The organism is Streptomyces sp. DSM 42067 (assembly GCF_055792885.1).
On record NZ_CM147706.1, the window covers coordinates 3,410,847 to 3,468,517 of the forward strand.

Here is a 57,671-nt window from a genome sequence, read left to right on the forward strand (position 1 = left end):
GCCGTGTAGAGGTCGCCGAGCACCTCGGGCCCGTGCTCCTGCTGCGCGGCGATGACCACCCGGACAGGCCCCCAGGCCTTCGTCGCGAGCATCTCGCGGTATTCCTCGGGCAATTCGTCGATTTTCGGCTCGTTGAGGACGGCCAGGCTCATCACATGCCAGCGGACCTCGATGTCGCGGACCTTCTCCACTTCCAGGACCCACCGGGAGGTCATCCAGGCCCAGGGGCACAGCGGGTCGAACCAGAAGTCGACAGGGGTCTTCTCGGTCATGGCTCTCCTCATCAGCACGCGTTCGGCATCTGGGCACGGAAACGCTCCCGCCCCTCCCCGCATTCCCGGATGAGAGGATCGGCCCTGTTCCGCCGACCTTCGAAGGAGTGCCCGTGCCCGGTGAGAATCTGTCCCGCGACGAGGCCCGCGAGCGGGCCGCGCTGCTGTCCGTCGACGGGTACGAGGTCGAGCTCGACCTGCGCTCCGCGGTCGGGGGGAGCGAGCAGGAGCCGCGTACGTTCCGCTCGGTCACCACGATCCGGTTCCGCTGCGCCGAGCCGGGCGCGACGAGCTTCGCCGACCTGATCGCGCCGAGCGTCACGGCCGTGTCCCTCAACGGCAGGGACCTCGACCCCGGGGACGTGTTCGACGGCTCCCGGATCACACTGGAGGATCTCGCCGCCGAGAACGAGCTGGTGGTGGACGCGCAGTGCGCCTACTCCCGCACCGGCGAGGGCATGCACCGCTTCGTCGACCCGGAGGACGGCGAGGTCTATCTCTACACGCAGTACGAGCCCGCCGACTCCCGTCGCGTCTTCGCGAACTTCGAACAGCCGGACCTCAAGGCACCTTTCCGCTTCGAGGTGCAGGCCCCGGCCGGATGGACCGTGTGGTCCAACGGCGTCGGTGAGCACAAGGACGGCATCTGGCACTTCGCCGAGACCAAGCCGATCTCCACCTACATCACGGCCGTCGTCGCCGGCCCGTACCACCATGTGACGGACACCTACACGCGTACGTTCGAGGACGGTACGACGCTGGAGATCCCGCTCGGCGCCCTGTGCCGCAAGGGGCTCGCCCGGTACTTCGACGCGGACGACGTCTTCCTCGTCACCAAGCAGGGCCTGGACTTCTTCCACGACCACTTCGACTACCCGTACCCCTTCGGGAAGTACGACCAGGCGTTCGTGCCCGAGTACAACCTCGGCGCGATGGAGAACCCGGGCTGTGTGACCTTCCGCGAGGAGTACATCTTCCGCGGCAAGGTGACACAGGCGGCGTACGAGCGGCGGGCCAACGTCATCCTGCACGAGATGGCGCACATGTGGTTCGGCGATCTCGTCACCATGCAGTGGTGGGACGACCTGTGGCTGAAGGAGTCGTTCGCCGACTTCATGGGGTCCTTCTCGATGGTCGAGGCGACCCGCTTCACGAGCGGCTGGATCACCTTCGCCAACAACCGCAAGGCCTGGGCGTACCGCGCCGACCAGCTGCCCTCCACCCACCCGATCACGGCCGACATCCGTGACCTGGAGGACGCCAAGCTCAACTTCGACGGCATCACCTACGCCAAGGGCGCTTCCGTGCTCAAGCAGCTGGTGGCGTACGCCGGGCGTGACGCCTTCCTGGAGGGCTCCCGGCGCTACTTCAAGCGGCACGCGTACGGCAACACGCAGCTCGGCGATCTGCTGTCGGTCCTGGAGGAGACCTCCGGGCGGGACATGACGGGCTGGTCGCGGGCGTGGCTGCAGACCGCCGGGGTCAACTCCCTGACCCCGCAGGTGCTGCTGGACCCCGAGGGGCGCCTCAGCGAGCTGGCCGTCGTCCAGGAGGCACCCGAGTCGCACCCCGACCTGCGGCCGCACCGGGTGGCGGTGGGCCTCTACCGGCTGACCGCGGAAGGGAATCTGGAGCGGTACGCGCGCGTGGAGACCGATGTCGAAGGGGCGCGGACGGTCGTCGGCGAGCTCGCGGGGGTGGACGCCCCGGACCTCGTGCTGGTCAACGACGACGATCTCACGTACTGCAAGATCCGCTTCGACGAGAACTCGCTCGCCACGCTGCGGGAGCACCTCGGCGACATCACCGACCCCCTTGCGCGGGCGCTGTGCTGGTCCGCGCTGTGGAGCCTGACGCGGGACGCGCTCCTGCCCGCGCGTGAGTTCATCGGGCTCGTGCTGCGGTTCGGGGGCCGGGAGTCCGACATCGGCGTGCTGCAGATGCTGCACGCCTGGACGAAGTCGGCGCACATGCACTACGCGGCGGCCGCGTGGCGCGAGGAGGGTGGCCGGCTGCTCGCCGAAGGAGCACTCCGGGAGCTGCGGCTCGCCGAGCCCGGCAGCCAGCACCAGCTGACCTGGGCGCGGTTCTTCGCCTCCGTCACGTCGAGCGAGGCCGATCTGCAGTTCCTCCGGGATCTGCTGGAGGGGACCGAGAAGCTGGAGGGGCTGGAGGTCGACCAGGAGCTGCGCTGGTCGCTCCTGGAGCCGCTCGCCGTGTACGGGGTCGCCGACGAGGCCGTGCTCGCGGCGGAGCTCGCCCGCGACGACACGGCGTCGGGCAAGCGGCACCAGGTGCGGTGCCTGGCCGCGCGGCCCTCGGCGGCCGTCAAGGCGCAGGCCTGGGCGGCCGTTGTCGAGTCCGACGCGCTGTCGAACGCGCTTGTAGAGGCGACGATCGCAGGGTTCGCGCAGCCGTCGCAACGGGGGCTTCTCGCGCCTTATGCCGCGAAGTACTTCGATGCGATCGAGCGGGTGTGGGAGGAGCGGTCCATTCAGATCGGGATGGATGTGGTGCGGGGCTTGTTCCCGGCGTTGCAGGACTCGCCGGAGACGCTTGGTGCCACGGATGCGTGGCTGGAGGGCCACCTTTCCGCGCCTCCCGCGCTGAGGCGTCTCGTGCTGGAGGCACGGGACGATCTGGCTCGCGCCTTGCGGGGGCAGGCGTGTGACGCCGGTGCCGCAGGTGCCGCCGGCGGGACGCTGTAGCTCGTGCTCGGGGTACGACCCCGGGGCGCCGTTGCTCGGGGGTTGTGCCCACCCTCCCCCAGCTACCGCTGGGAGGTGCCCCCAGCCCAGCGGAACGACTGCCCACAACGGGAGCGGCGCGCCTTGCCGCAACGCGACGGCGCGCCCCCTCTGTGGGTGTTTGCTGCGGCGGTTACCGAACGCAGGCACGGCTGGCCGTAACCCCGAATGGACCAGCGGGTTTCGGGTGTCGAACGTTCGTACTTTAGGGCGAGCTTGTCCGGGTTTTTCGACGGCTGCGTAACAGCGGTTAAAGGGCCGAGAGGCGGTGGGAAGGTCCGGGGGCATGAACCACAACGCCCCGCTCACCCCCCGCCCCTCGCTCCGCCCCGTGCTCTACGACGTCCGGCTGCGCGTGCTGAGCACCGCGCAGCTGCGGGCGCACGGTGTCTCCAGTGCGGAGACGAACGCGCGCTGCCGGCCCGGCGGGCCCTGGCAGCAGCTCCTGCCCGGCGTCCATCTGCTCCACTCCGGGCCACCCACCAGCGAGGAACGGCTGCACGCCGTGCTGCTCTACGCCGGGAACGCGTCCCCCCGCCGCGCAGCGCTCACCGTCCCCGCGCAGCCCGCCCCGGGAGAGCCGCATGGCCCGGGAGAGCAGCGGATCTCCTACGGCGACGCGATGATCACCGGCCTGGCGGCGCTCACGCTGCACCGTCTCCCGTCCGCTCCTCCGCTGCTCTCCCTCAACCGCATCGACGTGCTGGTGCCGCGCACGCGTCGGCTGCGCTCGACGGGTTTCGCCCGGCTGGTCCGCGCGCCCGAGCTGCCCGTACCGGAGCAGGTCACCGGCCTGCCGGTGGCGCCGGTGCCGCGGGCGCTCGCCGACGCGGTCGCGGAGCTGTCGGACGCCGAGGCGGTACGCCGCCTGCTCACCGAGGCGGTACGAGGCGGTCACTGCGACCCGGCAGCCGTCGTACGGGAGTTGGCCGAGGCGCAGCTGCTGAACCGGCCGCACGTCGTGGACGCCGTCGAATCGCTGCTCGCCGAGGGACGGGCCATCGCGGAGGACCGGCTGTACCGGATGGTGCGTGAGCACCGGCTGCCCGACCCGCTGTGGAACGTGGACCTGCGGCTGCCGGGAGGGCCGCACCTGGGTGGCGTGGACGCGTACTGGCCCGACCAGGCGGTGGCCGTCGAGCTGGACACTCGGGCGCCCCGCCAGGACGAGGACGCGCTGTGGTCGGAGTACGCCCTCAAGCGCGAGCACTTGGAGAGGCTCGGCATCACCGTCGTCCACCTCACGCCGAAGAAGCTGCGTGACTCGCTCGAGCAACAGGCGACGGTGGTACGGACGGCGCTCATGGCCTCCGCCGACCGCGAACCGGCGGCGTATGTGGTGGTGCTGCCCCGCTGACGTACCGGATGGAAACCAACCGGAGGGGAGTGAAGGGGCGGATCCCGCAGGACCGGGTCCGTCCCTTCACCGTTGCGCGTCACGCCTTCTTGAGGACCAGCTCCGTGTTGCGGTCGCCTGCCGTGCCGGACAGGGTGTCGCGCCGTCCCGGGGCGTTGAACGACAGTTCCCGGTAGAGGGCGGCGAGGCCTGTCTGGGACAGGTCCGTGAAGTCTGTTCCGTGCGGGGCCGCGGACTCGATCAGTGTGGTGAACAGCGAGATGGTGCCGTCGTTGTTGTCCACCAACTCGATCACTCGGGCCAGCTGCGGGAAGTCGATGTGGGACGCGGTCGAGATCTCCCAGAAGGTGCCGTGCGGGGTGATCTTGTTCTTGTGGCTGTGGCCGTTGACCCAGGCCAGGACACCCCGGTGGCGGCCCAGGAGCGCGAGGACCTCGTCGCCGCCGTGCCGGGCCTCGCCCGCGCGCGCGGGGTCGCGGTTCAGATTGCGCATCGTCTTGCTGGTGTGGTGGCTGAAGACGATGACGTAATCGTCCTTGTGCGCCTTCAGGGTGCGCTCCAGCCACTTGAGCTGGGCCGTGCCGAGCGAACCCTCGTAGTGGCCGCCCGGGTCGGTCGTGTCCAGGCTGATGCCGAGCACGTCGTCGGCGATGCGGAAGGCGTAGTACTGGGTGCCGGAGGCGAGGTTGGCGGCGGTGTAGCCGTGGCCGAACGGGCCGGGGCCGGTGTGGGCGGGGTCGAGGTGCGCCTTGAGGTACTCGGCCGGAGTGAAGGGCGCCCGGGACTCGTCCGGCGTGACCGAACGCATGCGCCGCGCCTCGCTCTTCAGTACCTCCTTGAAGACCGCGCCCTTGGGGTCGCCGCCCTGCTTGACGTTCTTCCACAAGGCCGCGCCCTGCGCCTCGGGCAGCGACATCAGCTTGCGCCCGCCCACGGCGAAGTCGGCGAAGAAGGAGTCGCCGGGCGCGTAGCAGCCGCCCGGCAGCGAGTCGTGGTTGCCGACCGTCGAGTACCAGGGGAGGTTGAGGCCCGGGCTGCGCACCTCGCGGATGGCCGCCTCCAGGAACCCGTCGATGCGCGGGAACCCGAGCTGCTTGTCCGCGTCCCGCAGGGCGTCGTCCGGCTGCCAGTACAGCTTCAGGCCCGAGTCCTGGACACCCTCGTAGCGGCGGGGGTCGCCGGTGTTGGGTGTGATGCGGCCGCCGCTCATGGTCTTCAGGAACCATTCGAGCTCGGAGCGTGCGTTGTTGTCGGTGTTGTCGCCGGTCGTCATGACGAAGTGCAGCGGCGCTCCGGTGGCGGGGGCGCCGCGCAGCGCGTTGACGCGTTCCACGAGGGAGATCGCACCGGCCACGGAGAGGGCCTCCTGCGGCCGCCAGGCGCTGGCGGTCGACGAGCGCAGGTACTCGTAGCGCAGCGGGTGCTGGACGTCGACGATGTGCAGGTCCGTGAACTGCACGAACGCGGCGAGGGCCGTGCGCCGTTCGGTGCGGCCGGACCTGGGGGCGGCCAGATCGGACCGTACGACGCGCTGCCAGGCCGGGCCGTCGCCGAGCCGCCGGTAGCCGGACGCTCCCGAGCGGGGCGCGGCGACCGTGGCGAGGGTGGTGCCCTCCTCGTACGGGGCGAGCGGTGCGGCGGGGGCCTTGCGGGAGGACACGGAGACCGCCGTCGGGAGCGCCGTCGGGGCCGCTGCCGCCTCCGCGCTGGCGGGACGGAGCGCGTAGCCGATGCCTGCGGAGAGGGACACGGCTCCGGTGGCGGCGAGCAGCGTACGGCGGTTGACGGACGTGGCGGCGGCAGCGGCTGTGGCCACTGAGCGTATGCGCGACATGGCGCGGTCTCCCCGAGTGCGAACGCGTCGGCAGTGGGCACGAGGAGTCAGGAGTGCGAACTCCTCGTTTCCCCTGGATCGTTGGCAGTGGGGATGACCTGCGCGTTAACTCGGCGGCAACGGGCAGCACCGATCGCCGGACGTGGATCTTGGACTACCCAGCGTGACACGGAGCCCTCTCCGGCCAGAGAGGAGGCAGTCACTCCGCGTTCACTTTCCGGGGTACTGGAGCGGTTCTAGAGCGCTGAGCCGGTTCCAGGGCGCTGAGCCGGTTCCAGGGCGCTGAGCCGGTTCCAGGGCGCTGAGCCGGTTCCAGGGCGCTGAGCCGGTTCCAGGGCGCTGAGCCGGTTCCAGGGCACTGAGCGGCGCTGAGCCGGTTCGAGGGCGCTGGAGCTACGTGCGGCGCTCCGGCACCGCATGGCCGTCGGCCGGCCGCTCCCGCCACATCCGCAGTCCGATGTCGACGAGCTCGACCCGCTGCAACCGCTCGACCTCCTCCAGCGCGTGCCAGGCGGCCATGTCCGTGGAGCCGTTCTCCTCATGCCGCAGGGCGCCGCCGGTGATCTGCGCCTCGTAGACGATGCGCAGCCCGTGGAAGTCGGCGACCGTGCCGAGCCTGCGCGGATAGCGGCGCAGCACCGAGTGGACGCCGAGCAGCGCCGCCGGCTGAACCGTGTAGCCGGTCTCCTCGTCGACCTCGCGGATCACGGTGTCGTAAGGGTCCTCGCCGTGGTCCATGCCCCCGCCCGGCAGCGTCCAGTGCCTGCTGCCGTCGCCCGCCACCCAGCGGGCGAGCAGCATCTGACCGTCCCTCACGCACACGGCGTAGGCCGCCACCCTCAGTTCCTTCTGCATGCGCAGACGTTAGGCCGCGTCGGCTCACCACACCTACCCGTCGGGCCCCCGGGCCACTGCGTCGCCTACGCGCGTCACACGACCCAAATCCCCCTATCACCCGCCTTACCGCCCATGGCGTATGGCGGAAGTACGCCACGACCCCAATCCGCCACAGGCAAAAACTCCACAAACAGTGGTCTCATACGTAAAGCTGAGCGGCCATCAGGCACCGAATTCCGGACTGACGTACGAGAGTTCCGGACCTTCACCCACAAGGATGCTGATGACCTCCGACTCCCAGCGCGCACCCGTGTCCGGTGCGAGACGCGTGGCCCGCGTCGTCGTGGCCGCGGGCCTGGTGGCCGCGCTCTCCGCGGCCGGGCCGCTACCCATGGCCTTCTCCGCGGACGCGGACCCGACGTCGGCACCTGCCGACGCGCCCGTCAAGTCGGCCGACGACAAGCTTGGTTCGGCCGACGCCGAGCTCCTCGCCGAGGCCAAGGCCGAGGGCGACAAGAACGTCACCTTCATGGTGGCGACGACCCCCGGCAATACCGAGCAGGTCGCCGAGCAGCTCGACACGGTCGACGGCGGCCTGGTCGGCAAGACCATCGACAAGCTCGGCTACGTCCGCGCCACGGTGCCCACCGCCAAGGCGGACAAGGCCATCGCGGCCGCGCAGAAACTTTCCTCCGTCCAGGCGATCGACCTCAAGCAGGAGATCCCGCTGGACGACCCGACCCCGGCCGCCGACAAGGCCAAGGGCGCCGGCACCGCCGCCGAGGGCACCTACGCCGCCCCCGGCAAGAGCACCCCGGCCAAGAACCCGTACAACCCGTCCTTCGAGACGGGCTCGGTCGACTTCGTCCAGGACCACCCGACGTACGACGGCCGCGGCATCACCATCGGCATCCTCGACTCCGGTGTCGACCTGGGCCACCCGGCGCTGCAGAAGACCACCACCGGCGAGCGCAAGATCGTCGACTGGGTGACGGCCACGGACCCGGTCTCCGACGGTGACGGCACCTGGCGCCGTATGACCACCTCGGTGTCCGGTCCGAGCTTCACGATCACCACGGCGAGCCAGGGCACCGAGAAGTTCACCGCCCCCGCCGGCGGCTACAAGTTCAACTACTTCGCCGAGGCCGCCACCACCGGCGGCGACATGGCCGGTGACCTCAACCGCGACGGCGACACCACCGACGTCTGGGGCGTGCTGTACGACGCCGCCGCGGGCACCATGACCGTCGACCTCGACGACGACCTGGACTTCACCGACGAGACGGCGATGAAGCCGTACAAGGACGGCTTCCAGATCGGCTACTTCGGCACGGACGACCCGTCCACCGAGGTCGTCGAGCGCATCCCGTTCGTCGCCGAGATCCGCAAGGACGTCGTCTACAACGCGGCCGGCGACAAGGCCGACTACGTCAACATCGGTGTCATCGAGGGCTCCCACGGCACCCACGTGGCGGGCATCACTGCGGCCAACAGCCTGTTCGGCGGGAAGATGAACGGCCAGGCGCCCGGCGCCAAGCTGGTGTCGTCCCGTGCCTGCACCTGGTCCGGCGGCTGCACCAACATCGCGCTGACCGAGGGCATGGCCGACCTGGTCATCAACCGCGGCGTGGACATCGTCAACATGTCCATCGGCGGTCTGCCGGCGCTCAACGACGGCAACAACGCGCGCGCCCGCCTCTACACGCGCCTCATCGACGACTACGGCGTGCAGCTGGTCATCTCGGCCGGCAACTCCGGCCCGGGTACCAACACGATCGGCGACCCGTCGCTCGCCGACAAGGTGCTCTCCGTCGGTGCCACCGTCTCCAAGGAGACCTGGGCCGCCAACTACGGCTCGGTCGTGGAGAAGAAGTACGCCATGTTCCCCTTCTCCTCGCGCGGCCCGCGTGAGGACGGCGGCTTCGCACCGACCATCTCCGCGCCGGGTGCCGCGATCAACACCATCCAGACCTGGGTGGCGGGCCAGCCGGTCGCCGAGTCGGGCTACAGCCTTCCGGCCGGCTACGGCATGCTGCAGGGCACCTCGATGGCGTCCCCGCAGGCCGCCGGCGCCTCCGCGCTGCTGCTGTCCGCCGCCAAGGCGAAGGGCATCGACCTCACCCCGGCGAAGCTGCGCACGGCGCTGACCAGCACCGCGCACCACATCACCGCTGTGCAGGCGTACGAGGAGGGCGCGGGCCTGGTCAACGTGCCCGGCGCGTGGGAGGCCGTCAAGGACGGAGCCACCGCCCACGAGTACACGGTCAAGGCGCCCGTCGACACCAACATCGATGAGTTCCTCGCGGAGCCCGGCGTCGGCACCGGCGTCTACGACCGCGAGGGCGGTCTGAAGCTGGGTCAGAAGAAGGTCTACGAGGTCACGGTCACCCGCACCTCGGGACCCGACCGGGCGGTCCGCCACGAGCTGGACCTGGCCAACAACTCGGGTGACACCTTCTCGATCGTCGGCCCGGACGAGATCAGCCTCGGTCTGAACAAGCCGGTCACCGTGAAGATCGCCGCGAAGCCTCGCTACTCGGGCGTCCGCAGCGCGATCCTGGAGCTGGACGACCCGAGCACCGAGGGTGTCGACAAGCAGATCCTCAACACGGTCGTCGTGTCCAACGACCTGACGAGCGGCTCGTACACCTTCGCCGCCTCCGGCTCGGTGCAGCGCAACAGCACCAAGTCGTACTTCGTGACGGTGCCCGAAGGCGCCACGTCGCTCGAGGTCGCGATCGGCGGGCTGGTGGGCAAGAGCCAGACCCGGTTCATCGCGATCCACCCGTACGGCGTCCCTGTCGATGTGACCTCCACGCCGAACTGCTACAACAACTACCTCAACGGCAACGGCTGCCGCCCCGACCTGCGCTCGTACGCGAACCCGCAGCCGGGCGTCTGGGAGATCGAGGTCGAGTCGCGCCGCACGTCGCCGCTGCTCGACAACCCGTACAAGCTCGACGTCACCGTGCTCGGCGCGGCCTTCGACCCGGCCGTGCAGACGATCCCGGAGGCCAAGGCCGGCACCCCGGCCGCCGTCTCCTGGAAGGTGACGAACGGCTTCGCGGCGATCGACGGGGCCCTCAAGGGCGGTCCGCTCGGTTCCTCGAAGACCACGCGGCCGACCATCGCGGAGCGCGAGACGCAGACCACCACGGTCGTCGTGCCCGAGGGCGCGGAGCGGCTCGACGTCGCGATCGGCAATGTGTCGGACGCGGCGGCGGACCTCGACCTGGTGGTCTACGACGAGGCCGGCGAGGAGGTCGGTTCGTCCGCCGACGGGGACTCGGAGGAGTCCGTGAGCCTCTCGAAGCCCGCCGCGGGCACGTACACCATCGAGGTCTACGGCTACGGCATCCCGTCCGGCTCGACGGCGTACGACTACCTCGACGTCTTCTTCTCCTCGTCGCTCGGTGAGGTCAAGGTCGACGAGTCGAAGGCGGTGCAGCTCGGCCACGGCGCGTCGACGGACGTCACGGCCGAGGTCGTCGCGAACGCGGCGGCTCCCGAGGGACGCGAGTTCTTCGGCGAGGTGCAGCTGCTGAACGGGCGCGGCACGGTCGCGGGCGTCGGCAGCGTGAAGATCGAGAAGGTCACGCCGTAACGGGGTGACCCCCTCGCAGGGAGGGGCGGGCGCTCTTGCGGGCGCCCGCCCCTTCTGTTTCCCCCTTCCCCCGTGCTCCCGCTCCCCCGCTGCCGGGTCCCCCGCCGGGCCCCCGCGCTCCCGCCGGCTCAGTCGCCGCCGCACTCCATGCCGCGGGCCTTGGGCAGCGCCTTCGTGATCCAGTCCCGCTCGTCGGCGACGTCCTTGCCCACGGACCAGATGTCCGGCGTCGCCTGGCCGAGCGGGATGCCGATCAGCACGTGGTCGCCCTGTTTCAGACGGGGATCCACGTCCACGTCCATCGGGAACGAGATCTGCTCCTTCCCGCTGCTCGGCTTGTAGTAGCGCTCCACGTCCAGGTGGATGAGGTCGAGCCGAGAGCCCGTGACGGGCTCGACGCGCTCCACGGTGCCCTCGACGATCAGACGGGCGCAGGCCACGTACCCCTCGGCGGACTGGCTGTGGCTCCCGGCACCTGCCTTGGCGTCGCCGTTCTCCTCCTGTACCGCGCTCTTGTCGGCAGCAGCGCTGTCGCTCGCCCCGCTCCCGGCCTGCGTCACCAGCCAGCCGGCTCCGACGACCATGGCGGCGGCGGCCGTCGCCGCCACGACGCCGAGCGCCAGGGTGAAGCCGCGCCGGACGCGACCGGGCCGGACCCCCACCGCGCGCTGCACGGGACGCGGCTCCGGACGCCGAGCCAGCGTGTCCCCCGCCGTCCGCAGCTGCTCCCTCAGCAGTGCGAGATCCGTCACAGCGGCGTCGTACTCCGCCATGAAGTCGGTATTCCCCCGGATCTCGTCCGGTACGGGCGCGTCGGTGATCGCCAGCATCAGAGCGTCCTCGTACGACCCGTACGCATTCTCCCCGGCCACGTCACACCACCTCGTCCTCGTGCAGCCGTGCCCGCAGCGCCCGTACGGCCGTGTGCAGCCTGCTCTTGACCGTCCCCTCGGGGATGCCGAGCTGCTCCGCTATGCCCCGTACCGGCAGATCCGCGTAGAAGCGCAGCACCACGACCTGACGCTGGTCGTCCGGCAGCGTGTCCAGGCCCTCGGCCACGGCGAGCGAGAGCACCCGGGTCTCCTCGACCACCGGGTGCTCCTGCCGCAGCGAGGCCAGCCGCTCGCCGAGCCGCTCCTGGCGGCGGCGTGCCCGGTGCCAGTCCATGGCCAGGTTCGACGCGACGACCGCGGCCCACGCGGACACGTCGCGCGGCGCGTCCTGCCCCTTCGCGGCCCGTTCCAACAGCCTGAGCCTGACCTGCTGCACCCCGTCCGGCAGATCCACGTACGGCACTCCCCCCAGTGCCAGCACGGCCCGCACCCGGTCCTCCTGGGCCGCGTCCAGCGGATCCGCGTCACGGACCATTCGGACTTTTCGCCGCAGCAATGCCACCCTCCCCTCCCCGCATTTCCCCTACGACGCCGGAGCGCCCCGAAACGTTCGCGTGACCGTCCCTGTCCGCGAACCGTCCCGCCCCTCGGACAATGGATTGGAAAAGCGGCCGGGGGCATACGCATCATGGAGCCGCACCCGCAGCTCAGCCACACACATGCACGAAGGAGTCCTCGTGAGGGTCGGAATCGTCGGAGCCACCGGTCAGGTCGGCACAGTCATGCTCAGGATCCTCGACGAGCGGGCCGGAAAGAACGGACACAGCCCCGTCGACGAGCTGCGCCTGTTCGCCTCGGCCCGGTCGGCCGGTTCGACGATCGACTGGAAGGGCACCCCGGTGACGGTGGAGGACGCCTCCACCGCCGACTACACGGGCCTGGACATCGTGCTCTTCTCCGCGGGCGGCGCGACCTCGAAGGCGCTGGCCGAGAAGGTCGCCTCGCAGGGCGCGGTCGTGATCGACAACTCGTCGGCCTGGCGCAAGGACCCCGAGGTCCCGCTGGTGGTCTCCGAGGTGAACCCCGAGGCGATCGCGAACCGCCCCAAGGGCATCATCGCCAACCCGAACTGCACGACGATGGCCGCGATGCCGGTCCTGCGTCCGCTGCACCAGGAGGCGGGCCTCGAGGCGCTCGTCGTCGCCACCTATCAGGCCGTCTCCGGCTCGGGCCTCGCGGGCGTCGCCGAGCTGCACGGCCAGGCGCAGAAGGTCATCGCCGACGCGGACAAGCTCACGCACGACGGCGAGGCCGTGGACTTCCCGGAGCCGGGCGTCTACAAGCGCCCCATCGCCTTCAACGTGCTCCCCCTCGCGGGCTCGATCGTCGACGACGGCCTGAACGAGACCGACGAGGAGCAGAAGCTCCGCAACGAGTCCCGCAAGATCCTGGAGATCCCGGAGCTCAAGGTCTCCGGCACCTGCGTGCGCGTCCCGGTCTTCTCGGGCCACTCCCTGCAGGTCAACGCCCGTTTCGCCCGCCCGATCAGCGTCGAGCGCGCCACGGAGCTGCTGGCCGACGCCCCCGGCGTCGAGCTCTCGGAGATCCCGACCCCGCTGCAGGCCGCGGGCAAGGACCCGTCGTACGTGGGCCGCATCCGCGTCGACGAGACCGTCGAGAACGGCCTAGCGCTGTTCGTCTCCAACGACAACCTCCGCAAGGGCGCGGCGCTGAACGCGGTGCAGATCGCGGAGCTGGTGGCGGCGGAGCTGGGCCGCTAGTCGTACGCGGTGAGGGGGGCGGCCACCGACCGGTGGCCGTTCCCCTCACTCATCGTCCCCACAGATCCGGGCGGTGGTCTCGGCGCGCATCCGCGCCCGCGCCAGCTCGGCCTCGGGAGAGTTCAGCCACGGATGGCGCTCCATGGCCTCTGCACGCACCTCGCGCCATGAACGTCCTGTCATTCGGCGTCCGGTCCGTGCGCGACGGCCGACTCCCGAGAGCTCGGCGTCGTCCGCGCTGCCGTCCCACCCGGCGAAGGCCTCCGCCTGCTGCCTTGCGGCCTCGTCTTCGCCCATCACGGCAGCTTCGGCGGGTAGAGCTTGAACTGCGAGGTGTCGACCGCGAACGAGAACGGTTCCGGCAGCTCGATGGCAGCACCGAACTGGTACGGGTCGACCCTGCGGTAGGTCATCTTCTCCGGCTGGGAGTGCAGCTCGATGAGGCCTTCGTTGGGGTCGATGAGCAGGTAGAGCGGGATCCCGCTCATCGCGTACCACATGCGCTTCTTGATGTAGTCGCTGTCCCTGTCCGAGGAGACGACCTCGATGACCAGATCGACCCGGTACGCGGGGAACGGGTTGGGGTTGTCCTGGATCGCCTCGGAAGTGGTGACGGTGAGATCCGCCTTGGGCTCGAAGCTGGAGATCTCGGAGATCAGGGCCTGCTCGGGGAGGGCCTCCCAGCCCGCCGCGTCGAACTGCGTGGCCAGCTTGGTCACGATGCGGTTGTGGAACGGTGCCGCCGATGCCTGCATCACGATCTTTCCGTCGATGAGCTCGATCTTCAGCTGATCGAGCTCGGGGAGCGTCTCCAGAAAGCGCAGCAGTTCGTGCCCGTCCTTGCTCCGCATGACGTCCTCGACAGTTTCGTGGTGCATCAGGGTCATCGCGGCGCCTCCTTTCCCGCTCAGCGTAGGAACGGCGGCGGCCGACAAATCCAAGGTAGCTGTCTTTCGCCACGATCGGGTGAACCCGCCCCGGCGTGCAAGGATGAACGGAAAACGGTGGAAGTGAAGACGCACCGAGGACCCGAGGAGATGACCGCGTGCCTGGCACGAATCTGACCCGTGAAGAGGCGCAGCAGCGGGCGAAGCTGCTCACCGTGGACTCGTACGAGATCGATCTCGACCTCTCCGGCGCGCAGGAGGGCGGCACCTACCGGTCCGTGACCACGGTGCGGTTCGACGCGGCCGATGCCGGGGCCGAGACCTTCATCGACCTGGTGGCGCCGACGGTCCACGAGGTCGTGCTCAACGGTGACGCGCTGGACGCGGCGGAGGTCTTCGCCGACTCGCGCATCAAGCTCGCGGGCCTGCTGCAGGGGCCGAACGAGCTGCGGGTCGTCGCGGACTGCGCGTACACGAACACCGGTGAGGGCCTGCACCGTTTCGTCGACCCGGTCGACAACCAGGCCTACCTCTACACCCAGTTCGAGGTGCCGGACGCCCGCCGCGTCTTCGCGAGCTTCGAGCAGCCGGACCTGAAGGCCACCTTCCAGTTCACCGTGAAGGCGCCGAGCGGCTGGACGGTGATCTCCAACTCGCCGACGCCCGAGCCGAAGGACGACGTCTGGGCCTTCGAGCCGACGCCGCGGATCTCGACGTACATCACGGCGCTGATCGTCGGCCCGTACCACTCGGTCCACAGCGTGTACGAGAAGGACGGGCAGAGCGTGCCGCTGGGCATCTACTGCCGGCCCTCGCTCGCGCAGTTCCTCGACTCGGACGCGATCTTCGAGGTGACGCGCCAGGGCTTCGAGTGGTTCCAGGAGAAGTTCGACTACGCGTACCCGTTCAAGAAGTACGACCAGCTCTTCGTGCCGGAGTTCAACGCGGGCGCGATGGAGAACGCGGGCGCGGTGACCATCCGCGACCAGTACGTGTTCCGCTCGAAGGTGACGGACGCGGCGTACGAGCGGCGCGCCGAGACCATCCTGCACGAGCTGGCCCACATGTGGTTCGGCGACCTCGTGACGATGGAGTGGTGGAACGACCTGTGGCTGAACGAGTCGTTCGCCACCTACACCTCGGTGGCCTGCCAGGCGTACGCGCCCGAGTCCCGCTGGCCGCACTCCTGGACGACCTTCGCCAACTCGGAGAAGACCTGGGCGTACCGCCAGGACCAGCTGCCGTCCACGCACCCGATCATGGCCGAGATCCGCGACCTGGACGACGTCCTGGTCAACTTCGACGGCATCACGTACGCGAAGGGCGCCTCGGTCCTGAAGCAGCTCGTCGCCTACGTCGGCATGGACGAGTTCTTCAGCGGCGTGCAGGCGTACTTCAAGCAGCACGCGTACGGGAACACGCGGCTGAGCGACCTGCTGGGCGCGCTGGAGGAGACCTCCGGGCGTGACCTGAAGACGTGGTCGAAGAAGTGGCTGGAAACGGCCGGCATCAACATCCTGCGGCCGGAGATCGAGACCGACGAGAACGGCGTGATCACGTCCTTCGCGATCCGCCAGGAGGCCCCGGCGCTCCCGGCGGGTGCGAAGGGCGAGCCGACGCTGCGTCCGCACCGCATCGCGATCGGCCTGTACGACCTCGACGAGAACGGCAAGTTGGTGCGCGGCGACCGCATCGAGCTGGACGTCGACGGCGAGCTGACCGCCGTACCGCAGCTGGTGGGCAAGCGCCGCCCGGCGGTCGCGCTGCTCAACGACGACGACCTCTCGTACGCGAAGGTCCGGCTCGACGAGGAGTCGCTGAAGACCGTCACCGAGCGCCTCGGCGACTTCGAGGCCTCGCTGCCGCGCGCCCTGTGCTGGGCCTCCGCCTGGGACATGACGCGCGACGCCGAACTGCCGACCCGCGAGTACCTGTCGCTGGTGCTGTCCGGCATCGGCAAGGAGTCGGACATCGGCGTGGTCCAGTCGCTGCACCGCCAGGTGAAGCTGGCGATCGACCTGTACGCGGACCCGGCCTGGCGCGAGACGGGTCTGGCGCAGTGGACCGAGGCGGCGCTGGAGCACCTGCGGGCGGCCGCGCCCGGCAGCGACCACCAGCTGGCGTGGGCCCGCGCCTTCGCCGCGACGTCCCGCACGGACGAGCAGCTCGACCTGCTCGCCGCCTTGCTCGACGGCACGGAGACGATCGAGGGTCTGGTCGTCGACACGGAGCTGCGCTGGGCGTTCGTGGAGCGGCTCGCGGCCACGGGCCGGTTCGGCGAGGAGGAGATCGCGGCCGAGTACGAGCGGGACAAGACCGCCGCGGGCGAGCGCCACGCCGCCACCGCACGGGCCGCCCGCCCGACCGCCGAGGCCAAGGCGGAGGCCTGGGCGTCGGTCGTCGAGTCCGACAAGCTCCCGAACGCCGTGCAGGAGGCCGTGATCGCCGGTTTCGTGCAGACGGACCAGCGGGAGCTGCTGGCCCCCTACACGGAGAAGTACTTCGCCGCGGTCAAGGACGTCTGGGAGTCCCGCTCGTACGAGATGGCCCAGCAGATCGCGATCGGCCTGTACCCGGCGCTGCAGGTGGACCAGTCCACGCTGGACGCGACGGACACCTGGCTGACGTCCGCCGAGCCGAACGCGGCCCTGCGCCGCCTGGTCTCGGAGTCCCGCGCGGGCATCGAGAGGGCGTTGAAGGCGCAGGCTGCGGACGCGGCGGCGTAGTTCCTCGTACGTGTGTGAGTGGGGTGCCCCTCGGCCCGAGGGGCACCCCACTCGTCATCAGGAGCGGATCCGTCGGGCGTCCTGCTCCACTCTCTGCTCCGCGGATGTGATTCGCAGGACGCCCCGAGCAGTCGAGGCACGCGGGCCCACTTGGCCGACGAGCGTCGCGCCGAACGCGATCGCCATGCCCACCAGCTGCACCGGCGTGAGCGCCTCACCGAGGGCGGCCCAGCCGATGATCGCGGCGGTCAGCGGCGAGAGCGGGCCGAGGAAGGTGACCTGTGTGGCGGTCAGGCGGCCGATGCCTCGGAACCAGAGCCAGTACGCGATCGCGGTGTTGGCGAGCGCCAGATAGACGTAGCCGGCGATGTTGCGGCCGTCGAGCGCGGGCGGCGCGCCCTCGACGAGAAACGCCACCGGTGCGATGAGCAGGCCGCCCGCGGTGAGCTGCCAGCCGGTGAGTGCGAGGGGGCCGACGCCCTCGGGGCGCCCCCATCGCTTGGTGAGTACGGTTCCGGTCGCCATCGACGCGGTCGAGGCCAGGGCGGCCAGTACGCCGATGAGGTCCAGCGACGACGCGGCTTTGAGGACGACCAGGCTGACGCCGAAGGCCGCCGCGATGCCGGTGAGCAGGGTGCGCGGGGTCGGCCGCTCGGCCAGCAGCAGTGCGGCCAGACCCGCGACGAACAGCGGGCCCACCGAACCGACCACCGCGGCCATCCCGCCGGGCAGCCGGTACGCGGAGAGGAAGAGCAGCGGAAAGAACGCGCCGATGTTGAGCGCGCCGAGCGTCGCCGCCTTCCACCACCAGGCACCGGTCGGCAGGACCCGTGTGAGCGCGAGCAGGGCGACTCCGGCGGGCAGGGCGCGCAGCAGGCCCGTGAACAGCGGACGGTCCGCCGGCAGGAACTCCGTCGTGACGGCGTAGGTCGATCCCCAGGAGACGGGGGCGAGGGCAGTGAAGAGGACGGTGGTGGCGCGCTTCATCCCGACGGTTCCCTCCGGCGCGTGGTTCGACTCCCGACACCAGATAGCTTAGCGCTAAGCTACTTTTTGGCAAGTAGATTGACAGAGAGATACTTGCTGCCGAGTTACTTTCTTGCCGTCGAGCCGAACCGGCGCCGATACTTTCCCCATGAAGGCCACCCCGCAGGACAAGGCGACCGAGCAGGTCAAGGACGCCGTCGACGCGATCATCGAGCAGTGGGCCGCCGTCAGGCCCGATCTCGACACCACCGCGATGGAGGTCTTCGGCCGCGTGTACCGGCTCGCGCGGACGATGGGCGACCGCATCGAGAAGGTGTACGCCCGCTTCGGCATCTCGCGCGGCGAGTTCGACGTGGTCGCGACGCTGCGTCGCGCCGGCAAACCGTACACGCTGTCGCCGCGCCAGCTCTCGGCGACGCTGATGCTGACCACCGGCGGCATGACCGGCCGCCTCGACAAGCTGGAGCGGGCCGGGCTGCTGCGCCGCTCCCCCGACCCGCACGACCGGCGTGCGCTCCAGGTCACGCTCACCGAGAAGGGATTGTCGGTGGTCGAGGAGGCGGTCGTCGCGGGCCTTCAGGTGCAGACCGAGGCGCTGTCGGCGCTCGACGAACAGCAGGCCGGCCAATTGGCCGACCTGCTGCGGAAGTTGCTCGCGGGCGCGAGCGGCGACTGACGCCTACGTACGACGTTCAGTCGCCCGCCGTCGTGGGCTGTTCCCCCACCGCGGAACGCCTGCCCACAGCTGTGGCGACCGCGTCCTCGATCGTCGTCGCGTCAGCCGACTCCGACGCCCACGCCACGTACCCGTCCGGCCGCACCAGCAGCGTCGTGCGGCGGTCGCTCGCCCAACGGGTCACCGTGAGGCGGTCCTTGCGGTCGCCGCCGTCGATGGCGGTGGCGTCGGCCGCGGTGATCAGGACGAACTTCCCGCCCCGCAGGGTCTCGTAGAGGCGGCCACGCTCCAGGGCCATGTCCGGGACGCGCTTGCCGGTGAGCGGGTGGGCGCCGCGCGGCGCCGGGTAGGCGTAGCCGATGCCGGTGATCTGGCCGACCATCTTGGTGCGGGCGGGGCGCGCGATGCCGAGGAACGCGGTGAGCGCGGCCCGGGCCGCCAGCGTCCACGGGTACTTCGCCATCGCGAGCCGCACGATTCCGCCGCTGGACCGCAGCACGGCCTTGCCGACCGGGTGCCGCTCGGTCTGGTAGGTGTTCAGCAGGCCTTCCGGAGCGTGGCAGTTCAGCACCGCGGCGAGCTTCCACCCGAGGTTCGCGGCGTCCTGCAGCCCGGTGTTCATGCCCTGGCCGCCGGCCGGGGTGTGCACATGCGCGGCGTCCCCGGCGAGGAAGACGCGGCCCACCCGGTACTGGGGCGCCTGCCGCTCATCGCTGTGGAAGCGGGACATCCAGCGGGCGTCGTGCATCCCGAAGTCGCGGCCCAGGGCCAGGCGGGTGATCTCCTTGATCTCCTCGAGGTCGACGGGCTCGCTGTCGGGGACGTCGCGGCCGCGGTTCCACCCGATGACGCGGTAGTAGCCGTCGCCGAAGGGGGCGATGAAGGCGAAGGCGTCCCCCACGGCGTTGACGGTCAGCAGGGTCTGCGGCTTCTCGGCGAGCAGCACGTCCGCCAGGACGACCGAGCGGATCACCGACTTGCCCGGGAAGGGCTGGCCGATCGCTTTGCGGACCGCACTGCGCAGACCGTCGGTGCCGACGACGTACGCGGCCCGCCGCGTGGACTGCTTGCCGTCCGGGCCCCCCACCTCGACGGTCACTCCGTCGGCGTCCTGCGTCAGACCCGTCACCTCGGTGTCGTACGCGAACCGCACGCCCGCCTCGACCGCGCGCCGCTCCAAGGCCGCCTCGACCTCGTACTGCGGCAGCACGAGGAGGTGGTTGAAACGGGACGGGAGGGTGGTGAGGTCGATGGTGAGGCGGGTGAAGAGGCGGAGCTGGTCGAGGCGCTGCCCCTTGGCCTCCAGTTCGTCCGCCAGGCCGCGCGCGTCGAGCTGTTCGAGCGTACGGGCGTGCAGGACGAAGGCACGGGACAGGTTGCTGATGCCGTGCGGCCGCTTCTCCAGCAGCGTGACGGGGACACCCGCCTCGGCGAGATCGCCGGCCAGCAGCAGACCCGTGGGGCCGGCGCCGACGACGATGACCCGGCGGTCGTCGTCGCGGTCGTGGTCGTTGCGCTGAGTCGATCCGGTCTTGCCGTTCATGGCGGCCTCCCTGATGCCAACACCTGTTGGTCAACGCTTGTTGGCTAACGTACGACTCCGGCTATGGACTGTCAACAGTCGTTGGCCTACGGTTGTTGGCATGCCCGAAAGCGTCCCCCCACCCGCACCCTCCGGCACAGGCCCGTCCGGGCGCCCGCGCCGCTCCGACGCCACCCGTACCGCCATCCTGACGGCTGCCCGCGAGCGCTTCGCCGCCGAGGGATACGAACGCGCCACCATCCGCGCCATCGCCAAGGACGCGCGGATCGACCCGTCGATGGTGATGCGCTACTACGGAAGCAAGGAGGGGCTCTTCGCGGCCTGCACGTTCGACCTGCACCTTCCGAGCCTGGAAGGGACGCCCACGGAGGACGTGGGCCGGACGCTCGTGAGCCACTTCCTCCACATGTGGGAGGAGAACGAGGTGCTCACGGCGCTGCTGCGGGTGGGCGTCACCAACGCGGCGGCCGCCGAGCGCATGCAGGAGATCTTCAAGGAGCAGCTGCTGCCGGTCGTACGGCAGGCCTCCCCCGATGCGGGAGCTCCGGCCCGCGCCGCGCTGGTGGCGTCACAGATCCTGGGCATGGCCCTGACCCGTTACGTGCTGCGCTTTCCGGGCACCGTCGCGCTGAGCCGCGAGGAGATCGTGGACTGGCTGGCACCGACGGTGCAGCGCTACCTGACGGCGGACAAGCCGTAAGGCGGCAGGACGGAACGGGGGAGGGCGTGCGGACACGTCGAGGGCGCCCCTCCGCACGGTGTACGCGGAGGGGCGCCCTCGACGAACGCGGTCGGGCGGGCCGGAGGCCCTGGGGTCAGCCCTGCTTCTGCTGCTTGCGGGACTTGTCGCCCACCATCACAAGACCGGCGATCGCCAGGAAGATGACGATAGGCAGCACGACGTAGAGGCCCAGCGTCTCGATCACGCTCAGGCCGGGGCCCGGGTCGTCGCCGTCGTCACGGACCAGCGCGGAGGCGGGGGACGACATCAGGAGCATCATGAGCGTCGTACCGGCGGCCAGGGCGCCGGCGCGCAGGGCGTTCTTCTTGTCCACGGTGCCAACGTAGCGAACCGCCGAACGGGCCGCGCGCCCGGGGTGCCGTACGAGCCCGCTCGGCGCGCTCTCAGGACCTGAGCACGTCGATCCTCAGACCCTGAGCACGTCGATCAGCGCATACAGCCGGGGCGACGCCGCGAGCTGCTCGAGGGTGACCGGGCGGCCCTCGGCGTCCGCGATGGGCAGCCGCCAGTTCGGGTACTGGTCCCAGGTGCCCGGCAGGTTCTGCGGGCGCCGGTCGCCGACCGCGTCCGGCAGCCACAGGCCGATCATGCGGGCCGGGGTGCGCAGCAGGAAACGGTGGACGGCGCGGATCTGCTCCTCCTCGTCGACCGGGCCGTCGGGCAGCAGCCCGAGCCGCGCCAGCAGCGCGAGCCACTCGCCGACGTCGGTGGCGGCCTCGGCGCGCTCCTCCTCGACCGGGCGGGTCAACAGACCCAGTTCGGCGCGGAGCTCGACGTGGTCGCCGGTGAGCCGGGACGCGGTCGACGGCAGGTCGTGGGTGGTGGCGGTGGCCAGGCAGTCGGCGCGCCACTCCTCCGGTGGCAGCGGCAGCCCCGTACCGTCCCAGTCCCGCTCGAACCAGAGCACCGAGGTGCCGAGGATGCCGCGCTCGTGCAAGGTCTCGCGCACGCCGGGCTCGACGGTGCCGAGGTCCTCTCCGATGACGAGGGCGCCGGCACGATCGGCCTCCAGCGCCAGGACGGCGAGCATCGCCTCCGCGTCGTAGCGGACGTACGTCCCTTCCGTGGGGGGTTGACCCTGAGGGATCCACCAGAGCCGGAAGAGGCCCATGACGTGGTCGATGCGGAGGGCGCCAGCATGCCGGAAGAGGGCGCGCAGCAGGTCGCGGTACGGGGCGTAGCCCGAGGCGGCGAGCCGGTCCGGGCGCCAGGGGGGCAGACCCCAGTCCTGGCCGCGCGCGTTGAACGCGTCCGGGGGCGCACCCACCGTCATGCCAGCCGCGAGGTGGTCCTGCAGCGCCCAGGCGTCCGCGCCGCCGGGGTGGACGCCCACGGCGAGGTCGTGGACCAGCCCGATCGGCATGCCCGCGTCATGCGCCGTGCGCTGGGCGGTGGCGAGCTGGGCGTCGGTGAGCCAGGCCAGGAGGGTGTGGAAGTCGACGCGGTCCCGCAGCTCCTCGCGGGCGCGTGCGGTCTCCGCCGAGCGCGGGTCCTTCAGACCCTCGGGCCAGGTGTGCCAGTCCGGGCCGTGCACCTCGGCCAGCGCGTACCAGGTGGCGTGGTCCTCCAGCGCCTGCCCTTCGGCGGCGAGGAAGTCCTGGTAGGCGGCCCGCCGGCCCGGGCCAAGCGGCACGTTCCCGACCAGCTCCAGCGCTTCCCGCTTGAGCGCCCACACCGCGTCGCGGTCGATCAGGGCGCCCTTGTCCAGGACGGACGCGCGCAGGGCGGCGGCCCGCTCCAGCACCCCTCGGGCCTTCTCGCTGTCGGGTCCCGCGAGATACGCGTACTCGGGGATGTCCTCGACGCGCAGATGGACCGGGTCCGGGAACCGCCGGGACGAGGGCCGGTACGGCGAGGGGTCGGTCGGGGCACCGGGTACGGCCGCGTGCAGCGGGTTGACCTGGACGAACCCCGCACCGAGCGAGCGGCCGGCCCAGGCGGCGAGCTCGGTGAGGTCGCCGAGGTCGCCCATGCCCCACGAGCGCTCCGAGAGCAGCGAGTACAGCTGGACGAGCAGCCCGTACGTCCGGCCCGACGGACCCGGCACGTGCTCCGGTGCGACGACCAGATGCGCCCGGGCGGTGCGGCCGTCGGGAGCGGTGGCGTGCAGCGCGTGGACACCGGGCGGCAGGCCCAGGGCGGATGCCCGGGTCTCGCCCTGCTCCGTCTCGATCCGCAGGCTCGTGCCCGGCGGCAGGTCCGCCAGGGCGGCGGGCTCGCGTCCCGGCCGGGCCACCACCGTCGGCGGAAGCAGCCGCTCCCGTATCTCGGCCTCCCGGGCCTCGAGCGCGTGCCCGATGGCCTCGGGCGTGCTCGCGTCGACGCCCAGCGCCGCCAGCGTGGCGACGACCGCGGAGTCCGGCGCCTGGACCGTCCGGCCGGGCGACGGGGAGTACGAGGTGGCGACGCCGTGCAGCGCGGCGAGCCGGGCAAGGGGCATCTACGCTCCCATGGGGTCCTGGGACGCGGCCGCGCCGGTGGGGGTGGGTTCGCTGGTGAGCGGGGCGACGTCGGCGAGTGGCGGCTCGCTGGTCAGCGGTGCGGCAGCCGCGAGGGGCGGTTCGCTGGTGAGGGGCGCCTCCGCGCAGGCGCCTTCGGCGGTGAAGCACATGCATTCGTCCGGCGCGCCGGCCGGGGCGGGGATGACCTCTGACAGGTCCATGGGTTTGGAGAGGGCGGAGAGCAGAAGGTTCGCCGATGCGGCCACAAGGGCCTCCTTGTCGTGGGCCGGGCATCTCCCCGGCATGGCCGGGAGTGGATGGTCAGGCAGCCCATACCCCGTGGGCGCGGCCGCAGACGTATTGGGTCGATCAACGTGGTCCTGGTCACATTCTGTTCCGCGGGCGGGAGTTGATCCAGTGGGCGCGGCGCCGAGGCCGTAACTCCCTGGAGCAACTGCGCCACAGCGGCCACGCTCGTTGACACTCTGCGTGGGTGAATGGTGGGCTCTCTGTCACCACTCGGGGCCTGTGACGACTCGATGAGCGGTAAGTGGAACGCAGTTGACCGACGAGGAGAAAGCCCGTGCAGCTCGGCCGCAGGGGGCGCGGAAAGAGAGCGGCTGCCATCGCGTGCGCCGTCGTCGCGGGTGCGCTGGGAGCGGGCGCGCCGGGCGTTGCGGCGATTCCTCCGCCGCGGGACGCTACGGCGGGTTCGTCGCTGCCGGACGCTGCGACGGTCCCACAGCCTCGGGAGGCTGCGACGGTTTCCCCACGGCCGGATGTGCCGTCCGCAGCCTCGGCCGAGGACCGCGGGCGGGAGAGGGCAACGTCTACTCCGGCGGAGAAGGCTTCTCCGGCGGATAAGGCTCTCCCGTCTGTCCGGCCCCGCCCCCAGTCGATGCGCGCCGGCGGCGCGGCGGCCACGATCACCGACGACGTCGCCCTGGCCGCGCCCAGCGGCACGGATCCGTACGCGATGCGGGCTGTGCGCGCCCTGCTGCGCAAGGCGGGCGCCCGGCGCATCACGGAGGTTCGGGACGGTGCGGTGCTCCCCGCCGGGCGCGGGCTGGTGATCCGCGCGGGCGAGGAGCCGGCCCGCGCGAGCGCCGGGCCGGGCGCCGCCCGCCCGCGCGGGGGTTCCGGGGAAGTCGGGGGCACCCTCCGGGCCCTGGGTGCCGCCGAGCGCGGCGATCTGCCGGCCGGTGGGTACCGGCTGGCCGTGGGGCGCGTCGGCGGTCGTGACACCGTCGCGGTCTCGGGGGCCGGCGAGGGCGGCCTGTTCCACGCGGTGCAGACGCTGCGCCAGCTGGTGACCGGGCGCCGCATCGCCGGTGCGGTCGTGCGCGACTGGCCCGGCACCGCCGTACGCGGCATGACCGAGGGCTTCTACGGCACGCCCTGGACCACCCGGCAGCGGCTGGCCCAGCTGGACTTCATGGGGCGGACCAAGCAGAACCGGTATCTCTACGCACCCGGCGACGACCCGTACCGCCAGACGCGCTGGCGCGAGGCGTACCCGCACGCGCAGCGCGCCGCCTTCCGCGTGCTCGCCGAGCGGGCCCGCCGCAACCATGTGACGCTCGCCTGGGCCGTGGCGCCGGGCCAGGCGATGTGCCTGTCGTCGGACAGCGACCTGGGCGCCCTGATCCGCAAGCTGGACGCCATGTGGGCGCTGGGGGTACGCGCCTTCCAGCTCCAGTTCCAGGACGTCAGCTACAGCGAGTGGCACTGCGAACAGGACGCCGCCGCCTTCGGCTCCGGGCCCCGAGCGGCCGCGAAGGCGCACGCGCGCGTGGCGAACGCGATGGCCCGGCACCTCGCGGAGGGCCACCCGCGCTCCGTCCCGCTGTCGCTGATGCCGACCGAGTACTACCAGGACGGGCGGACCGCCTACCGCACGGCGCTGTCGGGCGCCCTCGACGAAGGTGTCGAGGTGGCCTGGACGGGCGTAGGCGTCGTACCCAGGACCATCACAGGGCCCGAACTCACCTCGGCGCGGCGGGCGTTCGGCTCCCGGCATCCGCTCGTCACGATGGACAACTACCCGGTCAACGACTACGCGCAGGACCGCATCTTCCTCGGCCCCTACACCGGTCGCGAACCGGCCGTGGCCACCGGCTCCGCGGCACTTCTCGCCAACGCGATGGCACAGCCCGCGGCCTCCCGCCTGCCGCTGTTCACTGTCGCCGACTACGCCTGGAACCCGCGGAACTACCGGCCGCAGGAGTCCTGGCTGGCCGCGATCGACGACCTCGCCGGCGGCGACGAGAAGACCCGCGAGGCGGTACGCGCGCTGGCCCGGAACAACGCCTCGTCCGTACTCGGCGCCGACGAGTCCACGTATCTGAGGCCGCTCATCGAGGAGTTCTGGCAGGCCCGTACGGTGCAGGACGACGCGCGGAACGAGGCGGCGGCGCGGCGGCTGCGGGCGGCGTTCTCGGTGATGCGGCAGGCCCCGCGGCACCTGTCCGGCACTGCGCTGAACCGCGAAGTGCGGCCCTGGATCGAGCAGTTGGCGCGCTACGGGGCGGCCGGCGAGACGGCCGTCGACATGCTGCGGGCGCAGGCGCGCGGCGACGGCGCGGCGGCCTGGCACGGCGCGCGGGGGCTCGGGCGGCTGAGCGGCGGACAGGAGCTCGCGCGGCTGGGCGGCGGACAGGAGCTCGGGCAGCTTGGCGGCGAGCCGGAGGTCGGGCCGGGGCTGGGCGACGAACCAGGGCTCGGCCGACTGCAGGGCGGGGTGGCCGCGGACCGGGTGACGGTCGGCGGGGGCGTAATCGCCCCGTTCCTGAGGCGCGCCGGGGAGGAGTACGCCAGGTGGTCGGGGCTCGGCCAGGAGCCGGCCGCGACGGAGGACGCCGTGCACGACACCGAGGACGCCAAGGACCCCACGCAGGACTCGGAGGACGCCGAGCGGGACTCGGAGGACGCCGAGCACGACGCGAAGGGGACCGCGCAGGACTCCAGGCAGGACGTGCAGGACGCCGCCGGCAGCCGCACCGTCCGCTTCTCCCGGGTGCGCCCGCTGGCCGCGGTGACCGCGATGACCACCCCCGGCACCCCCGGCACCGTGGAGGCACATATCCCGGACGCGGGCTGGCGCCGCATCGGCGACCTGGCGGACAGCGGCTGGACGGAGCTCTCGCCGAGGGGGCTGCGCGCCGACGCGGTGCGGATCGCCGCACCCGCGGAAAGGGGGGTCGCGCCCGCGAGGCAGCGGGGGCGTGTGGAGCATCTCGTCCCCTGGTTCGCCGACTCCCCCGCCGCCGACGCGAAGCTCACCGACGAGATCGACACGGTGATCGGCGGCGAAACGCAGCGGGTGAGCCTGCGACTGACGCCCCAGCGCCCCGCGGACATCCGGGGGAAGATCACCGTACGGGCACCGCAGGGCGTCGTCGTGCGGGCTCCGCGGGAGACGACACTGCCGCGTGGCACAGCGGTGACCGTGCCGCTGCACGTCACCGTCCCGGACGGCACGCCTTCCGGGACGTACAGGATCCAGGTCACGTTCGGGGACGCGACGCGCACCCTCACCGTGCGTGCCTGCCCGCGCACCGGCGGGCCGGACCTCGCGCAGGGCGCCACCGCGCGCTCGTCGGGCGACGAGACCGAGGAATTCCCGGCGTCGGCTGCGATCGACGGGGACCCGCAAACGCGCTGGTCATCGCCCTCCGAAGACGACGCGTGGTGGCAGCTGGAGCTGGCGCGACCGGTTCGCCTGGGCGCGCTGGTCCTGAACTGGCAGGACGCCTACGCCTCGGCGTACCGCATCCAGGTCTCGTCGGACGGCAGGACCTGGCGCACCGCGGCGACCGTGCGGCACGGCCGTGGCGGCCGCGAGACGGTTCGCATGGACGCACCGGCCACCCGCTTCGTCCGCGTACAGGGCGACAAGCGGGCGACGCGCTTCGGCTACTCGCTGTGGTCGGTGGAGGCATACGCCGTGCGACCGTAGCCGGCCCCGTGCGGGCGTAGCCGCCCGTTCAGGTCTATCCGCCGGCTACAGGCGCGGCCATGTCGAGGCGCGGCCTGTCGAGGCGCACGCCGTGGCGGACATGACCGCCACGGCGCCCGTACCTCACACGGAAGCCGGAAGGGACGACAAAGGCCCGGATCCGTCAGGCAGAGATGCCGTCGATCCGGGCCATCGCGTCCTCCGCGCCGTACGGCTGCAAGTACGGCAGCCAGCGCGGGTCCCTATGGCCGGTCCCGATGATGCGCCACGCGAGTCCCGTGGGCGGGGCGGGCTGGTGTCGCAGCCGCCAGCCGAGCTCCCGCAGGTGCCGGTCGGCCTTGACGTGGTTGCAGCGGCGGCAGGACGCCACCACGTTGTCCCAGACGTGCTTGCCTCCACGGCTGCGCGGGATGACGTGGTCGACGCTGGTTGCGACGCCACCGCAGTACATGCACCGGCCGCCGTCGCGGGCGAAGAGCGCCCGCCGGGTCAGAGGAACGGGCCCCCTGTAGGGGACCCGGACGAACCGCTTGAGCCGGACCACGCTGGGTGCGGGGACAGTGACGGTCGCGCTGTGCATGAAGGCGCCGGACTCCTCGAGGCAGATGGCCTTGTTCTCGAGGACGAGGACGAGCGCGCGGCGGAGCGGTACGACGCCGAGTGGCTCGTACGACGCGTTGAGGACCAGGACGTGCGGCACGGATGCCTCCTTGTACGCCGGCGGCGCGTGGCTCGCGCCGGGACGATCTGTTGTCAGTCTGACCTCATGCCTGGTCGAAGCGCCACCATGTCCGGGTAACGGGATGAGGGAGTTTTCCCCGCACCCCCTGCTCCAGGTGCCGCTCGAACCCGTCGGCCTGTGGTTCGGCCAGCGATTCCGGGGACGGTCCCGCGGAAGTGTGCGGTCGGCCACACTCCTTCCGGGCGGGCGGCCGTGTGCAGTCGGCCACACCGCCAGGGGCGCACGGTCGCCACACCTCCTTCATCCCCTGGTGAGCACAGTCTCTCCCTCGAACATCACAACGATCCACACACGATGCCCCGTTAGTGTGGTGTGTCTGCCCGAGCGGTGCGCACCGTGCGACCGTCGTCCCAGAACGCCCTGCGACCGCTGTCTCCGGACGGCCCGGGCAGGCCGCTACGCCTGGAGGTACCTGCCGTGTTCTTGTCCGTCCTGCCGGCCGCCGGATCCTCGTCGTCGGATCCGAAGAAGGTCACACTCGAGGACGCTCAGGAAAAAGCGACCAACGCCGCGAGCTGGGTCGAGCAGAACTGGTCGACCTGGCTCAGCATCGGCCTTCGCGTCCTGCTGATCCTCGTGATCGCTGCGGTGCTGAGAGTGGTGATCCGGCGTGCGATCACCAAGCTGATCGAGCGCATGAACCGCACCGTGGGGGCCGTGGACGGCACCGCGCTGGGCGGACTGCTGGTCAATGTGGAGCGGCGCCGCCAGCGCTCCCAGGCCATCGGCTCGGTGCTGCGCTCGGTCGCGTCCTTCCTGATCATGGGTACGGCCGCGCTGATGATCCTCGGCATCTTCGAGATCAATCTGGCGCCGCTGCTGGCGTCGGCCGGTGTCGCGGGTGTCGCGATCGGTTTCGGCGCGCGCAACCTGGTCACGGACTTCCTCTCCGGTGTCTTCATGATCCTCGAGGACCAGTACGGCGTCGGGGACACCATCGACGCGGGCGTGGCCTCCGGCGAGGTCATCGAGGTGGGCCTGCGGGTGACGAAGCTGCGCGGCGAGAACGGCGAGATCTGGTACGTCCGCAACGGCGAGGTCAAGCGCATCGGCAACCTCTCGCAGGGCTGGGCCACGGCGGGCATCGACGTGACGGTCCGCCCGACCGAGGACCTGGACCGGGTCAAGACGGTCCTGGCCGAGGTCGGCCAGGACATGGCCAAGGACGAGCCCTGGAACGAGCGGCTCTGGGGCCCCGTGGAGGTCCTCGGCCTCGACAGCGTCATGCTCGACTCGATGGTCGTCCGGGTCTCCGCGAAAACCATGCCGGGCAAGGCCCTGCTCGTCGAGCGCGAACTGCGCTGGCGGATCAAGCGGGCGTTCGACGAGGCGGGCATCCGTATCGTCGGCGGCCTCCCGGCCGAGCCCGAGGGCGAGGGCGCGACGGCCGACCCGACGGCGGGCATGGCGGCCCCATCGGCGTACGCGTCGACGACGTCGCCGCAGTCGGTGGCGGCCTCGCCGATCGCGCCGACGAAGTAGTGGGGCCGGCGCGGCACGCAGGCGCTCTACAAGGAGGCGGTATCCGGGTGTCCCGGGTGCCGCCTCCCGGCGTTGTGGGGCCATGACCTGCCGGAACGGTTCAGCACGCTCGTTCGAGTGACGTCGTGCGACTTTCCGCGTCGTATGCCGACCGGGCGGTCCAAGCTCCCGCTGGGGCACCCAGCCGGGGCGTAGCCTGGCACCAGCGTGACAAGGAGACCCAGCGATGAGCGCCGAACCCCTCATGGAGCCGGTCATGACGCAGGTGGACCCCATCGATCTGCTGATTGCGTTCGAAGAGGCGTCGCCGATCCCGATTCGACCCGAGTACGTCGAGGGGACGGTCATCGTGCCGCCGCAGCCGAACGACAACCACAACGACGGCGCCTTCGAACTGAGCTTCCAGTTTCGCGCAGCCGGAATCCGCCTCGTGGGCATGGGCAACGGCTACCGGGCCGCCCACAAGGACGGCCGCACCATGGCCCTGCTCATCCCGGACTTCTATGTCCGCCGCCGCAGGCCGACCGAACTCGACGAGTCGTACCGCAAGGCCCACAAGGGCTGGTACCCCATCGACATGATCAGTCTGGTCGGCGAGGTCACCTCCACCAACCACGAGACGGACACGGGCCCCAAGCTCCGCACCTACGCGGCCGCCGGCGTTCCCGTCTACGTCCTCGTCCACCGCCGCGACCGCAAGGCCTACTGCTACTCCGACCCGATCTCACCGGCCGACGACTCGACCGAGGCTCACTACGCCACCAAGGTCGAGGTCGACCTGGGACACCCCCTGACGCTGCCCGCCCCGTACCCGACCCTGGACACAGCCCCTTTCCTGGCGGACTGAGGCTCGTTTCGGCCGCTGCCGCCGCATCGACCCAAAGCGCCCAAGCGCCCTACACCGCCGCCACACCGCCCCGCAGGTAACGACTCCGTTTCCTGCGGGGCGGTTTTCTTTTGACGCCTTGACGCCCGATCCGTCCCCGTCCTACCTTCATCGCCAACCGATAGGAAACTTTCCTAACAGTGCTCCGGTCTGGAGATCCATGCATGGACTTCCGGCCACGACCACTGCGAAGCTGGCAGCCGAAAGGCAGGTGGCGACACGTATGGCAGGGACCGGATCCGTATCCACCGGTACGCCGGGCACTCCCCGCGTCCTGCGCGCCATGAACGACCGGGCCGCGCTCGATCTCCTGCTGGAGCACGGGCCGCTGTCGCGGACGAGGATCGGCAAGCTGACCGGTCTGTCGAAGCCGACCGCCTCCCAGCTGCTGGCCCGTCTCGAGGCCGCAGGACTGGTGATCGCCACCGGAACCAGCGAGGGACTGCCGGGGCCCAGCGCACAGCTGTACGCGGTGAATCCCGCCGCCGCCCGGGTCGCCGGGCTCGATGTCACACCCACGGGCATCCGGGCCGCGGTCGCCGACATCACCGGCCGCACCGTCGGCACCTACGAACTGCCGACACCCGGCCGCAGCGCCCAGGGAGCCGTCGAGCGGGTGCTGGAGGCCCTGGACGGGGTCGTCAAGGAGGCCGGCCTACACCGCTCCGACGTTCACCGGCTGGTGATCGGCACACCCGGCGCCTTCGACCCCGCCACCGGCAAACTGCGCTACGCAAAGCCCCTGCCCGGCTGGCACTCCCCCCGGCTGCTCGAGGAGCTGGCCGCCGCGCTCGGCCCCATCCCCTTCGAGGTGGAGAACGACGTCAACCTCGCCGCCGTGGCCGAGCAGCGCATCGGCGAGGCGCGTGGCTGCGAGAACTTCACCCTGCTCTGGGGGGAGAGGGGCTTCGGCGCGGCGGTGGTGATCGGCGGCCGGCTGCACCGGGGCGCCACCGGAGGCGCGGGCGAAGTCGCCTTCCTCCCGCTGACCGGGGCGCCGCTGGTTCGCAACGTCGCCCGCAGCAACGCGGGCGGTTTCGAGGAGCTGGCGGGCCGCCGGGCCATCCTGCGGCTGGCCCGCGACCACGGTCTGACTCCTCCGCCCGGCGGAAGCCTCACGCAGAAGGCCGCGGCGGTGGTCGCGGCAGCGGCACGTACCCCCGAAGCAGGGGAAGCCGTGCTTGCCGAGTACGCCACCCGGCTGGCGACCGGACTCGCCGCGATCGTCGCGGTGGTCGACCCCGAACTGATCGTTCTGGCCGGCGCCGTGATCACCGCCGGAGGGGAGCAGCTGCGCTCCCTGATCCAGTCCGAGCTGGCGGAACTGGCCGTACCCAGACCCGCCATCCGGCTCAGCACGATGCCGGACCATCCCGTGCTGTGCGGAGCCCTGCAGTCCGCCCTCGGGGCCACCCGTGACGAGGTCTTCGACACCACGGATCGCACCCCCTGATCCGCGGGCACGGCCCAGTCCCCCTCACCCCGGCACCCTCAGACGCCCCGTGACCCGGGGCACGCGCACCCTCCCCTCGAACGCCCTTTCCCCCGGACAACCACCGCCGCGCGCACGCCTGTTCACGTAATCAACTCACCTGATCGCCCGCCCGTCCGTGTATCAGCGCACCCTCGCACGGCCCGGTATGCACCACTACATCCCGATACGCTCCCTCTCCTACACCCGTACGGCCCCTACACCCCGCACGCCCAGACACACCTTCCCCTCCCCGATCCGGCCCCTGCTCCCAAGGAGTTCCCCATGCCCAGAATCTCCCGTGTCTGCCTCGCCGGTGCGTTCACCGCGCTGGCCCTGACCGCCACCGCGTGTACCGGTTCCAGCACCTCCGGCGCGACCGACGACGCCGGCAAGCCGTCCACCATCACCTTCTGGCACCCCTGGAGCGCCCCCAACGAGGTCAAGGCGATCGAGGCGAACGTCGCGGCCTTCGAGAAGGCGCACCCCAACATCAAGGTCAAGGTCGTCGGCAACGTCGACGCCGACAAGGTGAACCAGGCGCTGCGCGCCGGCGGGGCCAACGCCCCCGATGTGGTGGCATCCCCCGAGACCAGCAACGTCGGCAAGTTCTGTTCGTCCGGTGTCTTCGCCGATCTCGACCCCTTCCTGGAGAAGTCGAAGATCGACACCGCCAAGACGTTCCCCAAGCCCATGCTGGACTACACCCAGTTCGAGGGGACGCGTTGCGCACTGCCCCTGCTCGGCGACGCGTACGGCCTCTACTACAACAAGACGGCGTTCGAGAAGGCCGGCATCACGTCCCCGCCCAAGACCCTGTCCGAGTTCAAGGCCGACGCGATCAAGCTGACCAAGACCAAGGGCGACAGCTATTCCCAGCTCGGCTGGATGCCGAACTTCCACGGCTACGAGGTCACCGTGCCGCACCTGGCGGCGCAGTGGAGCCCCACGTACTTCGACGCCTCCGGCAAGTCGAACGTCGCCAAGGACCCCGCATTCAAGGAGCTGCTGACCTGGCAGTCGGACATGGTGAAGGCGCTCGGCGGCTACAAGAAGCTGGAGAAGTACCGCTCCACCTTCGGTGACGAGTGGTCAGCGCAGAACCCGCTGCACACCGGCCAGATCGCCATGAACATCGACGGCGAGTGGCGCGGCGGCATGATGGAGGACGCGGGCGTGGACTTCGAGTGGGGCGTCGCGCCGTTCCCCGTGCCGGACGACCAGGCGGACACCTACGGCAAGGGCTTCCTCACCGGCACGGTGATCGGGCTCGCCAGCACCAGCAGCAAGCAGAACGCGGCCTGGGAACTGGTGAAGTACATGACCACCGACACCGACGCGGTCGTCTCCTTCGCCAACGCCATCAACAACATCCCCTCGACCTTCGAGGCGCTGAAGTCCCCCAAGCTCGAGGACGACCAGACGATGCAGGCCTTCGTGAAGATCGCCGAGAACCCGAACAGCAACACCACACCCGCCGCGATCAACGGCAGCGCCTACCAGGACACCCTGCAGAACTTCGCCTACGACTACGAGTCGGGCAAGGAGAAGGACCTGGACGCCGGGCTGGAGAAGACGGCCGAGCAGATCGACACCGACATCGCCCAGGCGAAGTAGGCACGTAGCCCCATGACGATCCTTCACGGCCACTCGGCGGCGCTTCGCTCGAAGCGCCGCCGGGAGGGGATGCGTACGCTGGCGTTCCTCTCCCCGTGGCTCATCGGCTTCAGCGTCTTCTTCGTCTATCCGCTCGTCTCCACCGTCTACTTCTCGCTGATGAAGTACGACGGCTTCCGGCCGCCCACCTGGAACGGCCTCACCAACTGGACGTACGTCTTCACGCAGTACCCCTTCTTCTGGGCCGCGATGCGCAACACCCTGTGGCTCGTCGTGATCATGGTGGCGTGCCGGGTGGCCTTCGGCCTGGGCATCGGACTGCTCATCACCAAGATCAAGACGGGTGCGGGTCTGTTCCGTACGGCCTTCTACCTCCCCTACCTCGCCCCGCCCGTGGCGGCGACCCTGGCCTTCGCCTTTCTGCTCAACCCCGGTACAGGACCGGTCAACCAGGTGCTCGGCGACCTCGGCCTGCCGCAGCCCGGCTGGTTCAACGACCCGTCCTGGTCCAAGCCGGCGCTGACCCTGCTCGCCCTGTGGGGCATCGGCGACCTCATGGTCATCTTCATGGCGGCACTCCTGGACGTACCCAAGGAGCAGTACGAGGCCGCGGAACTCGACGGCGCGGGGCCCTGGAAGCGGTTCCGCTACGTCACGCTGCCGAACATCTCCCCCATCGTGATGTTCGCCGTGGTCACCGGGGTCATCCAGACCATGCAGTACTACACGCAGCCGCTCATCGCCGGTAAGACGGCCAGTGGCGTCATCGGCGCCGGCGCCGGCCAGATCTACGAGCCCGGCTATCCGGGCAAGTCGACGCTGACCCTCCCCCAGCTCGTCTACAACCTGGGCTTCCAGCGCTTCGACACCGGCTCGGCCTGTGTCGTCGCGCTCGTCCTCTTCGCCCTGTCCATGGCGTTCACCGCGCTGCTGATGCGCCGCCGCGGCGGCCTGATCACGGTGGAGGACTGATCCCCCATGACCAACACCGTCACCGCACCGCCCTCCGTGTCCACCACGCGCGGCCCGGCCGACGCGGCCGGCCGCGGATCCGCGGCCCGTACCGCCCGCCGCAAGGCGCTGCTGCACTGGATCGCCGTGCACTCCCTCGGCATCGCCGCCGCGCTGTTCTTCGTGATGCCGTTCGTCTTCATCCTCCTCACCTCGGTGATGGACGACCGGCAGGCACTGACCAGCGCCCTGTGGCCGAGGTCCTGGAACTGGGACAACTACGCACAGGTCTGGAGCGCCCCCGGCTTCCTCACCTGGTGGCGCAACACCCTGCTGTACGCGGGCCTGGGCACGCTCCTCACCGTGGTGTCCAGCCTCCCGGTGGCCTACGCCCTGGCCAAGTTCCGCTTCCGGGGCCGCCGGATCGCGATGATGCTGGTCATCTCCGCGATGATGCTGCCGCCACAGGTCATCATCGTTCCGATGTATCTGTTCTGGGCCAAGCAGATGCATCTGACCGGCACGCTGTGGCCGCTGATCATCCCGATGGCGTTCGGCGACGCCTTCAGCATCTTCCTGCTGCGCCAGTTCCTGCTGACCATCCCCGACGAGTACCTCGACGCGGCCAAGGTCGACGGCTGCGGCGAACTGCGCACCCTGCTGCGCGTCGTGGTGCCGCTGGCCAAGCCAGGCCTCGCCGCCGTCGCCCTCTTCCAGTTCTTCTACTGCTGGAACGACTACTTCGGCCCGCAGATCTACGCCAGCGACAATCCCGCCGCCTGGACGCTCAGTTACGGCCTCGAGTCGTTCAAGGACAACCACCACACCAACTGGAACCTCACGATGGCCGCGACGCTGCTCGTCATGGCACCGGTCATCGCCGTCTTCTTCTTCGCCCAGAAGGCGTTCATCGAAGGCGTGACACTGACAGGAGTCAAAGGGTGAAGCTGGCAGTAGTCGGCGGCGGATCGACGTACACACCGGAACTGATCGACGGTTTCGCCCGGTTGCGGGACACCCTGCCCATCGAGGAGCTCGTGCTCGTCGACCCGGCCGCCGACCGCCTCGAGCTGGTCGGCGGGCTGGCCCGCAGGATCTTCGCCAAGCAGGGGCACGACGGGGCCATCGTCACCACGTCCGACCTGGACGCGGGTGTCGACGGCGCCGACGCGGTGCTGCTCCAGCTACGCGTCGGCGGACAGGCCGCCCGAGAGCAGGACGAGACATGGCCGCTGGAGTGCGGCTGCGTCGGCCAGGAGACGACGGGCGCGGGCGGTCTCGCCAAGGCGCTGCGCACGGTCCCCGTGGTCCTGGACATCGCCGAACGCGTGCGGCGCGCCAACCCGGACGCCTGGATCATCGACTTCACCAACCCGGTGGGGATCGTGACGCGGGCACTCCTCCAGGCCGGTCACAAGGCGGTCGGTCTGTGCAATGTGGCGATCGGTTTCCAGCGGAAGTTCGCCAGGATGCTGAACGTCGCTCCCGGCAATGTGCATCTGGACCATGTGGGCCTCAACCACCTCACCTGGGAAACCGGTGTGCGGCTCGGGGGCCCCGAGGGCGAGAACGTCCTGCCGTGGCTGCTCGCCGAGCACGGCGGCGCCATCGCGGCGGACCTGCGCCTGCCGCGGCAGATCATCGACCGCCTCGGCGTCGTCCCCTCGTACTACCTGCGCTACTTCTACGCGCACGACGAGGTCGTACGAGAGCTCCGTACGAAGCCGTCGCGGGCGGCCGAAGTGGCCGCCATGGAGAAGCAGCTGCTGGAGATGTACGGCGACCCGGCACTCGACGAGAAGCCGGAGCTGCTCGCCAAGCGCGGGGGCGCCTTCTACTCGGAGGCGGCCGTCGACCTGGCCGCTTCGCTGCTCGGCGGAGGAGGCAGCCCGTACCAGGTGGTGAACACGTACAACAACGGGACGCTGCCGTTCATCCCCGACGACGCGGTGATCGAGGTGCAGGCCGCCGTGGGGTCCAAGGGCGCCACACCCCTCGCGGTGCCCCGGCTCGACCCGCTGTACGCCGGTCTGATCGCGAACGTGACGGCATACGAGGACCTGGCGCTCCAGGCCGCGCTGCACGGCGGGCGCGACCGTGTGGTCAGGGCCCTGCTCGCCCACCCCCTGGTCGGCCAGTACGAGTACGCCGAGGCCCTCACCGACCAGCTGGTCGCGCACAACCGGGAGCACCTCGCGTGGGCATGACCGCACCGGAGTCCGGCGTCGGGACCGCCGGGTCCGTTCTCGCCATCGACGCGGGAAACAGCAAGACCGACGTCGCTGTGGTCGCCGCCGACGGCAGAGTCGTCGGAGCGGCCCGCGGCGGCGGGTTCCGGCCACCGAAGGTCGGCGTCGAGACGGCCGTGGACGTCCTCGCCGACGCGGTCGGCCAGGCGTTCGCGCAGGCCGGGACCGACCGGGTCGGGCATGTCTCGGCCTGCCTGGCCAACGCCGATCTGCCGGTGGAGGAGGAGCAGTTGGCGGCCGCGCTGGGACGGCGCGGCTGGGGCGGGAGCGTCGAGGTGCGCAACGACACCTTCGCGGTCCTGCGGGCCGGCATCGCCGAGCCGCGCGGCGTCGCGGTCGTCTGCGGCGCGGGCATCAACTGCGTGGGCATGCGGCCCGACGGGCGCGTGGCGCGCTTCCCCGCGATCGGCCGTATCTCCGGGGACTGGGGCGGGGGCTGGGGGCTGGCCGAGGAGGCGCTGTGGCATGCGGCACGCGCCGAGGACGGACGGGGCGGCCCAACCGCGCTGGCCCGCACCCTGCCCGGCCACTTCGGGCTCGACTCGATGTACGCGCTGATCGAGGCGCTGCACCTCAAGCACATCGCCGTACCGCGGACGCACGAGCTCACCCCCGTGCTGTTCGCCACCGCGGCGGACGGCGACCCCATGGCGCGCTCGATCGTCGACCGCCTCGCGGACGAGGTCGTGACCTGGGCGACGGTCGCTCTCGAACGGCTCGACCTGCTGGACGAGGAGACACCGGTGCTGCTCGGGGGCAGCGTCCTGGCGGCCCGGCATCGCCAGCTGGACGGCCGCATCCGCGAGCTGCTGGCCGAACGCGCACCGAAAGCGGTGCCCCAGGTCGTCGCCGTACGGCCGGTGCTGGGCGCGGCGTTGCTGGGCCTGGACCATGTGGGCGCACCGGAGGAGGTGCACGCGCGCGTGCGGGCGCATTTCGAGAACGGGGGCTGACAGGCGCGTCGAGGGCGCCTCCGCCGGGGCTTCGGGCTCACCACCCGAAAAGGGAACGCGAATCGCTCGCACCTCCTCCGTAGGGTGATGCGCGCGCAGGCGTGACCACCCCTCGTTTCGCGGCTCAGGATTCCCCCGTTGCTGCCCCCGCATCAACTGCAGCGGTGGGAACCCCCATGCGGCGCCCGGTACCGCGGCGGCTGTCCCGGTGCCGGGGCGGGCGCGGCCGGGAACCGAAGACGTCTCGCTCACGTGTTTCAAGGGAGAGGGGGCGGTGCGGGGAGGCTCCGCTGCGCTGCAATCCGAACAAGATCCAGTCAATGCCTGTGCGGATGTCAGTCCCGGCGGCAATACTTGCCGCCGTGCACTTCTTCCCGCGTGCCCTGCGCACCGGGCGGCAGTGACCGACGAATGACCATGGGGGAGGTCAAGTGACATACCCGCCGAACGGAGGGGCGGCGCCGCCGGGTCCGGCCTTGCCCACCATGCCGGCCATCCCGCCGCAGCCGGGGGCCTCACCGGCGCCGGCCGGCCCGACGGGGCCGCTCGCCGCCGTGCCCGCCCGGCGCACCGCGTGGTCGGAGGGCGTCGACCGGCTGCGCACGGCGGCGACGACCGAGCCCGGCCGTCTGCGGATCATCGGTGCCGTACTGGCCCTGCTGGTCGTGGCGTTCGGCGCGGTCGCCACGTGGGAGATGTCCGAGCGCTCGGCCGCTGCCGACGACGTGCTGAACCGCAGCCAGCCCCTGAGCAGGGACGCGGCCGACATCTACCGCTCCCTCGCCGACGCCAACACCGCGGCGTCCAGCGGCTTTCTGGCGGGCGGCCAGGAACCGGCCGAGGTCATCGACCGGTACGAGAGAGACATCAGGACCGCCTCCGAGAAGCTGGCCACGGCGTCCGCGAACTCCGGATCCGACCCGGCATCGGCGGCCGCCATCGCCAAACTGAACAAGCTCCTCCCGGAGTACACGGGCCTCATCGAGCGGGCTCGCGCCAACAACCGCCAGGGCCTGCCGCTGGGCGGCGCCTATCTGCGGTACGCGAACGACAAGATGCAGACGATGCTGGACGCCGCCGAACAGCTCTACAAAGAGGAAAACGAGCGACTCCGCGCGGACTACGACGACGCGACTCCCTATCCCTGGGCGGCGATAGGCATCGGCGTGCTCGCGCTCGCCGCGCTCGCCTGGGCCCAGCGACGCAACTACCACCGCACGAACCGGGTGTTCAACCATGGCCTGGTCGCCGCGACGACCGCCTCCGCGGTGGTCCTGCTCTGGCTCCTCGTCGGCCACACGGTGGCCAGGGCCGGACTCGACGATTCGTACGACCACGGCGTCCGCTCCCTGAACGTGCTGAACGACGCCCGCATCGCCTCCCTCAAGGCGCGGGGCAACGAGAATATGACGCTGGTCAGCCGGGGCGCGGAGACCCGCGAGGTGGGCGATGTGCCCATGGACAAGTTCGACCTCGATTACCAGAGCCAGATGGAGCAGCTCGGCGGCGCCGAGGGCAGCACGGGTCTGCTGGGTACGGCGGCCTCGCTGGCCGACGACGCGGCGGGCAGGGAGCCCGTGACCGAGGCGATCGAGAACGTGAAGGACTGGAAGAACCGGCATAAGAAGGCGCGTGGCGAGGACGACTCCGGCAACTACGAGGGCGCGCTGAAGAAGGTGATCGGGGCCAAGGACCAAGACCCGACGGACGAGTCCTTCGAGAATGTCGACGACGCGCTGGAGAACGCGCTCGAGCACGAGCAGCAGGAGTTCAAGCTGGCGGCGCAGGACGGGCGGAATGCCATGACCGGCCTTCCCGTGGGCGCCGCGGTGCTCGCCGTCCTGGGCGCGGCGGCTGCCGTGCTCGGCATCGGACGCAGGCTTTCGGAGTACCGGTGAATGGGGGCGCCAGGATGCTGAGGGGACGCCTGCGGAGCAGCCTGCGGGGCTGGGGCGGCGTGGCCGCGATGGCGGTGGCCTGCGCCCTGACGGCCGTCTTCGCACTGCTGCTGCCGCTGACCCAGGCGCGTGGGGACGGCAGCACGGGCCAGGGCGGACAGGGCGTGGCCGAGGGCTCCCAGGTGAAGGCCGACGACTGCAACCCCGAGGCCAGCCTGCGGCCGTCGCCCAAGGACGGACCCTACGTCGAGGACATCAAGAAGCGCGGCTATCTGACCGTCGGCGTCGACCAGAACAGCTACCGCTGGGGCTACCGCGACCCGAACAAGTCGGAGAGCAAGCTGGAGGGCTTCGACATCGACCTGGTGAACGCGATCGCCGAGGAGATCCTCGGCCCCGAACCCGACATCCGGTTCCGCGCCATCCCCACCAACCAGCGCATCCCCGCCATCAAGAACGGCGATGTCGACATGGTGGTGCGCACCATGACGATCACCTGCGAGCGTCTCGACGAAGTCGCCTTCTCCACGGCCTATTTCAAGACGGGCCAGCAGGTGCTCGCCCCCAAGAACTCCGATATCTCCGGCTACAACAAGACACTCAAGGACAAGAAGGTCTGTTCGGCAAAGAGCTCCACCGCGGAGGACAAGCTTGAGGAGAACTCGTTCGGTGCCGATACCTCGACCAAGGTGCCGAACCAACTCGACTGCCTGGTAAGGCTCCAGCTCGGTGAGGTCGACGCGGTCGTGACCGACGGTGCCCTGGCCGCAAGCCAGGCCGCGCAGGACCCGACGGTCATGCTCATGGGCGAGCCGTTCACCGAGGAGTACTACGGCGTGGCGATGAAGAAGGAGGCGGAGGACCTGGTCCGGCGCGTCAACCAGGTACTGGTGGACTACCGCAAGGGCGGCTGGCAGGCCTCGTACGAGGACTGGCTGGCCGACGTGCCGGGCATGGCCGACACGGCGGAACCTCCCGCCCCGGAGTACAGCGACTGAGGCGCGAGGGCAACGGCCCTGGTACCACTGGAGAGTTGATCAGCCCCCGAACGCGAGGGCGACGACGACGGAAGCAGAGAGGTGATTGATGGGCGTCGCGGGGCCCCCCGGGCCGGTGATGGACCGGGACGAGGTGGACCGTGCGCTGGCGCGGCTCGGTGCGGAGCACGAGGCCATCGAGACCTCGCTCCTCGCCCTGCAGGACCACGCGGGCCGCAGGCTCCTCGAGGGCGCCCGGCTGACCGGCATCACCCAGTCCCGCTGGACGGACACGGAGCGCGCCATCACCGTCCTGTGGTCGTACTTCGACGCTTACACGGCGGCCCTGCGGGCCGCGCGCGACCTTCGGGCGCGCCGGCGCTGGCCCAGCCGCGAGGACCTGATCGAGCTGACGGAGCTGCTGCGCGGTGAGAGCGTCACCGTGTCCGGCGGCGCCGCGGCCGGGGGCGGCCCCTCTCCGTCGATCACCGGCCCGGCCAGGCTCAGTGAGAGCTACACGCTCCAGGAACTGGTGGAGCGGATGAACGAGCTCTACGCGCAGTCGCTCGACATGGTCGTCGCGGCGGACGCCGTGTGGTCCGCGCTGCCCGCCCGTATCGACCTGCTCTCGGCGGAGCTGCAGCGCACGCGCCAGCTCGCACACTCCGTGGGCGTACGACGGGGCGAGCATCCGGCGGGCGACGACCTGGAGCGGATCACAAGTGCGCTGCTCCAGCTGCGCGAACAGGTGATCTCGGACCCGCTGGCCTTCTGGCAGGCGTCACCGGGCGGCAGTTCTGCGCCCGGCGGCGGCCGGCCGGACACCGCGCGGTACGACCGTGAGGCGCAGGCCCTGGAGGAGGTGCGCCGCGAGATCGACGCGGTGCTCACCGTCCGCCAGGACGCGGAGGCCCGGCTGGTGAAGCTGCGCGACGTGCTCTCGCGCGCGGACCGCACACTCGCCGAGGCACGGTCCGCGCGCGGCGAGGTGCTCGCCAAGATCGCCGCGTCCGAGGTGCCCGCCGTGTCCGGGCCGCCGACAGCGTTGCAGGAGCAGCTGACGAGGGCCGCCGAGTACCGCAGGCACGGCCAGTGGAACCGGCTCTCGCCGCTCCTTGAGTCGCTTGAGCAGAAGGCGGAGGACGAACTGCTGCGCGCCCGTGAGTCGTTGACGGCCGTCACGGCGCCGCTCGCGGTCCGCGCGGAGCTGCGCGGCCGCCTCGACGCGTACAAGGCGAAGATCGCCCGGCTGGGCATGGCGGAGGACCCGCTGCTGGTCGAGCGGTACGACACGGCGCGCCGGATGCTGTGGAGCGCGCCCTGCGATCTGCGTGCGGCGGAAGCGGCGGTGCTGCGCTACCAGCAGGCGGCCGTCGAGGTGGTGGCTCCGCGGGTTCCCGGCCAGGCCGGGCCCGTGGACCGGAGGGGGCCCTCGGGGAGCGACAGAGGTGATGCGGTGTGAGTGAGCAGCAGTGCCAGCGACCTGGTTGCCCGGGTTCGTACGAGGACATGGGCGGCGGCGAACTGTACTGCGACACGTGCGGTCTGGCGCCGGTCGTCTCGCAGAAGGGCATGGTGGGGTCGTCGCCGACGGGCATCACGGGCGGCGGCAGGGGATCGCGGGGATCACGCGGCTCCCAGGGCTCCGGCAGCAGCAGCGTGCGCGGCGGTTCGGGCAGCTCCCGTACGTCCTCCCGCTCGTCGTCGTCGCGCAGGTCGGTGTCGGGGCGGCTGTCCCGGTCCCTGTCCGGCCGCTCGACGTCGCGGTCGGTGTCGGTGCGCAGCTCGGGTTCCGCGGCGGGATCCTCGGGGCGGGGCCGCCTCGGCGCGGGCCTGGTCCAGGTGCCGGACGTGCCCCGCCCGGATCCGCGCGCGATGGTGCTCGACAACCCCGAGGTGCCGGAGCGCAAGCGGTTCTGCTCGCGCTCGGACTGCGGTGCGCCGGTGGGGCGCCCGCGCGGGGACAGGCCCGGACGGACGGAGGGCTTCTGCACCAAGTGCGGCCATCCGTACTCGTTCGTGCCGAAGCTGCGCGCGGGCGACATCGTGCACGGCCAGTACGAGGTCGCGGGCTGCCTGGCGCACGGCGGTCTCGGCTGGATCTATCTCGCCGTGGACCGCGCGGTGTCCGACCGCTGGGTGGTCCTCAAGGGCCTCCTTGACACCGGCGACCAGGACGCGATGGAGGCCGCGATCTCCGAGCGCCGCTTCCTCGCCGAGATCGAGCACGCCAACATCGTCCGCATCTACAACTTCGTCGAGCACCTCGACCAGCGCACCGGCTCCATGGACGGCTACATCGTCATGGAGTACGTGGGCGGCAAGTCCCTCAAGGAGATCGCCAACGGCCGCCGGACGCCTGACGGACGGCGCGATCCGCTGCCGGTCGAGCAGGCCTGCGCGTACGGCATCGAGGCCCTGGAGGCCCTCGGCCATCTGCACAGCCGGAACCTGCTGTACTGCGACTTCAAGGTCGACAACGCCATCCAGACCGAGGACCAGCTCAAGCTCATCGACATGGGCGCGGTCCGCAGGATGGACGACGAAGAGTCGGCGATCTACGGCACCGTGGGCTACCAGGCGCCGGAGGTGGCGGAGGTCGGCCCGTCGGTCGCCTCGGACCTGTACACGGTCGCCCGGACCCTCGCCGTCCTGACCTTCGACTTCCAGGGCTACACGAACGTCTTCGTGGACTCGCTGCCGGACCCCGGCAACATCGAGGTCTTCCGCAAGTACGAGTCGTTCTACCGGCTCCTCGTGCGCGCCACCGACCCGGACCCGGCCCGCCGCTTCGCCTCCGCGCAGGAGATGTCGGAGCAGCTCACCGGCGTACTGCGCGAGGTCGTCGCCCTCCAGACGGGCCGCCCGCGTCCGGCACTGTCCACCCTGTTCGGACCCGAACTGCGGGTGACCGACACGGAGTTGTTCGCCGAGCCGGCCGGGGATGTCTCACGGCTGGGGGCACGGGTGGTGCCCGCGCCTCGGTGGGGGCGGAAGGCAGGCGCCGTGGGTGGCGCGGGTCTGTCCTCAGGCGCGGCCGTCCCCTCGGGCAGCGGGGTCATCGCGATGCCTGGAGGTGGAGCCGCCGGGATCCTGGCCGGCGGCGCGGGCAGCGGAGGCACAGCGACATATGGCGCCGCCACCGCACCCGTGGCCATCGTCAAACCAGTCCAGAGCTCCGCAACGGCTCTCGCCCTGCCTGTCCCCCGCGTCGACCCGAACGACCCCAACGCCGGGTTCCTCGCCGGTCTGATGGCCTCCGCGCCCGCGGAGCTGATCACCGCGCTGCGCGCGGCACCGGCCGGCTCCCCGGAGCTGCGGCTGCGCGAACTGCGGGCCCTGCTGGAGATGGGCGAGCAGGAGCCCGCCTCCCGCGTCCTCGAGGACCTGGAGAGCGACCACCCCGACGACTGGCGCGTCGTCTGGTACCGCGGCATCACCGCGCTGGCCACCGGGGACCACGAGGTCGCGGCGCTGTCGTTCGACGCGGTCTACGACGCGTTCCCCGGCGAGCCCGCACCCAAGCTCGCGCTCGGCCTCTGCGCGGAGATCCTGGGGCAGCTCGACAACGCCGCCGAGTACTACCGCCTCGTATGGACGACCGATCCCAGCTATGTGAGCGCCGCGTTCGGGCTGGCGCGTGTGCAGCTCGCGGCGGGCGACCGGCGCGGCGCCGTGCATACCCTGGAGTCCGTGCCGGAGTCGTCCATCCACTACACCGCCGCGCGGGTCGCGGCGGTGCGGGCGCGGCTGCGGCACGCTGGGGGTACCTCCCAGGCCCCGAAGGCACTGGGGGAGGCCGACCCCCTCCTCGACGATCTGACGGCGGCCGCGGGCCAGGTCGAGGCACTGGGCGCCTTCGGACTGGATGCCGTACGCCGCGAGCAGCTGTCGGCCGAGGTTCTGGGCACGGCCCTGGACTGGGTACTCTCCGGTAGCCAGGGTTCCGGGCAGCTGAACGGCGACCGGACGGCGCTGCTCGGCAGTGAACTGGACGAACGCGGACTGCGTCTCGGTCTCGAGCGTTCGTACCGGACCCTTGCCCGCCTCGCCCAGGGCGGCGAGGAGAGGATTCAACTCGTGGAGCGGGCCAACCGGTTCCGCCCTCGGACGTGGGTGTGATGCGCCACCGTACCGGGGGACGCACCCCCGTCACCCGGACCGCAGCACGAGCAGGACGCGCCCCGTACGCAATGGTGAGGTGAAGTGAGTGACGCCGCAGATGCACCAGCTGGCTGCCGGGGCGACGTGTCCCAGCTGCGAGGAGCCGCTGGAGTCGGGTGACCGGTTCTGCGGTGCGTGCGGGTACGACCTGTCGGCGCTGACCGCGCCGGAGGACCACCCCACGATCGCCATGAACGGCGCGGAACCGGCCCAGTCCCCGGCCCCTTCCGTGGACTGGCCGACCGCCCCCGAGGTGGACAGTTCCGACACCCCCGTGCCGGTACATCTTCCGACCGACCTCCGCGGCATCGAGTCGGGAGGCCGGGCACCCTCCCGTGACGTCCTCCCCCAGGGCCTTCAGGGCATGGGGGGTGCCCCCGTCGACGGAGTACCCGCATCGCCGGAACCATCTGGGCAATCCGGACCGCCTGGATCATCCGCACGGCCGGGACCTGCCGGTGCCGCCTCCGCCGACGGCGACTACACCCTTGCCGCCCCGGACCCCGCAGGGGACGACGACCCCGGTAACGCCCCCACCGATCCACGGACTGTCCCACCGGGCGAGCTGTCGGCGCCCGAGACCGACACGAAGCGGTGCGTCGCCTGCCGCACGGGCCGCGTCGACCAGGACGGCTACTGCGAGCACTGCGGGCACGCCCAGCCGCGCGAGCGCGACCACATGGAGCAGGAGTTGGGCGCGGTCGCCGCGGTCAGCGACCGCGGCCTGCGCCACCACCGCAACGAGGACGCGTTCGCCGTCTCCTCGACCGCCCTGCCCGACGGCTCGCTCGCCGTGGTCGCCGTCGTATGCGACGGCGTATCGTCGGCGACCCGCCCCGACGAGGCGTCACTTGCCGCGTCCCGGGCCGCGAACGAGTCGCTCCTGGAGAGCCTGCCGCGCGGTGCGCACCCGCAGCAGGCCATGCACGAGGCGATCATCGCGGCCTCCGACGCCGTCAACTCACTCGCCGAGGTGCGGACTTCACCGCAGGAGCACGCCCCGCACCACCAGAACGCCCCCGCGTGCACTCTGGTCGGAGCCATCGTCGCGGGCGGCCTGCTGGTCGTCGGCTGGGTCGGCGACAGCCGCGCGTACTGGGTGCCGGCCGACCGCACGGCCCCGGCGGCCCGGCTCACCGAGGACGACTCCTGGGCCGCGCAGATGGTCGCCGCGGGTCTGATGAGCGAGGCGGAGGCCTATGCGGACGAGCGCGCCCACGCCATCACGGGCTGGCTCGGCGCCGATGCGTACGAACTCGAGCCCCACACGGCTTCCTTCAAGCCGGACCGGCCGGGTGTAGTGGTGGTGTGCACGGACGGGCTGTGGAACTACGCGGAAGCGGCGGAGGAGATGGCCGAGGCGATCCCCGCCGACGCCGGCGAACGTCCGCTGCACAGCGCCCAGGTGCTGGTCGGCCATGCGCTCGACGGTGGGGGCCACGACAACGTAACGGTGGCGGTCCTGCCGTTCCCGGCCCCGCCGCAAGGGGCAGGATCGGCCTGAGACAGAGCCCGGCGATTCACTTCACGTACGCATTTCTCGCCCACGTGCCGTGGGAAGTCTCAGGGGGGAGCAGAGTCCATGGCCAACTTCTCGAAGTCCAACGTGCCGCAGTTCTCGGTCGAGGTCTACCAGAACGAGTACCTGCCCGAAGGCGGCCGTGAGGTGAACGCGATCGTCACGGTGAGCTCGACCGGGGGCGGCACGATCGGCTCCGCGACGGCCGCCCCGCACCGCTACTCGGCGGGTCAGGCCCCGGACGCCGCGGTGGCGATCATGGTCGACTGTTCGGGTTCGATGGACTATCCGCCGACGAAGATGCGCAACGCCCGCGACGCCACCGCGGCCGCCATCGACACCCTGCGCGACGGCGTGCACTTCGCGGTGATCGGCGGCACGCATGTGGCCAAGGAGGTCTATCCGGGCGGCGGCCGGCTGGCCGTGGCCGATGCGGCGACCCGTGACCAGGCCAAACAGGCGCTGCGCAGGCTGTCGGCGGGCGGCGGCACCGCGATCGGCACCTGGCTGCGTCTGGCCGACCGCCTGCTGTCCTCCGCGGATGTGGCCATTCGCCACGGAATCCTGCTGACCGACGGCCGCAACGAACACGAGTCCCCGGAGGATCTGAAGGCCGCCCTCGACACCTGCGCGGGCCGCTTCACCTGTGACGCCCGCGGTGTCGGCACGGACTGGGAGGTGAGGGAGGTCACCGGGATCGCCTCCGCGCTGCTCGGCACCGCCGACATCGTCGCCGACCCTGCGGGCCTCGCCGAGGACTTCACGCAGATGATGGAGACGGCGATGGGCAAGGAGATCGCCGACGTCTCGCTGCGCCTGTGGACGCCCATGGGTGCGGAGATCAAGTTCGTGAAGCAGGTCGCGCCCACGGTCGAGGAGTTGACCGACCGCCGCACGGAGGCGGGCCCGCGCGCCGGGGACTATCCGACCGGTTCCTGGGGCGACGAGTCCCGCGACTACCACGTCTGCGTCGAGGTGCCCGCGGCCGGCATCGGCCAGGAGATGCTCGCCGCCCGCGTATCGCTGGTGATCCCTCGGGAGGGAGGCTCTGCGCAGGCGCTGTCCCAGGGTCTCGTGCGGGCGGTGTGGACCGACGACATGGCGGCGTCGACGTCGATCAATGCGCAGGTCGCCCACTACACCGGCCAGGCGGAACTGGCTCAAGTCATCCAACAGGGCCTGGATGCCCGCAAAGCGGGAGATGTCGACGGGGCAACGGCCAAACTGGGACGCGCTGTTCAGCTCGCCAGCGCCTCCGGAAACGCGGATACTGCGAAACTCCTTGCGAAGGTGGTGGACGTGGTCGATGCCGCGACAGGTACTGTGCGACTGAAAGCGAAGGTCGAGGAGGCCGACGAGATGACTCTCGAGACTCGGTCGACGAAGACGGTTCGCGTGAAGAAGTCGTAGGAACTGCCGTAGCTGAAGACGCACATACCGGCAGACCGGCCGACGCGGCCGGAGCGAGAGCGGCCTTGGGGCCGGAGAAGGAGAGGGGGAAGCGCCGACATGCCGACCTGCCCGAACGGACACCAGTCGGGTTCCGACGACTGGTGCGAGGTCTGCGGTCACCGCATGGCCGGTGCCGTGCCCCCGCCCCCTCCGCCGCCCCCGGCCCCCGGGTACGGCTTCCCGCCGCCGGCTCCCGGCGCTCAGCAGGGCCGACCGCCTGGGGCCGCCGCACCCGACGCGGAGCTCTGCCCGCAGTGCCGCACCCCGCGCGAGGGCGGGGCGCCGTTCTGCGAGGAGTGCCGCTGGAACTTCCTGACGAACACGGCGACCTCGTACACCCCTGCCGCCCCGCGCCCGCCGGCCCCCGGCCCGGGTCCGGGTCCGGGTCCGGGTCCCGGCGGGCCCAGCCCGGCGCTGCAGTTCCAGCAGCAGCCGGGTCCCGGTCCTGATCCGTACGAGTACCAGAGCTCCCGTCCCTCGCAGATGAACCGGCCTGCGGAACCGATTCCGCCCTTCGGCGGCGATCCGTCGGCGCAGGTCGCGCCGCCCGGCCCTGGCGGCCCGAGCGGCCCTGGGGGTCCGGGCGGTCCTGGGGGTCCGGGCGGTCCTGGGGGTCCGGGCGGTCCCGGGGGGCCGGGCGGTCCTGGTACCTCGGGTGGTCCCGGTATGCCCGGGGGCCCGGGAGGGGCCGGTGTTCCTCAGGCCTTCCTGCAGCCCGGTCCGCCGCCCCCGCCCGCGTTCCCGCAGGAGACGGGGCAGCCGCAAGGGCCGGCGCCGACTGGGCCCGGCGGACCTGGTGGGCCTGGCGGCCCTGGCGGCCCCTCCTTCGGTGGCGGCGGTGACGACGACTGGATGCTCCCCCCGCCGTCGACCACGGGCGGCGGCGCGGGCGGTCCAGGCGCGCCCTCGTTCCAGCAGCCGCCGGGGCAGACCCAGCCGCCGGCGAGCTACGCGCCTCCGGCGACCTGGACCGCGACCATCGGCCCCGACCGCGCGTACTTCATGGCGATGATGCAGCGCTCGGGACCCGAGGCCACCGGGCTGAACCTGCCCGCGTACTCGCCGGAGCAGCAGCGTCAGCTCGTCGGCAACCAGATCACGATCGGCCGGCGCCGCCACTCCACCGGCGAGACCCCGGACATCGACCTGTCGGTGCCGCCGGAGGACCCCGGCGTCTCGCACCAGCACGCGGTGCTCGTGCAGCAGCCGGACGGCTCCTGGGCGATCGTCGACCAGAACTCCACCAACGGCACCACGGTCAACGGCGCCGAGGAGCCCATCCAGCCCTTCGTCCCCGTACCGCTGCAGGACGGCGACCAGGTGCACGTGGGCGCGTGGACGACGATCACGATCAGGCGGGGTTAACCGGGGAGAGCAGCCGGGGACACCGAGGGCCACGGTCGCGACGCAGACGGCTCCGTAGCCGTCGCGACGCAGACCGCTCCGTAGCGGGAGAGACCGGTCCGTAGCGGGAGAGACCGGTTAAGACGCCGGTTCAGACCGGGATGGGCCAGGCGTACGGGCCTTCGGGGTCGTCCAGCCAGGCCCACTCCTGGTCGCAGCTGACGGTGATCCCGAACCGTTCACGCCCCGGGCGCTCGCGCTGCCACAGGGCGAGCGCCTCCATCGGATCAAGGCTGCCCGCGGACAGCGCCAGCAGAAACTGGAACATCTCGTTGTGCAGAGCCCTGCGCGGCAGCCCGCCCGGCTGCGGCGGCCCGGTCTCCTGCCGGCCGGAGCCGCGCAACGGCACGAAGTACGCGGGCGTGTGCAGGAAGCGTCCCTCGGCATGCCCGGCCTCCTGTACGTCGAGCGCGACCAGCCCCGTCGCTAGCGGCGCGAGGATACGGGCGCCGGGGCGGCACTGGGCGATCCACGGCCGCGGCACCGAGGTCACGGTGCACGTGGCGATGATCCGGTCGAAGGGGGCGCGCTCGGGGCAGCCGCGCGCCCCGTCGCCGGTGACGACCACCGGGTGGTAGCCCGCGGCGGCGAGATGTCTGCGCGCGGACTCCGTGATCTCCGGTTCGAGATCGATCGTCGTGACGTGATCGTCGCCGAGCCGGTGGGCGAGCAGAGCCGCGTTGTCGCCGGTGCCCGCACCGATCTCCAGGACCGAGTCGCCGTCCCGCACCCCCAGCTCGGCCAGCATCTTCGCCATCAGCGACGGCTGGCTGCTGGACGACACCAGCCGGCCGTCCTGCACCCGTGTGGCCAGCGGCCCGTCCTCGTAGGCACCGCGCAGCCAGCGGGCGCGCCGTTTCGGATCAGGGTCCTCGCCCCACAGCCGTTCATAGCCACGTGCGGTTTCGGGCGCCCCCACGAAGTAGTACGGCACGAACAGATGGCGCGGGACCTTCGCGAACGCCCTCCGCCAGACCGGGTCCTCGTCCCACGCCCCGCTCGCCTCGATCTCGCGCACGAGCCGGGCCCGTGCCGCGGCCGCGGCGGCTTCCACGGACGCGGGGTCCTCGTTCATCGGCAGGCTCGGGGCCATACACCCACTGTCCTGCGGCATGGGCGGGGAGGCCAGGCCGTACCCACCGATGGACGCGTCCTCGAGGGCGCGTCCTCAAGGGCGGGGGTGCCGGGTCAGGGCGGGGGTGCCGGGTCCTAAGCCCTCGGTCCTCCGTCGGGGTGTCTGAGACCATGGGATACGTGCTGCAATTCCGGGGGAGAGCCCCGAACCCCCTGCCGACCGGGCCGGGGCCGACGAGAGACCCATTGCGAGGCCAACCGACGTGACCGAGATTCCGCGCGGCACGCTTCAGGAGCAGTCCTTCTACGAGCAGGTCGGCGGCGAGGAGACCTTCCGGCGTCTGGTGCACCGCTTCTACCAGGGCGTCGCCGAGGACCCGATCCTGCGCCCCATGTACCCGGAGGAGGACCTGGGCCCGGCGGAGGAGCGCCTCGCGCTCTTCCTGATGCAGTACTGGGGCGGGCCGACGACGTACGGCGAGCGCCGCGGCCACCCGCGGCTGCGCATGCGCCACGCCCCCTTCACCGTGGACCGGGCCGCGCACGACGCCTGGCTGAAGCACATGCGCGACGCCGTCGACGAACTCGGCCTCTCCGAGGAACACGAGCGCACGCTGTGGAACTACCTCACGTATGCGGCGGCCTCGATGGTGAACACGGCGGGCTGACGGCATCACCGCCGTCTCGTACAACTGACCTGGGGCGCGTGGCGGGGTGAGCGACGCCGTCAGGCACATCGCGACTCGGGTCCGGCTGTGCAGCGTGAGCGCGAGGCACATCGCCACGCTGAGCGGCTGAGCAGCCCGGACGCCAAGGCTCCTCGGGACGGGGAGCCGCGCGGCTCCTCGGACGGGGAGGCGCACGGTACGGGCCCTGCCGCAGAGGCTCAGCGCACGCTGACGTTCAGTGCTCCGAGTCCTGCCCTGCGTACCGCGATCGACCCGTAAGGCGTCCGCAGCCTCAGCCATGCGCCCGACGAGAGCAGCGCCATCTGCTGCGCCACGTCGGGCGCTGCCGCTGACATGGCCGTGGCGGTCGCGGTGGCGCGGACGGGGCGCAGAAATCCCAGTGCCTGTGCGGCGTGGGCGGCCCGCACCGGCAGGTGCGTGTCGCCAAGCGGCCGTGACCATATCTCGCGGCCGATACGGTCGATCTGGGCGCGGGTCCGCTGCCCGGGGGTCAATTCCTCCACGCGGGACCTGAATTCGGCAACCGCCCCGGCCACCGTGGAGCGGATGGCGTCCGGCGCGGGCAGTCCCGGCTCCTGCCGCCAGCCGCCGCGGGGCGGGAGCAGGCCCGCCCAGGGCGGGCCGGTGACCGTCGCGGGCACGGCGGCCGTGCCGGCCTTCTCGTCGATGGATTCGAGGAGTTCACCCGCCGAGACGGTGGCGTCGAGCGGGCCGTCGGGCCCGCCCTCGTACGGCTTCGCGAGCCGCGCCGTACGGATCGCGAGGACCTCGAACGACGGCGGCTGCCCGAAGACCGCGAGCGTGTTCCCTGACGCCTGGAGGCGCACGGCGGCCGCGCGGTCGTAGTGGATCAGCCGGGCCAGGAAGGCGGCCAGGTCCGCCGCCTCCCCGGCATCGGCGAAGTGCAGCGTCGGTGGCGCCGTCATGCGGCGAGCGCCTCCGACTTGTCGCCCTCCGACTTCTCGCCCTCCAGGTACTGCTGCAGGTATGTCTTCTCCTCGGCGGTGATCCGCCGCGGGCGCTGCGCCTCGAGGTTGTAGGGCACGACGACCGTCGACGCCCGCACGTATACCTGGTCCGGGTCCTTGATCTCGTACGCGATGGTGAGCGACGCGGCGTTGATCTTCGTCACCCATGACTCGACGGTCACCGGCTCGTGCCGGTGCACCAGCGGCCGCACGTAGTCGATCTCGTGGCGCGCCACGACGGAGCCGCCCGAGAAGGAAGGACTGCCGTCCCCCGGCGCCAGCCGGAACATGAAGTCGATCCGCGCCTCCTCCAGATAGCGGAGGAAGACCACGTTGTTGACGTGCCCGAAGGCGTCCATGTCCGACCAGCGCAGGGGACAGCTGTAGATGTGACGGGCCACGGGCGCCTCAGCCTCGCGTCAGCTTCTTGTAGGTGGCGCGGTGCGGACGGGCGGCGTCCGGGCCGAGCCGCTCGATCTTGTTCTTCTCGTACGACTCGAAGTTGCCCTCGAACCAGAACCACTTGGAGTTGCCCTCGTAGGCGAGGATGTGCGTCGCCACGCGGTCCAGGAACCACCGGTCGTGGGAGACGACGACCGCGCAGCCCGGGAACTCGAGCAGGGCGTTCTCCAGCGAGGACAGGGTCTCCACGTCGAGGTCGTTGGTCGGCTCGTCGAGGAGCAGCAGGTTGCCGCCCTGCTTGAGGGTCAACGCCAGGTTGAGGCGGTTGCGCTCACCACCGGAGAGGACCCCGGCCGGCTTCTGCTGGTCCGGGCCCTTGAAGCCGAACGCCGACACGTACGCCCGGGACGGCATCTCGACCTGGCCGACGTTGATGTAGTCCAACTCGTCCGAGACGACGGCCCACAGCGTCTTCTTCGGGTCGATGTTGGCGCGGGTCTGGTCGACGTAGGAGATCTTGACCGTGTCGCCGACCTTGATCGAACCGGAGTCCGGCTGCTCGAGGCCCTGGATCATCTTGAACAGCGTGGTCTTGCCGGCGCCGTTCGGGCCGATGACACCGACGATGCCGTTGCGCGGCAGCGAGAAGCTCAGGTCGTCGACGAGGACCTTGTCACCGAAGGCCTTGTTCAGGTTCTCGACCTCGACGACGATGCTGCCCAGACGCGGGCCCGGCGGGATCTGGATCTCCTCGAAGTCCAGCTTCCGCATCTTCTCGGCCTCGGCGGCCATCTCCTCGTAGCGGGCCAGACGCGCCTTGGACTTGGCCTGCCGCCCCTTGGCGTTGGAGCGGACCCACTCGAGCTCTTCCTTCAGACGCTTCGCACGCTTGGCGTCCTTCTGCCCCTCGACCTTCAGACGCGTCTGCTTGGTCTCCAGGTACGTGGAGTAGTTGCCCTCGTACGGGTAGGCGCGGCCGCGGTCCAGCTCAAGGATCCACTCGGCGACGTTGTCCAGGAAGTACCGGTCGTGGGTGATCGCCACGACGGTGCCCGGGTACTTGGCGAGGTGCTGCTCCAGCCAGTTCACCGACTCGGCGTCGAGGTGGTTGGTGGGCTCGTCGAGAAGCAGCAGGTCGGGCTGCTCGAGCAGCAGCTTGCACAGGGCGACGCGGCGCTTCTCACCACCGGAGAGGTTGGTGACCTGCCAGTCGCCGGGCGGGCAGCCCAGCGCGTCCATGGCCTGCTCCAGCTGGGCGTCGAGGTCCCACGCGTTGGCGTGGTCGAGCTCCTCCTGGAGCTTGCCCATCTCGTCCATCAGCGCGTCGGTGTACTCGGTCGCCATCTGCTCGGCGATCTCGTTGAACCGGTCGAGCTTGCCCTTGACCTCGGCGACGCCCTCCTGCACGTTCTCCAGGACGGTCTTGTCCTCGTTCAGCGGCGGCTCCTGCAGCAGGATGCCGACGCTGTAGCCGGGCGCGAGGAACGCGTCACCGTTCGACGGCTGCTCCAGACCGGCCATGATCTTGAGCACGGTCGACTTACCGGCGCCGTTCGGACCGACCACACCGATCTTCGCGCCGGGCAGGAAGTTCAGGTTGACGTCGTCAAGGATCACCTTGTCGCCGTGCGCCTTGCGCGCCTTGCGCATGGTGTAGATGTACTCAGCCAAGAGAAACCGTCCGGCATCTGGTTCTGGGAGTGGGCAGATACACCCATCTTGCCGTACTGCCGTCGCTCGACGGAAACCGGATACGCCGGGGGCGGGTGCCTGATGGTCCCGGCGGCCCTGGCGCAACGGGGACATGCCCAGGCCGCAGAGGCCGCCGGCCCCGGGAAGTCACCCAGGGTCGCGCCGCCCTCACTTCACGTTCGGGCCGCGATTCGCCCCGGTCGACCTCGGTTCACTCCTCGGCCGGACGTCATTCATCGGTCGGGGTCTCCTTCTTCCGCACCAGGAACACCGCCGCGCCGCCGACCACGACCAGGGCCACCGCTATCCCCGCGACGAACGGCGTGGCGTTGGAGCTGCCGGTCTCCGCGAGGTCGCTGCCGCCGGAGGTGCCGCCGACCGACGCCGGGCTGGGCGCGGACGCCACCTGCACCGTGTCATCGCCCGCAGCACTCTCGGTGCGGCAGTCCAGCACGCCCTTGATCCGTTTCTCGAGGCCGTTCGGCCCCTTGATCGTGAAGTCGTACGCCTGGTCCTCCTGCAGCGGTATCGTCACCGTCTGCGACCGGCCGGCCTCAGTGGTGTGCTCGAGGCCCATCAGCTCGAAGGTGAAGGCCTCGTCGCCCTCGTTGCTCACCGTGATGTCCACGCCGCCCTTGGCGCAGTTCTTCTCGGCCGAGAGCGCCGGTATCGCGCCCCTCTTCGCCCAGTTGGCCGCCGCCGTGGCGGAGACCGTGGACTCGCTGGAGCCGGCGAGGATCTGGGTCTGGCTCCGGGTCTCGGAGGCGAAGGCGCGGCCGACCGGCACGGTGGTCGACGCCTGCACCTGCAGTGCGGCCGAGCCGTTGGCAGCGCCCTTGGGGACCTCGAAGTACAGCTCGGTGCCGTCGGACGCCGAGGTGACGGCCTTGCCGTTCTTGTCGACGACCGTCACACCGCTCGTCGCGGAGTCCACCGGCGGGGTCACGGTGACCCGGCCGGCGTTGGTCCGCACAGTGACCGGTCCGAGCCGCTCACCTGGGTGCCCGGAGACGGCTGGCGGATCGAGGGTCAGCGAGCCCTTCGGCTCCGCCAGGTTCCGCGCGCTCTTGTGCAGATAGTCCGCCAGCTTCTCGGCGTCCGGGTCGACCGCTTCCACGTCCGCGTCGTCCGAGTACCGCCAGATCGCCACCTGCGTACCCGCCGCGGCGTCCTTCTCGCTGAGGCTGCTCGCTCCCGCCTTCCTGGCCAGCTCGGCGAGGTTGTTGACCTGCGGGTAGGAGTTCTGAAGGATCCAACGGATCCTGCCCGCATCGGAGTTCTCGCCCAGCGATGTGCCGCTCCAGGACGTCTCCTGGTAGTCGGCGTCCTTCTGTGTGGGGTTCTGGATGTCTATGCAGTACGTCTGCAGAGTGCCGCCGTTGTCGACAGACATCTCGAAGAGGCCCGCCGGGACCTGCTGCTCCTCGCCGCTGTCGCGGATGACGGCCTGGCCGTAGATCTTCAGCCCACTGAGGGTGGCGGTCGCACCACCCTTGTGCTGCGGGACGTCGTCCGCGACGGCCGGGGTCGCCGCGGCTATGGCACCGGCGGCCACGAGCCCCGGCGCAAGGGCCGCGGCGACGAGCCGGACGAGACCTCGCCTGTGGACAGAGAACGCAGAAAACACAGAATTCCCCTTCAGGCGGGACCCGTTGACATGGGGGGTGCGGTCCCACCAGCAGAATCAATGGCCCCGCGGGCCACGCCGGGCATCCTATGAACGCGGCGCAACGTGATCCCCAGTCATGCCGTCGGATAAACCGATCCGACTCGGAATCGTTATCGCCGACACGGCGACTGCCACCGTCGTCGACAAACAGGTGACGCTACGTCACTGATGCTGGCTCCGGCGCGACTTGGACGTCCTCTGTCTCGAAGACCGGCTCGGGCGAGGCCACGGCATCGGCACCCGCGCCGAAAGGCGGCTCGCCCACACTCTCTGCGGGGCCCCGCTCCCCCTGTGCCGCCTCGCTCTGTGTCGCCTGTGCTGCCTGTGCCGACTCGCGCTTCCCTCCGCGGCGGAAGTCCGAGGTCCCGCGCGACATGTCATGGCCGATCGCCAGCGCGTCGATGTCAGCCGACATCCACTGCTGTCCGCCGCGCTCCTCGTTCCGCACCTTCAACCTGCCCTGCACGATGACGGGGTCGCCGACGTTCACGGACGCCATCACATTGGCCCCCAGCAAGCGCCAGGCGCACACCGTGAAAAAGTTGGTGTGCCCGTCGACCCATGTCTCCTTCACGCGGTCGCGGTGGCGTGCGGTCACCGCCAGCCGGAAACGCGCCACCGACCCGGTCGGCAACTCCCGGAACACCGGCGTCGTCGCCACGTTCCCCACCACGGTCACCATCGTCTCGTTCATTCCGAACCCCTCCCTGTCCGACTCCCCCGGCCCACCCGCCGGCCGACGCGGATATGCGGATACGCGCACGGGCCCGTCCCGTACGGCTGCACTCTCGCTGTGCGGCTCCGTCCGCCGGATCCACCGGCGACCGCAGCGATCTCAGAGTGCATCCGCCGGGCCGGGCCCGCTGAGACCTGTGGGCTACCGGCTGGTTGTGGACAACTTCGTCACCCCGCCGGCCCGGCCGACCCCGATCACATCCACGTACTTCTCACGCACTTCCTGGTACCGCAGCAGTTCGGCCCCCACCGGATCGAGCACGTGCGCCTTGCCGCAGGCGGCGGCGGCCTCTCTGAGGCGCCGTTCCGCCTCCGCTCCGTATCGCCGCGCGGGTCCGCGTACCGCAACCCCGCAGGCCCGTTCGACGCAGGGGCCGCCCACGATGCCCGCCGACATGAGCAGCACCGGCACCCCCAGGTTGGGCGAGGTGATCCCGATGACCTGCGCCAGCAGCCACAGTCCGCCGATGACCTGGAGGATGGTCATCGACGCCTGGACCAGCACGGCCAGCGGCCACCAGCCGGGCCGCGGCGGCCGCCCCGCAGGCGGCCCGGCGGTCACCGCAACCTCGTCCAGCGCCTCGGGCAGCCCCTGACCGCCGCGTGCCGCAGCCTCGCGTACCGCCTGTGCCCACGGTGCCGGCAGCCCGTACGCCGCCTTGTCCGCCACCGTGCGTACCGCCTGCTCGACGCGCTGGCGTGCCGCGGCCTCCTCGTCCACCGGCGCCTGAGGACCCGGTCGGGGCCGCAGCGCGAGGGGTGCGTTCCGTGCCTCGTACCACCGCCACAGCCGCAGCCACGGTGTGCCGCACGCCTTGTTGGCGTTGCGGGTCCAGGCCCGTTCCGCGGCCTCTCCGGCGGCCTCGGCGCCCACCGCCTCCGCGAGCCGGACGGCGAACTCCTCTCGTGCCGCCTCACTGAGCCCGGGGCGGCGCTCCGCCGCGTAGAGGGACCGCAGCCGTGCCGCCGCGGCGTCCAGATCCGCGGAGATACGGCGTACGGCGGCGCCCCGTTCCGCGACGAACTGGTCGAGCGCGTCGCGCAGTTCGCCGACACCCTCGCCCGTCAGCGCGGACAACGCGAGCACGGTCGCACCGGGCTCGCCGTACTCCCCGAGCGCGATGCCGTCCTCGTCGAGCAGGCGCCGCAGATCGTCGAGCACCTGTTCGGCGGCGTCGCCGGGCAGCCGGTCCACCTGGTTGAGCACGACGAAGGTGACCTCCGCGTGCCCTGCCAGAGGCCGCAGATACCGCTCGTGCAGCACGGCGTCCCCGTACTTCTCGGGGTCGACGACCCAGATCACCGCGTCGACGAGCGCGAGGATGCGGTCGACCTGTTCGCGGTGGGCGGCGACGGCCGAGTCGTGGTCGGGCAGGTCGATCAGGACGAGGCCGCGCAGCTGCGCCTCCCCGTCCGGGCTCTTCGCGGGCCGGCGGCGCAGCCGCATGGGGA

44 protein-coding genes (2 of these 44 cut by a window edge) are annotated in these 57,671 nt (G+C 71.0%); 24 read left to right on the top strand and 20 right to left on the bottom strand.

Annotated elements, in window-relative coordinates:
- Nucleotides 1–272 carry the beginning of a mycothiol-dependent nitroreductase Rv2466c family protein gene (locus tag ACSMXV_RS15840; protein ID WP_473178240.1) on the bottom strand. The gene continues 367 nt to the left of window position 1, outside the view, so 272 of the gene's 639 nt are visible here — the first part of the coding sequence; its start codon is at nt 270–272; its stop codon lies off the left edge, out of view.
- Between the two features lie 113 nt (nt 273–385).
- On the opposite strand from ACSMXV_RS15840, the gene pepN (ACSMXV_RS15845) reads away from it, so the two are divergent.
- Both pepN (ACSMXV_RS15845) and ACSMXV_RS15850 read left to right on the top strand, forming a co-directional pair.
- Nucleotides 386–2,980, top strand: coding sequence for an aminopeptidase N (gene pepN, locus ACSMXV_RS15845; RefSeq protein ID WP_473178241.1), 2,595 nt, complete (start codon nt 386–388; stop codon nt 2,978–2,980).
- 325 nt (nt 2,981–3,305) lie between these two features.
- Nucleotides 3,306–4,376 carry a hypothetical protein gene (locus ACSMXV_RS15850; RefSeq protein ID WP_473178242.1) on the top strand — a complete coding sequence of 357 codons (1,071 nt, stop codon included), beginning with the start codon at nt 3,306–3,308 and terminating at the stop codon, nt 4,374–4,376.
- Between the two features lie 79 nt (nt 4,377–4,455).
- Here the strand turns inward: ACSMXV_RS15850 and ACSMXV_RS15855 are convergent, their stop codons facing one another.
- Nucleotides 4,456–6,210: a TIGR03767 family metallophosphoesterase gene (locus ACSMXV_RS15855; protein ID WP_473178243.1), complete on the bottom strand. Its 1,755-nt coding sequence runs from the start codon at nt 6,208–6,210 to the stop codon at nt 4,456–4,458.
- Nucleotides 6,211–6,603: 393 nt separating this feature from the next.
- Complete coding sequence (locus tag ACSMXV_RS15860) at nt 6,604–7,065, bottom strand: NUDIX hydrolase (RefSeq protein WP_473178244.1); 462 nt, start codon at nt 7,063–7,065, stop codon at nt 6,604–6,606.
- A 265-nt stretch (nt 7,066–7,330) separates the two neighbouring features.
- Here ACSMXV_RS15860 and ACSMXV_RS15865 point away from each other — a divergent pair, with 265 nt between their 5' ends.
- The gene (locus tag ACSMXV_RS15865; protein WP_473178245.1) at nt 7,331–10,651 is read left to right on the top strand and encodes a S8 family serine peptidase; all 3,321 of its coding nucleotides are present in this window, start codon (nt 7,331–7,333) and stop codon (nt 10,649–10,651) included.
- A 128-nt stretch (nt 10,652–10,779) separates the two neighbouring features.
- On the opposite strand, the gene ACSMXV_RS15870 is transcribed toward ACSMXV_RS15865, so the two are convergent.
- Together ACSMXV_RS15870 and ACSMXV_RS15875 are read right to left on the bottom strand one after the other, a co-directional pair.
- The gene (locus tag ACSMXV_RS15870) at nt 10,780–11,523 is read right to left on the bottom strand and encodes a hypothetical protein (protein ID WP_473178246.1); all 744 of its coding nucleotides are present in this window, start codon (nt 11,521–11,523) and stop codon (nt 10,780–10,782) included.
- A gap of 1 nt (nt 11,524) precedes the next feature.
- Nucleotides 11,525–12,019, bottom strand: a complete 495-nt coding sequence (locus tag ACSMXV_RS15875) for an RNA polymerase sigma factor (RefSeq protein ID WP_473178247.1) — start codon at nt 12,017–12,019, stop codon at nt 11,525–11,527.
- A gap of 202 nt (nt 12,020–12,221) precedes the next feature.
- Between ACSMXV_RS15875 and ACSMXV_RS15880 the strand changes: the two genes are divergently transcribed.
- Nucleotides 12,222–13,265: an aspartate-semialdehyde dehydrogenase gene (locus ACSMXV_RS15880; protein ID WP_473178248.1), complete on the top strand. Its 1,044-nt coding sequence runs from the start codon at nt 12,222–12,224 to the stop codon at nt 13,263–13,265.
- Between the two features lie 45 nt (nt 13,266–13,310).
- Here the strand turns inward: ACSMXV_RS15880 and ACSMXV_RS15885 are convergent, their stop codons facing one another.
- Nucleotides 13,311–13,562 carry a hypothetical protein gene (locus ACSMXV_RS15885; RefSeq protein WP_473178249.1) on the bottom strand — a complete coding sequence of 84 codons (252 nt, stop codon included), beginning with the start codon at nt 13,560–13,562 and terminating at the stop codon, nt 13,311–13,313.
- Nucleotides 13,562–14,152, bottom strand: a complete 591-nt coding sequence (locus ACSMXV_RS15890) for a Uma2 family endonuclease (protein WP_473178250.1) — start codon at nt 14,150–14,152, stop codon at nt 13,562–13,564. The genes ACSMXV_RS15885 and ACSMXV_RS15890 overlap by 1 nt, the downstream gene beginning before the upstream one ends.
- A 158-nt stretch (nt 14,153–14,310) precedes the next feature.
- Between ACSMXV_RS15890 and pepN (ACSMXV_RS15895) the strand changes: the two genes are divergently transcribed.
- Nucleotides 14,311–16,878: an aminopeptidase N gene (gene pepN / locus ACSMXV_RS15895; RefSeq protein ID WP_473178251.1), complete on the top strand. Its 2,568-nt coding sequence runs from the start codon at nt 14,311–14,313 to the stop codon at nt 16,876–16,878.
- Between the two features lie 57 nt (nt 16,879–16,935).
- Here the strand turns inward: pepN (ACSMXV_RS15895) and ACSMXV_RS15900 are convergent, their stop codons facing one another.
- A complete protein-coding gene (locus ACSMXV_RS15900; RefSeq protein ID WP_473178252.1) occupies nt 16,936–17,865 on the bottom strand; it encodes an EamA family transporter in 930 nt (309 codons plus the stop codon).
- A gap of 148 nt (nt 17,866–18,013) precedes the next feature.
- Here ACSMXV_RS15900 and ACSMXV_RS15905 point away from each other — a divergent pair, with 148 nt between their 5' ends.
- Entirely contained in the window at nt 18,014–18,541 is a 528-nt protein-coding gene (locus ACSMXV_RS15905) for a MarR family winged helix-turn-helix transcriptional regulator (protein WP_473178253.1), read from the top strand.
- 16 nt (nt 18,542–18,557) lie between these two features.
- On the opposite strand, the gene ACSMXV_RS15910 is transcribed toward ACSMXV_RS15905, so the two are convergent.
- Nucleotides 18,558–20,084 carry an FAD-dependent monooxygenase gene (locus ACSMXV_RS15910; RefSeq protein WP_473178254.1) on the bottom strand — a complete coding sequence of 509 codons (1,527 nt, stop codon included), beginning with the start codon at nt 20,082–20,084 and terminating at the stop codon, nt 18,558–18,560.
- A 100-nt stretch (nt 20,085–20,184) separates the two neighbouring features.
- Between ACSMXV_RS15910 and ACSMXV_RS15915 the strand changes: the two genes are divergently transcribed.
- Nucleotides 20,185–20,784, top strand: coding sequence for a TetR/AcrR family transcriptional regulator (locus ACSMXV_RS15915; RefSeq protein WP_473178255.1), 600 nt, complete (start codon nt 20,185–20,187; stop codon nt 20,782–20,784).
- 115 nt (nt 20,785–20,899) lie between these two features.
- Here the strand turns inward: ACSMXV_RS15915 and ACSMXV_RS15920 are convergent, their stop codons facing one another.
- The 3 genes from ACSMXV_RS15920 to ACSMXV_RS15930 form a co-directional block, all read right to left on the bottom strand.
- Nucleotides 20,900–21,139 carry a hypothetical protein gene (locus tag ACSMXV_RS15920; RefSeq protein WP_473178256.1) on the bottom strand — a complete coding sequence of 80 codons (240 nt, stop codon included), beginning with the start codon at nt 21,137–21,139 and terminating at the stop codon, nt 20,900–20,902.
- A gap of 93 nt (nt 21,140–21,232) precedes the next feature.
- Entirely contained in the window at nt 21,233–23,266 is a 2,034-nt protein-coding gene (gene malQ, locus ACSMXV_RS15925; RefSeq protein ID WP_473178257.1) for a 4-alpha-glucanotransferase, read from the bottom strand.
- Nucleotides 23,267–23,533 carry a hypothetical protein gene (locus tag ACSMXV_RS15930; protein ID WP_473178258.1) on the bottom strand — a complete coding sequence of 89 codons (267 nt, stop codon included), beginning with the start codon at nt 23,531–23,533 and terminating at the stop codon, nt 23,267–23,269.
- A 317-nt stretch (nt 23,534–23,850) separates the two neighbouring features.
- Here ACSMXV_RS15930 and ACSMXV_RS15935 point away from each other — a divergent pair, with 317 nt between their 5' ends.
- A complete protein-coding gene (locus tag ACSMXV_RS15935; protein ID WP_473178259.1) occupies nt 23,851–27,225 on the top strand; it encodes a beta-N-acetylglucosaminidase domain-containing protein in 3,375 nt (1,124 codons plus the stop codon).
- 163 nt (nt 27,226–27,388) lie between these two features.
- On the opposite strand, the gene ACSMXV_RS15940 is transcribed toward ACSMXV_RS15935, so the two are convergent.
- Nucleotides 27,389–27,925, bottom strand: coding sequence for an HNH endonuclease (locus ACSMXV_RS15940; protein WP_067273458.1), 537 nt, complete (start codon nt 27,923–27,925; stop codon nt 27,389–27,391).
- 459 nt (nt 27,926–28,384) lie between these two features.
- Between ACSMXV_RS15940 and ACSMXV_RS15945 the strand changes: the two genes are divergently transcribed.
- The 15 genes from ACSMXV_RS15945 (at nt 28,385) to ACSMXV_RS16015 (ending at nt 48,951) form a co-directional block, all read left to right on the top strand.
- Complete coding sequence (locus ACSMXV_RS15945) at nt 28,385–29,449, top strand: mechanosensitive ion channel family protein (protein WP_473178260.1); 1,065 nt, start codon at nt 28,385–28,387, stop codon at nt 29,447–29,449.
- A 226-nt stretch (nt 29,450–29,675) separates the two neighbouring features.
- Nucleotides 29,676–30,296 (top strand): Uma2 family endonuclease, encoded by a 621-nt coding sequence (locus tag ACSMXV_RS15950; RefSeq protein ID WP_473178261.1) that lies wholly within the window; start codon nt 29,676–29,678, stop codon nt 30,294–30,296.
- 262 nt (nt 30,297–30,558) lie between these two features.
- On the top strand, nt 30,559–31,788 hold the full coding sequence (locus ACSMXV_RS15955) for an ROK family transcriptional regulator (RefSeq protein WP_473178262.1): 1,230 nt from the start codon (nt 30,559–30,561) through the stop codon (nt 31,786–31,788).
- A 303-nt stretch (nt 31,789–32,091) separates the two neighbouring features.
- Nucleotides 32,092–33,423: an ABC transporter substrate-binding protein gene (locus ACSMXV_RS15960; protein ID WP_473178263.1), complete on the top strand. Its 1,332-nt coding sequence runs from the start codon at nt 32,092–32,094 to the stop codon at nt 33,421–33,423.
- Nucleotides 33,424–33,435: 12 nt separating this feature from the next.
- Nucleotides 33,436–34,395 (top strand): carbohydrate ABC transporter permease, encoded by a 960-nt coding sequence (locus tag ACSMXV_RS15965; protein WP_473178264.1) that lies wholly within the window; start codon nt 33,436–33,438, stop codon nt 34,393–34,395.
- Nucleotides 34,396–34,401: 6 nt separating this feature from the next.
- The gene (locus ACSMXV_RS15970) at nt 34,402–35,319 is read left to right on the top strand and encodes a carbohydrate ABC transporter permease (RefSeq protein ID WP_473178265.1); all 918 of its coding nucleotides are present in this window, start codon (nt 34,402–34,404) and stop codon (nt 35,317–35,319) included.
- Nucleotides 35,316–36,581 (top strand): 6-phospho-beta-glucosidase, encoded by a 1,266-nt coding sequence (locus ACSMXV_RS15975; RefSeq protein ID WP_473178266.1) that lies wholly within the window; start codon nt 35,316–35,318, stop codon nt 36,579–36,581. Before ACSMXV_RS15970 ends, ACSMXV_RS15975 begins: the two co-directional genes overlap by 4 nt.
- A complete protein-coding gene (locus tag ACSMXV_RS15980; RefSeq protein ID WP_473178267.1) occupies nt 36,578–37,576 on the top strand; it encodes an N-acetylglucosamine kinase in 999 nt (332 codons plus the stop codon). Before ACSMXV_RS15975 ends, ACSMXV_RS15980 begins: the two co-directional genes overlap by 4 nt.
- A 485-nt stretch (nt 37,577–38,061) precedes the next feature.
- The gene (locus tag ACSMXV_RS15985; protein WP_473178961.1) at nt 38,062–39,474 is read left to right on the top strand and encodes a hypothetical protein; all 1,413 of its coding nucleotides are present in this window, start codon (nt 38,062–38,064) and stop codon (nt 39,472–39,474) included.
- A 14-nt stretch (nt 39,475–39,488) separates the two neighbouring features.
- Nucleotides 39,489–40,472 (top strand): glutamate ABC transporter substrate-binding protein, encoded by a 984-nt coding sequence (locus ACSMXV_RS15990; protein ID WP_473178268.1) that lies wholly within the window; start codon nt 39,489–39,491, stop codon nt 40,470–40,472.
- Nucleotides 40,473–40,560: 88 nt separating this feature from the next.
- The gene (locus tag ACSMXV_RS15995; protein ID WP_473178269.1) at nt 40,561–41,913 is read left to right on the top strand and encodes a hypothetical protein; all 1,353 of its coding nucleotides are present in this window, start codon (nt 40,561–40,563) and stop codon (nt 41,911–41,913) included.
- A gap of 47 nt (nt 41,914–41,960) precedes the next feature.
- Complete coding sequence (locus tag ACSMXV_RS16000; RefSeq protein ID WP_473178962.1) at nt 41,961–44,573, top strand: serine/threonine-protein kinase; 2,613 nt, start codon at nt 41,961–41,963, stop codon at nt 44,571–44,573.
- A gap of 100 nt (nt 44,574–44,673) precedes the next feature.
- Nucleotides 44,674–46,119 (top strand): PP2C family protein-serine/threonine phosphatase, encoded by a 1,446-nt coding sequence (locus ACSMXV_RS16005; RefSeq protein ID WP_473178963.1) that lies wholly within the window; start codon nt 44,674–44,676, stop codon nt 46,117–46,119.
- A gap of 78 nt (nt 46,120–46,197) precedes the next feature.
- Nucleotides 46,198–47,544 (top strand): vWA domain-containing protein, encoded by a 1,347-nt coding sequence (locus ACSMXV_RS16010; RefSeq protein ID WP_473178270.1) that lies wholly within the window; start codon nt 46,198–46,200, stop codon nt 47,542–47,544.
- A gap of 99 nt (nt 47,545–47,643) precedes the next feature.
- Nucleotides 47,644–48,951, top strand: coding sequence for an FHA domain-containing protein (locus tag ACSMXV_RS16015; protein ID WP_473178271.1), 1,308 nt, complete (start codon nt 47,644–47,646; stop codon nt 48,949–48,951).
- 130 nt (nt 48,952–49,081) lie between these two features.
- On the opposite strand, the gene ACSMXV_RS16020 is transcribed toward ACSMXV_RS16015, so the two are convergent.
- On the bottom strand, nt 49,082–50,083 hold the full coding sequence (locus ACSMXV_RS16020; protein ID WP_473178272.1) for a methyltransferase domain-containing protein: 1,002 nt from the start codon (nt 50,081–50,083) through the stop codon (nt 49,082–49,084).
- Nucleotides 50,084–50,327: 244 nt separating this feature from the next.
- Here ACSMXV_RS16020 and ACSMXV_RS16025 point away from each other — a divergent pair, with 244 nt between their 5' ends.
- Nucleotides 50,328–50,732: a globin gene (locus ACSMXV_RS16025; RefSeq protein WP_473178273.1), complete on the top strand. Its 405-nt coding sequence runs from the start codon at nt 50,328–50,330 to the stop codon at nt 50,730–50,732.
- 218 nt (nt 50,733–50,950) lie between these two features.
- Here ACSMXV_RS16025 and ACSMXV_RS16030 read toward each other — a convergent pair whose 3' ends face one another.
- The 6 genes from ACSMXV_RS16030 to ACSMXV_RS16055 form a co-directional block, all read right to left on the bottom strand.
- Complete coding sequence (locus tag ACSMXV_RS16030; protein WP_473178274.1) at nt 50,951–51,679, bottom strand: DUF8010 domain-containing protein; 729 nt, start codon at nt 51,677–51,679, stop codon at nt 50,951–50,953.
- On the bottom strand, nt 51,676–52,122 hold the full coding sequence (locus ACSMXV_RS16035; protein ID WP_473178275.1) for an acyl-CoA thioesterase: 447 nt from the start codon (nt 52,120–52,122) through the stop codon (nt 51,676–51,678). The genes ACSMXV_RS16030 and ACSMXV_RS16035 overlap by 4 nt, the downstream gene beginning before the upstream one ends.
- Before the next feature lie 7 nt (nt 52,123–52,129).
- A complete protein-coding gene (gene ettA, locus ACSMXV_RS16040; protein WP_473178276.1) occupies nt 52,130–53,794 on the bottom strand; it encodes an energy-dependent translational throttle protein EttA in 1,665 nt (554 codons plus the stop codon).
- 250 nt (nt 53,795–54,044) lie between these two features.
- Nucleotides 54,045–55,442, bottom strand: coding sequence for a Cys-Gln thioester bond-forming surface protein (locus ACSMXV_RS16045; protein WP_473178277.1), 1,398 nt, complete (start codon nt 55,440–55,442; stop codon nt 54,045–54,047).
- A 199-nt stretch (nt 55,443–55,641) separates the two neighbouring features.
- On the bottom strand, nt 55,642–56,178 hold the full coding sequence (locus tag ACSMXV_RS16050) for a single-stranded DNA-binding protein (RefSeq protein WP_473178278.1): 537 nt from the start codon (nt 56,176–56,178) through the stop codon (nt 55,642–55,644).
- Nucleotides 56,179–56,361: 183 nt separating this feature from the next.
- Nucleotides 56,362–57,671 carry the 3' portion of a YfjP family GTPase gene (locus ACSMXV_RS16055; protein ID WP_473178279.1) on the bottom strand. Its footprint extends 709 nt past the window's final position, so 1,310 of the gene's 2,019 nt are visible here — the last part of the coding sequence; its start codon lies beyond the right edge, outside the window — the gene reads right to left on this strand; it ends in the stop codon at nt 56,362–56,364.

Bases quoted from the DNA above. Each gene is read 5' to 3' on its own strand.
- ACSMXV_RS15885 (WP_473178249.1), bottom strand. From the start codon at position 13,562: ATGGGCGAAGACGAGGCCGCAAGGCAGCAGGCGGAGGCCTTCGCCGGG.
- ACSMXV_RS15960 (WP_473178263.1), top strand. From the start codon at position 32,092: ATGCCCAGAATCTCCCGTGTCTGCCTCGCCGGTGCGTTCACCGCGCTG.
- ACSMXV_RS15905 (WP_473178253.1), top strand. From the start codon at position 18,014: ATGAAGGCCACCCCGCAGGACAAGGCGACCGAGCAGGTCAAGGACGCC.
- ACSMXV_RS16010 (WP_473178270.1), top strand. From the start codon at position 46,198: ATGGCCAACTTCTCGAAGTCCAACGTGCCGCAGTTCTCGGTCGAGGTC.
- ACSMXV_RS16050 (WP_473178278.1), bottom strand. From the start codon at position 56,178: ATGAACGAGACGATGGTGACCGTGGTGGGGAACGTGGCGACGACGCCG.
- ACSMXV_RS15890 (WP_473178250.1), bottom strand. From the start codon at position 14,152: ATGACCCTGATGCACCACGAAACTGTCGAGGACGTCATGCGGAGCAAG.
- ACSMXV_RS15915 (WP_473178255.1), top strand. From the start codon at position 20,185: ATGCCCGAAAGCGTCCCCCCACCCGCACCCTCCGGCACAGGCCCGTCC.
- ACSMXV_RS15850 (WP_473178242.1), top strand. From the start codon at position 3,306: ATGAACCACAACGCCCCGCTCACCCCCCGCCCCTCGCTCCGCCCCGTG.
- ACSMXV_RS16005 (WP_473178963.1), top strand. From the start codon at position 44,674: ATGCACCAGCTGGCTGCCGGGGCGACGTGTCCCAGCTGCGAGGAGCCG.
- ACSMXV_RS15980 (WP_473178267.1), top strand. From the start codon at position 36,578: ATGACCGCACCGGAGTCCGGCGTCGGGACCGCCGGGTCCGTTCTCGCC.
- ACSMXV_RS15970 (WP_473178265.1), top strand. From the start codon at position 34,402: ATGACCAACACCGTCACCGCACCGCCCTCCGTGTCCACCACGCGCGGC.
- ACSMXV_RS15900 (WP_473178252.1), bottom strand. From the start codon at position 17,865: ATGAAGCGCGCCACCACCGTCCTCTTCACTGCCCTCGCCCCCGTCTCC.
- ACSMXV_RS15950 (WP_473178261.1), top strand. From the start codon at position 29,676: ATGAGCGCCGAACCCCTCATGGAGCCGGTCATGACGCAGGTGGACCCC.
- ACSMXV_RS15865 (WP_473178245.1), top strand. From the start codon at position 7,331: ATGACCTCCGACTCCCAGCGCGCACCCGTGTCCGGTGCGAGACGCGTG.
- ACSMXV_RS16020 (WP_473178272.1), bottom strand. From the start codon at position 50,083: ATGGCCCCGAGCCTGCCGATGAACGAGGACCCCGCGTCCGTGGAAGCC.
- ACSMXV_RS15855 (WP_473178243.1), bottom strand. From the start codon at position 6,210: ATGTCGCGCATACGCTCAGTGGCCACAGCCGCTGCCGCCGCCACGTCC.
- ACSMXV_RS15910 (WP_473178254.1), bottom strand. From the start codon at position 20,084: ATGAACGGCAAGACCGGATCGACTCAGCGCAACGACCACGACCGCGAC.
- ACSMXV_RS16000 (WP_473178962.1), top strand. From the start codon at position 41,961: ATGGGCGGCGGCGAACTGTACTGCGACACGTGCGGTCTGGCGCCGGTC.
- ACSMXV_RS15875 (WP_473178247.1), bottom strand. From the start codon at position 12,019: ATGGTCCGTGACGCGGATCCGCTGGACGCGGCCCAGGAGGACCGGGTG.
- ACSMXV_RS15995 (WP_473178269.1), top strand. From the start codon at position 40,561: ATGGGCGTCGCGGGGCCCCCCGGGCCGGTGATGGACCGGGACGAGGTG.
- ACSMXV_RS15965 (WP_473178264.1), top strand. From the start codon at position 33,436: ATGACGATCCTTCACGGCCACTCGGCGGCGCTTCGCTCGAAGCGCCGC.
- ACSMXV_RS16015 (WP_473178271.1), top strand. From the start codon at position 47,644: ATGCCGACCTGCCCGAACGGACACCAGTCGGGTTCCGACGACTGGTGC.
- ACSMXV_RS15990 (WP_473178268.1), top strand. From the start codon at position 39,489: ATGCTGAGGGGACGCCTGCGGAGCAGCCTGCGGGGCTGGGGCGGCGTG.
- ACSMXV_RS16030 (WP_473178274.1), bottom strand. From the start codon at position 51,679: ATGACGGCGCCACCGACGCTGCACTTCGCCGATGCCGGGGAGGCGGCG.
- ACSMXV_RS15985 (WP_473178961.1), top strand. From the start codon at position 38,062: ATGCCGGCCATCCCGCCGCAGCCGGGGGCCTCACCGGCGCCGGCCGGC.
- malQ (WP_473178257.1), bottom strand. From the start codon at position 23,266: ATGCCCCTTGCCCGGCTCGCCGCGCTGCACGGCGTCGCCACCTCGTAC.
- ACSMXV_RS15955 (WP_473178262.1), top strand. From the start codon at position 30,559: ATGGCAGGGACCGGATCCGTATCCACCGGTACGCCGGGCACTCCCCGC.
- ACSMXV_RS15860 (WP_473178244.1), bottom strand. From the start codon at position 7,065: ATGCAGAAGGAACTGAGGGTGGCGGCCTACGCCGTGTGCGTGAGGGAC.